This window comes from Streptomyces sp. NPDC004327 (assembly GCF_042873935.1).
GTDB lineage: Bacteria > Actinomycetota > Actinomycetes > Streptomycetales > Streptomycetaceae > Streptomyces.
Map to the genome: position 1 here is coordinate 1 of NZ_JBIAME010000012.1, position 56,145 is coordinate 56,145.

The 56,145-nt window shown below is 73.0% G+C and carries 47 protein-coding genes (1 of these 47 only partly in view); 17 read left to right on the forward strand and 30 right to left on the reverse strand.

The genetic code is table 11. The features are described from left to right. Positions 1-340: 340 nt before the first annotated feature. Positions 341-1,348 (reverse strand): stage II sporulation protein M, encoded by a 1,008-nt coding sequence (locus ACFYU9_RS33375; RefSeq protein ID WP_389347285.1) that lies wholly within the window; start codon positions 1,346-1,348, stop codon positions 341-343. A 145-nt stretch (positions 1,349-1,493) separates the two neighbouring features. On the opposite strand from ACFYU9_RS33375, the gene ACFYU9_RS33380 reads away from it, so the two are divergent. Then, entirely contained in the window at positions 1,494-2,513 is a 1,020-nt protein-coding gene (locus ACFYU9_RS33380) for an RDD family protein (RefSeq protein ID WP_389347288.1), read from the forward strand. A 15-nt stretch (positions 2,514-2,528) separates the two neighbouring features. On the opposite strand, the gene ACFYU9_RS33385 is transcribed toward ACFYU9_RS33380, so the two are convergent. Beyond that, positions 2,529-3,140 (reverse strand): hypothetical protein, encoded by a 612-nt coding sequence (locus ACFYU9_RS33385; RefSeq protein WP_389347290.1) that lies wholly within the window; start codon positions 3,138-3,140, stop codon positions 2,529-2,531. A 272-nt stretch (positions 3,141-3,412) separates the two neighbouring features. Next, entirely contained in the window at positions 3,413-4,867 is a 1,455-nt protein-coding gene (gene ahcY / locus ACFYU9_RS33390; RefSeq protein WP_389216012.1) for an adenosylhomocysteinase, read from the reverse strand. A 457-nt stretch (positions 4,868-5,324) separates the two neighbouring features. Here ahcY and lepB point away from each other — a divergent pair, with 457 nt between their 5' ends. Next, the gene (gene lepB, locus ACFYU9_RS33395; RefSeq protein WP_389347292.1) at positions 5,325-6,017 is read left to right on the forward strand and encodes a signal peptidase I; all 693 of its coding nucleotides are present in this window, start codon (positions 5,325-5,327) and stop codon (positions 6,015-6,017) included. 109 nt (positions 6,018-6,126) lie between these two features. Here lepB and ACFYU9_RS33400 read toward each other — a convergent pair whose 3' ends face one another. Together ACFYU9_RS33400 and manA are read right to left on the reverse strand one after the other, a co-directional pair. Continuing rightward, entirely contained in the window at positions 6,127-7,059 is a 933-nt protein-coding gene (locus tag ACFYU9_RS33400; RefSeq protein ID WP_389216007.1) for a cation diffusion facilitator family transporter, read from the reverse strand. A 108-nt stretch (positions 7,060-7,167) separates the two neighbouring features. Further along, on the reverse strand, positions 7,168-8,319 hold the full coding sequence (gene manA, locus ACFYU9_RS33405; RefSeq protein WP_389216004.1) for a mannose-6-phosphate isomerase, class I: 1,152 nt from the start codon (positions 8,317-8,319) through the stop codon (positions 7,168-7,170). Between manA and ACFYU9_RS33410 the strand changes: the two genes are divergently transcribed. Next, a complete protein-coding gene (locus tag ACFYU9_RS33410; protein WP_389347295.1) occupies positions 8,318-8,614 on the forward strand; it encodes a hypothetical protein in 297 nt (98 codons plus the stop codon). The genes manA and ACFYU9_RS33410 overlap by 2 nt on opposite strands. Positions 8,615-8,713: 99 nt before the next feature. Here the strand turns inward: ACFYU9_RS33410 and ACFYU9_RS33415 are convergent, their stop codons facing one another. The 4 genes from ACFYU9_RS33415 to ACFYU9_RS33430 form a co-directional block, all read right to left on the reverse strand. Next, complete coding sequence (locus ACFYU9_RS33415; RefSeq protein WP_389215998.1) at positions 8,714-9,868, reverse strand: SIS domain-containing protein; 1,155 nt, start codon at positions 9,866-9,868, stop codon at positions 8,714-8,716. Positions 9,869-10,104: 236 nt separating this feature from the next. Then, positions 10,105-10,287 carry a Trm112 family protein gene (locus ACFYU9_RS33420; protein WP_389215996.1) on the reverse strand — a complete coding sequence of 61 codons (183 nt, stop codon included), beginning with the start codon at positions 10,285-10,287 and terminating at the stop codon, positions 10,105-10,107. 522 nt (positions 10,288-10,809) lie between these two features. After that, complete coding sequence (locus ACFYU9_RS33425; RefSeq protein ID WP_389215993.1) at positions 10,810-12,174, reverse strand: phosphomannomutase/phosphoglucomutase; 1,365 nt, start codon at positions 12,172-12,174, stop codon at positions 10,810-10,812. A 69-nt stretch (positions 12,175-12,243) separates the two neighbouring features. Continuing rightward, positions 12,244-12,681: a DUF3499 domain-containing protein gene (locus ACFYU9_RS33430; protein ID WP_389216072.1), complete on the reverse strand. Its 438-nt coding sequence runs from the start codon at positions 12,679-12,681 to the stop codon at positions 12,244-12,246. Positions 12,682-12,986: 305 nt separating this feature from the next. Between ACFYU9_RS33430 and ACFYU9_RS33435 the strand changes: the two genes are divergently transcribed. Then, complete coding sequence (locus ACFYU9_RS33435; protein WP_389215991.1) at positions 12,987-13,430, forward strand: metallopeptidase family protein; 444 nt, start codon at positions 12,987-12,989, stop codon at positions 13,428-13,430. Between the two features lie 205 nt (positions 13,431-13,635). Here ACFYU9_RS33435 and ACFYU9_RS33440 read toward each other — a convergent pair whose 3' ends face one another. The 3 genes from ACFYU9_RS33440 to ACFYU9_RS33450 all read right to left on the reverse strand — a co-directional run bounded on the left by ACFYU9_RS33440 (position 13,636) and on the right by ACFYU9_RS33450 (position 19,358). Continuing rightward, positions 13,636-15,174: a DUF5719 family protein gene (locus ACFYU9_RS33440; RefSeq protein ID WP_389215988.1), complete on the reverse strand. Its 1,539-nt coding sequence runs from the start codon at positions 15,172-15,174 to the stop codon at positions 13,636-13,638. Then, complete coding sequence (locus tag ACFYU9_RS33445) at positions 15,171-18,863, reverse strand: glycosyltransferase (protein WP_389347298.1); 3,693 nt, start codon at positions 18,861-18,863, stop codon at positions 15,171-15,173. The genes ACFYU9_RS33440 and ACFYU9_RS33445 overlap by 4 nt, the downstream gene beginning before the upstream one ends. A 231-nt stretch (positions 18,864-19,094) precedes the next feature. Then, the gene (locus ACFYU9_RS33450; protein WP_389215982.1) at positions 19,095-19,358 is read right to left on the reverse strand and encodes a WhiB family transcriptional regulator; all 264 of its coding nucleotides are present in this window, start codon (positions 19,356-19,358) and stop codon (positions 19,095-19,097) included. A gap of 724 nt (positions 19,359-20,082) precedes the next feature. On the opposite strand from ACFYU9_RS33450, the gene ACFYU9_RS33455 reads away from it, so the two are divergent. From ACFYU9_RS33455 to ACFYU9_RS33465, 3 genes are all read left to right on the forward strand, one after another. After that, on the forward strand, positions 20,083-20,622 hold the full coding sequence (locus ACFYU9_RS33455; protein WP_389347300.1) for a cysteine dioxygenase: 540 nt from the start codon (positions 20,083-20,085) through the stop codon (positions 20,620-20,622). 64 nt (positions 20,623-20,686) lie between these two features. Beyond that, positions 20,687-21,652 carry a 2-phospho-L-lactate transferase gene (gene cofD, locus ACFYU9_RS33460; protein ID WP_389215976.1) on the forward strand — a complete coding sequence of 322 codons (966 nt, stop codon included), beginning with the start codon at positions 20,687-20,689 and terminating at the stop codon, positions 21,650-21,652. Next, positions 21,649-22,962 carry a coenzyme F420-0:L-glutamate ligase gene (locus ACFYU9_RS33465; RefSeq protein WP_389347303.1) on the forward strand — a complete coding sequence of 438 codons (1,314 nt, stop codon included), beginning with the start codon at positions 21,649-21,651 and terminating at the stop codon, positions 22,960-22,962. The genes cofD and ACFYU9_RS33465 overlap by 4 nt, the downstream gene beginning before the upstream one ends. A gap of 99 nt (positions 22,963-23,061) precedes the next feature. Here ACFYU9_RS33465 and ACFYU9_RS33470 read toward each other — a convergent pair whose 3' ends face one another. The 3 genes from ACFYU9_RS33470 to ACFYU9_RS33480 form a co-directional block, all read right to left on the reverse strand. Next, positions 23,062-24,021, reverse strand: a complete 960-nt coding sequence (locus tag ACFYU9_RS33470; RefSeq protein WP_389347305.1) for a DNA-3-methyladenine glycosylase family protein — start codon at positions 24,019-24,021, stop codon at positions 23,062-23,064. A 126-nt stretch (positions 24,022-24,147) separates the two neighbouring features. Then, the gene (locus tag ACFYU9_RS33475; RefSeq protein ID WP_389215968.1) at positions 24,148-25,230 is read right to left on the reverse strand and encodes a sugar phosphate nucleotidyltransferase; all 1,083 of its coding nucleotides are present in this window, start codon (positions 25,228-25,230) and stop codon (positions 24,148-24,150) included. A 114-nt stretch (positions 25,231-25,344) separates the two neighbouring features. Further along, on the reverse strand, positions 25,345-26,889 hold the full coding sequence (locus ACFYU9_RS33480; RefSeq protein WP_389347308.1) for an N-acetylmuramoyl-L-alanine amidase: 1,545 nt from the start codon (positions 26,887-26,889) through the stop codon (positions 25,345-25,347). Positions 26,890-27,025: 136 nt separating this feature from the next. On the opposite strand from ACFYU9_RS33480, the gene ACFYU9_RS33485 reads away from it, so the two are divergent. The 4 genes from ACFYU9_RS33485 (at position 27,026) to ACFYU9_RS33500 (ending at position 33,074) form a co-directional block, all read left to right on the forward strand. After that, entirely contained in the window at positions 27,026-27,781 is a 756-nt protein-coding gene (locus ACFYU9_RS33485) for a TIGR03089 family protein (RefSeq protein WP_389215962.1), read from the forward strand. Between the two features lie 274 nt (positions 27,782-28,055). Then, the gene (locus ACFYU9_RS33490; protein WP_389347310.1) at positions 28,056-29,186 is read left to right on the forward strand and encodes an LCP family protein; all 1,131 of its coding nucleotides are present in this window, start codon (positions 28,056-28,058) and stop codon (positions 29,184-29,186) included. A 294-nt stretch (positions 29,187-29,480) separates the two neighbouring features. Beyond that, complete coding sequence (locus ACFYU9_RS33495; protein ID WP_389215956.1) at positions 29,481-31,277, forward strand: LCP family protein; 1,797 nt, start codon at positions 29,481-29,483, stop codon at positions 31,275-31,277. A gap of 66 nt (positions 31,278-31,343) precedes the next feature. Continuing rightward, entirely contained in the window at positions 31,344-33,074 is a 1,731-nt protein-coding gene (locus ACFYU9_RS33500) for an LCP family protein (protein ID WP_389347313.1), read from the forward strand. A gap of 117 nt (positions 33,075-33,191) precedes the next feature. On the opposite strand, the gene ACFYU9_RS33505 is transcribed toward ACFYU9_RS33500, so the two are convergent. After that, positions 33,192-34,220 (reverse strand): glycosyltransferase family 2 protein, encoded by a 1,029-nt coding sequence (locus tag ACFYU9_RS33505; protein ID WP_389215950.1) that lies wholly within the window; start codon positions 34,218-34,220, stop codon positions 33,192-33,194. Positions 34,221-34,478: 258 nt separating this feature from the next. Between ACFYU9_RS33505 and ACFYU9_RS33510 the strand changes: the two genes are divergently transcribed. Further along, positions 34,479-35,849 carry an LCP family protein gene (locus tag ACFYU9_RS33510; protein WP_389347316.1) on the forward strand — a complete coding sequence of 457 codons (1,371 nt, stop codon included), beginning with the start codon at positions 34,479-34,481 and terminating at the stop codon, positions 35,847-35,849. Between the two features lie 45 nt (positions 35,850-35,894). Here ACFYU9_RS33510 and ACFYU9_RS33515 read toward each other — a convergent pair whose 3' ends face one another. Next, positions 35,895-36,428: an acyl-CoA thioesterase gene (locus ACFYU9_RS33515; protein WP_389215944.1), complete on the reverse strand. Its 534-nt coding sequence runs from the start codon at positions 36,426-36,428 to the stop codon at positions 35,895-35,897. A 131-nt stretch (positions 36,429-36,559) separates the two neighbouring features. Between ACFYU9_RS33515 and ACFYU9_RS33520 the strand changes: the two genes are divergently transcribed. Then, the gene (locus ACFYU9_RS33520) at positions 36,560-37,834 is read left to right on the forward strand and encodes an LCP family protein (protein WP_389347318.1); all 1,275 of its coding nucleotides are present in this window, start codon (positions 36,560-36,562) and stop codon (positions 37,832-37,834) included. A 28-nt stretch (positions 37,835-37,862) separates the two neighbouring features. Here the strand turns inward: ACFYU9_RS33520 and ACFYU9_RS33525 are convergent, their stop codons facing one another. Continuing rightward, positions 37,863-39,407, reverse strand: coding sequence for a hypothetical protein (locus ACFYU9_RS33525; RefSeq protein ID WP_389347321.1), 1,545 nt, complete (start codon positions 39,405-39,407; stop codon positions 37,863-37,865). Between the two features lie 250 nt (positions 39,408-39,657). Here ACFYU9_RS33525 and ACFYU9_RS33530 point away from each other — a divergent pair, with 250 nt between their 5' ends. Continuing rightward, positions 39,658-40,995, forward strand: coding sequence for a UDP-glucose dehydrogenase family protein (locus tag ACFYU9_RS33530; RefSeq protein WP_389215935.1), 1,338 nt, complete (start codon positions 39,658-39,660; stop codon positions 40,993-40,995). A gap of 61 nt (positions 40,996-41,056) precedes the next feature. On the opposite strand, the gene ACFYU9_RS33535 is transcribed toward ACFYU9_RS33530, so the two are convergent. Genes ACFYU9_RS33535 through ACFYU9_RS33545 form a run of 3 tightly spaced genes read right to left on the reverse strand, consistent with a single transcriptional unit; the run spans position 41,057 to position 43,930 of the window. Next, positions 41,057-42,262 (reverse strand): dipeptidase, encoded by a 1,206-nt coding sequence (locus ACFYU9_RS33535; protein WP_389347324.1) that lies wholly within the window; start codon positions 42,260-42,262, stop codon positions 41,057-41,059. Beyond that, entirely contained in the window at positions 42,259-42,756 is a 498-nt protein-coding gene (gene purE / locus ACFYU9_RS33540; protein ID WP_389216069.1) for a 5-(carboxyamino)imidazole ribonucleotide mutase, read from the reverse strand. The genes ACFYU9_RS33535 and purE overlap by 4 nt, the downstream gene beginning before the upstream one ends. A 34-nt stretch (positions 42,757-42,790) precedes the next feature. Beyond that, positions 42,791-43,930 carry a 5-(carboxyamino)imidazole ribonucleotide synthase gene (locus ACFYU9_RS33545; RefSeq protein ID WP_389215929.1) on the reverse strand — a complete coding sequence of 380 codons (1,140 nt, stop codon included), beginning with the start codon at positions 43,928-43,930 and terminating at the stop codon, positions 42,791-42,793. 188 nt (positions 43,931-44,118) lie between these two features. Between ACFYU9_RS33545 and ACFYU9_RS33550 the strand changes: the two genes are divergently transcribed. Continuing rightward, the gene (locus tag ACFYU9_RS33550; RefSeq protein WP_389215926.1) at positions 44,119-44,634 is read left to right on the forward strand and encodes a GtrA family protein; all 516 of its coding nucleotides are present in this window, start codon (positions 44,119-44,121) and stop codon (positions 44,632-44,634) included. A 78-nt stretch (positions 44,635-44,712) separates the two neighbouring features. Here the strand turns inward: ACFYU9_RS33550 and ACFYU9_RS33555 are convergent, their stop codons facing one another. After that, positions 44,713-45,984, reverse strand: a complete 1,272-nt coding sequence (locus tag ACFYU9_RS33555) for an ATP-binding protein (RefSeq protein WP_389215923.1) — start codon at positions 45,982-45,984, stop codon at positions 44,713-44,715. Positions 45,985-46,097: 113 nt separating this feature from the next. Continuing rightward, complete coding sequence (locus ACFYU9_RS33560; RefSeq protein ID WP_389215921.1) at positions 46,098-46,775, reverse strand: response regulator transcription factor; 678 nt, start codon at positions 46,773-46,775, stop codon at positions 46,098-46,100. 449 nt (positions 46,776-47,224) lie between these two features. Here ACFYU9_RS33560 and ACFYU9_RS33565 point away from each other — a divergent pair, with 449 nt between their 5' ends. Next, positions 47,225-48,745 (forward strand): peptide MFS transporter, encoded by a 1,521-nt coding sequence (locus tag ACFYU9_RS33565; protein WP_389215918.1) that lies wholly within the window; start codon positions 47,225-47,227, stop codon positions 48,743-48,745. A gap of 135 nt (positions 48,746-48,880) precedes the next feature. Here the strand turns inward: ACFYU9_RS33565 and ACFYU9_RS33570 are convergent, their stop codons facing one another. The 6 genes from ACFYU9_RS33570 to ACFYU9_RS33595 form a co-directional block, all read right to left on the reverse strand. After that, complete coding sequence (locus ACFYU9_RS33570; protein WP_389347570.1) at positions 48,881-50,215, reverse strand: hypothetical protein; 1,335 nt, start codon at positions 50,213-50,215, stop codon at positions 48,881-48,883. 14 nt (positions 50,216-50,229) lie between these two features. Next, positions 50,230-51,276, reverse strand: a complete 1,047-nt coding sequence (locus tag ACFYU9_RS33575) for a hypothetical protein (RefSeq protein WP_389347326.1) — start codon at positions 51,274-51,276, stop codon at positions 50,230-50,232. Further along, positions 51,273-52,067, reverse strand: a complete 795-nt coding sequence (locus ACFYU9_RS33580) for a hypothetical protein (protein WP_389347329.1) — start codon at positions 52,065-52,067, stop codon at positions 51,273-51,275. Before ACFYU9_RS33580 ends, ACFYU9_RS33575 begins: the two co-directional genes overlap by 4 nt. Next, the gene (locus ACFYU9_RS33585) at positions 52,067-52,765 is read right to left on the reverse strand and encodes a peptidase (protein ID WP_389347332.1); all 699 of its coding nucleotides are present in this window, start codon (positions 52,763-52,765) and stop codon (positions 52,067-52,069) included. The genes ACFYU9_RS33580 and ACFYU9_RS33585 overlap by 1 nt, the downstream gene beginning before the upstream one ends. Positions 52,766-52,884: 119 nt before the next feature. Beyond that, positions 52,885-53,313, reverse strand: coding sequence for an ATP-binding protein (locus tag ACFYU9_RS33590; RefSeq protein ID WP_389215907.1), 429 nt, complete (start codon positions 53,311-53,313; stop codon positions 52,885-52,887). Positions 53,314-53,371: 58 nt separating this feature from the next. Further along, positions 53,372-53,737: an STAS domain-containing protein gene (locus ACFYU9_RS33595; protein WP_389215904.1), complete on the reverse strand. Its 366-nt coding sequence runs from the start codon at positions 53,735-53,737 to the stop codon at positions 53,372-53,374. Between the two features lie 183 nt (positions 53,738-53,920). On the opposite strand from ACFYU9_RS33595, the gene ACFYU9_RS33600 reads away from it, so the two are divergent. Beyond that, positions 53,921-54,763: an RNA polymerase sigma factor SigF gene (locus ACFYU9_RS33600; RefSeq protein WP_389347335.1), complete on the forward strand. Its 843-nt coding sequence runs from the start codon at positions 53,921-53,923 to the stop codon at positions 54,761-54,763. Positions 54,764-54,931: 168 nt separating this feature from the next. Here ACFYU9_RS33600 and hutI read toward each other — a convergent pair whose 3' ends face one another. Then, positions 54,932-56,145, reverse strand: the 3' portion of a protein-coding gene (gene hutI / locus ACFYU9_RS33605) for an imidazolonepropionase (RefSeq protein WP_389215898.1). Its footprint extends 34 nt past the window's final position; 1,214 of the gene's 1,248 nt are visible here — the last part of the coding sequence; its start codon lies off the right edge, out of view; it ends in the stop codon at positions 54,932-54,934.

Below are 56,145 nucleotides of genomic sequence, written 5' to 3' on the forward strand. Positions count from 1 at the left end.
TCCTCCGGGCGCTTCCTTCGTTTCCGACTCTATCAGATCTTTCCGATCCGATTTCCTCGGTGCTTTCCGGTCCCGCTTTCTCGACTTTCGTCGTTCTTTCGGGGCCTTCCGGCGCTTTCCGACTTTATCAGATTCATTTCCGTCGACCTAATCGGCGACTTCTTTGATTCGGATAAGGAATCGGGATGGCTCCGACTGGAGCGAGAGAGATTCTATCTCGTCTGCCAGGAGCTTGTCCAGCTCCCCGGGCAACCGTTTGAATCTACCTCCCCACGCCGACCATGTCAATGGTTTTTGTGGGCGAAGAGGAGACTAGCAGGTCAGCGGGGTGCTCCGCACATCAGGCGGCGGTGGGCAGCTCGGCGGTGCGGTCGGATTCCTCGACGTCGCCGGTGTCGCCGGCGCGGGCCGCGCGGCCGCCGAGGATGTAGACGTACGCGAGAAATGCCAGTTCAGCAGCGATTCCGATGCCGACGCGGGCCCAGATGGGCAGGCCGGACGGGGTGACGAAGCCTTCGATCAGGCCGGAGACGAAGAGGACAAAGGCGAGGCCGATGGCCATCCCGATGGCGGCGCGGCCCTGCTGGGCGAGGGCGGCCCGGCGGGTGGTGGGGCCCGGGTCGACGAGGGTCCAGCCGAGGCGGAGGCCGGTGCCGGCGGCGACGAAGACGGCGGTCAGTTCGAGGAGGCCGTGCGGGAGGACCAGGCCGAGGAACACGTCGAGGCGGCCGGCGGAGGCCATCAGTCCGATGCCGACGCCCAGGTTCAGCATGTTGGCGAACAGGATCAGCAGCACCGGGATGCCGAGGAAGGCGCCGAGGACGAGGCAGGTGGCGGCGGCCTGGGCGTTGTTCGTCCAGACCTGGGCGGAGAAGGACGCCGCCGGGTGGCTGGAGTAGTAGGTCTCGTACTGGCCGCCGGGTCGGGTCATCTCGCGCAGTTCGGCGGAGGCGCCGAGGGCGGACTGGACCTCGGGGTGGGTGCCGATCCACCAGCCGATCAGGGCCGCGAGCAGCGTGGAGAGGACGGCGGTCGGGATCCACCAGTGCCGCGAGCGGTACACGGCGGCCGGGAAGCCCGCGGTGAGGAAGGTGGCCGCGTCGCGCCAGGAGGCGCGGCGCGCGCCGGTGACCGTTGCGCGCGCTCGGGCGACGAGCTGGGTGAGCCGGGCCGTGAGCGTCGGGTCGGGGGCGCTCGACTGGATGAGCGAGAGGTGGGTGGCGGTGCGCTGGTAGAGGGCGACGAGTTCGTCGGCCTCGGTGCCGGTGAGCCGGCGGCCGCGGCGCAGCAGGTGGTCGAGGCGGTCCCACTCGGCTCGGTGGGCGGTGACGAAGACGTCGAGGTCCATGATCGGCTGCTGCTCCAGGCACGGGTGCGTACGGGGTCGTCGTACGGGGTCTGAGTACTGCGGCGCGCTGTCGGTCAGCTTGGCAGACTGGCGTTCGGACCGGGTTCGGCCGGGTGAAGTGGCTGACGGAAGAGGGGTGGGCGCCGTGAGCGGGGTGGTGACGGGGGATGCCGTCTATCTGGGGTTGCAGCCCGCACGGCTGCCGAGCCGCGCGCTGGCACTGCTGATCGACCTGATCGTGGTCTGGGTGGCGTACCTGTTGATCAGCGTGGGGCTGGTGTTCGCCACGGCGTCGCTGGACGAGGCGGCGGCGATGGCGCTGTCGGTCGTGTCCTTCCTGCTGGTCCTCGTCGGGGCGCCGATCGCGGTGGAGACGCTGTCGCACGGGCGGTCGCTGGGGAAGCTGGCGTGCGGGCTGCGGGTGGTGCGGGACGACGGGGGGCCGATCCGGTTCCGGCACGCGCTGATGCGCGGGGCGATAGGGGTCGTGGAGATCCTGATGACCTTCGGCGCGGTCGCCTGCGTCGCGTCGCTGGTGTCGGAGCGGGGGCGGCGGCTCGGTGACGTGTTCGCGGGGACGCTCGTGGTCCGGGAGCGGGTGGCGCCGGCGGCGGGCATGGTGGTGCCGCCTCCGCCGCCGTGGCTGGTGGGCCGGTTCGCGGGGCTCGACCTGTCGGCGGTGCCGGATGCGCTGTGGCTGGAGATACGTCAGTACCTGACGCGAATGGGGCAGCTGGACCCGGCGATCGGGCAGCGGCTGGCGGAGCGGCTCGCCGACGAGCTGGTGGCGCGGACGGGCACGCCTCCGCCGCCGGGGGTGCCGGCCGCCGCGTATCTGGCGGGTGTGGTGGGCGAGCGGCAGGCGCGTGAGGCGCGGCGGGTGTTCGCGCCGCCGGCGGGGCGGTCTGCCGGGACGGGGACGGGAGGGTCTTCGGCTCCTGTGCCGCAGGCTCCGGTCTCCCCCACTCCCTTCTCTCCCGCTTCGGTCTCCCCGGCTCCGGTCTCCCCGGCTCCGGTTTCCCCGGCTCCGGTCTCTCCCGCTCCGGTTTCCCCTCCTCAGGTCTCTCCCGCTCCTGCCGCCCAGGATCCTGCCGTGCCCGTGGACGCGCGGACCGAGCCCGTCGCTCCCCGGCCGCCCGCGACCGGGTTCGCGCCGCCCGCCTGAGACGGGGCGGCGGGATCAGAAGACGTTCGGCGGGGTGTCGAGCTCTTCGAGTTCGATGCCGGGGGCCGCGAGGACGACGTCGCCGGCGATGTGGACGGTGTGCCGCTCCCCCGTGTCCAGGGCGCTGACCTGGTACTCGTCCACGATCAGGGGGCCGTTGTCAGTGGCGTGCGCTTCACTGTTCACCAGGGCCCAGGACTGGTCGACCGTCAGGGGGGCGAGGACGGGATCCGTGAAGGCGACGAGCCGGACGCGGGTCTCCGGGGAATCGGGGGTGAGGCGAAGGAGCCGGGAGATCGCGACGAGGAACGCCGGGGACGTGCCGGTGAAGGCGTGGGCGCGCACATTGCCTTCGTCGGCGTGGGTTCCGGTGGGGTCGGTACGGACCCAGGTGACGCCGTCGAGGGCGGCGCCGCGGACTTGCCAGTGCGCGGCGTGGAGTTCGAGGCGGATGGGGCGGCCCAGTTCGTCGATGGCCAGGTCGACGGAGCCGGCGGGCTCGCCGGAGGGGCTGATGATCTGTGAGACGTAGCGCCAGCCGGAGGGTCCGGGCGCGCAGTTGAAGTGCTCTGCACCGAGGGGAGTGTGATCGTGCGGGTCATGGAGCGAATAGCGGCCGCGGGGCATGGGTCCTCGGGTGCTTCCTGGAGCGGTGGTCGCGACCGGTAGACGCGAGCGGTGGTCGCGAGCGGTGGTCGCCAGTGGGAGCTGCGCGTGGCGTTCACCAGCGGTTGATGTGAGCGGTCGTCGTGTTGCGGTTGACGTGAGCGGTCGTCGCCAAGAGACGAGGCAGGCCCCCGGCACGGGGGTGCGGGGGCCTGCCTTTTCCGTCACGGGTTCCTGCGACGGGCGGGTGTCAGCGGGCTTTCACCCGGGGCTGTCACCCGCCGGTCGTGGGATCAGTAGCGGTAGTGGTCCGGCTTGTACGGGCCCTCGACCGGAACGCCGATGTACGAGGCCTGCTCGGGGCGGAGGGTCGTCAGCTTGACGCCGAGGGCGTCGAGGTGGAGGCGGGCGACCTTCTCGTCGAGGTGCTTCGGCAGCGTGTAGACGCCGACCGGGTACTCGGCGGTCTTGGCGAAGAGCTCGATCTGGGCCAGGGTCTGGTCCGCGAAGGAGTTCGACATCACGAAGGACGGGTGGCCGGTCGCGTTGCCCAGGTTCAGCAGGCGGCCCTCGGAGAGGAGGATGACGACCTTGCCGTCGGGGAAGGTCCAGGTGTGGACCTGCGGCTTGACCTCGTCCTTGACGATGCCCGGGATCTGGGCCAGGCCGGCCATGTCGATCTCGTTGTCGAAGTGGCCGATGTTGCCGACGATCGCCTGGTGCTTCATGCGGGCGATGTCGGACGCCATGATGATGTCCTTGTTGCCCGTGGTGGTGATGAAGATGTCGGCGGTCTCGACGACCTCCTCCAGCGTCGTCACCTGGTAGCCGTCCATCGCGGCCTGGAGAGCGCAGATGGGGTCGATCTCGGTGACGATGACGCGGGCGCCCTGGCCGCGGAGGGACTCGGCGCAGCCCTTGCCGACGTCGCCGTAGCCGCAGACGACGGCGGTCTTGCCGCCGATGAGGACGTCGGTGGCGCGGTTGATGCCGTCGATGAGGGAGTGGCGGCAGCCGTACTTGTTGTCGAACTTCGACTTGGTGACGGCGTCGTTCACGTTGATCGCCGGGAAGAGCAGGGAGCCGGCCTGCTGCATCTCGTAGAGGCGGTGGACACCGGTGGTGGTCTCCTCCGTCACGCCGCGGATGTCGGACGCCAGCTGGGTCCACTTCTGCGGGTTCTCGCCGAGGGTGCGGTTGAGGAGACGGAGGATGTAGCCGTACTCCTCGCTGTCCGCGGTGGACGGGTCCGGGGCGGAGCCGGCCTTCTCGAACTCGACGCCCTTGTGGACGAGGAGGGTGGCGTCACCGCCGTCGTCGAGGATCATGTTCGGGCCGCCGGTGGGCGAGTTCGGCCAGGTGAGGGCCTGCTCGGTGCACCACCAGTACTCCTCCAGCGTCTCGCCCTTCCAGGCGAAGACCGGGACGCCCTGCGGGTTGTCCACGGTGCCGTTCGGGCCGACGGCGATGGCCGCGGCGGCGTGGTCCTGGGTGGAGAAGATGTTGCAGGAGGCCCAGCGGACCTCGGCGCCGAGGGCGACCAGGGTCTCGATGAGGACGGCGGTCTGCACGGTCATGTGCAGGGAGCCGGTGATGCGGGCGCCGGCGAGCGGCTGCTGCTCGGCGTACTCGCGGCGGATGGACATCAGGCCGGGCATCTCGTGCTCGGCGAGGGTGATCTCCTTGCGGCCGAACGTGGCCAGGGAGAGGTCGGCGACCTTGAAGTCCTGCGTGGCGGCAGTCGTCATGACTGGAGCTGCTCCTCGTGTTTCGGGTTCGAGGGTCGAGTGGGCGGCCTGGCACCGCGGCTGTGGGGCGACGCGGGCATACGAATGCCCGGGTGCTCCCGCGGTGCAGTCGTCGGAGGCCCTCTCTCCCTCGGCCGGTCCGCGTGCGGACCGCCCGACCGCCATCAGCAGCGACGTCTGGCTGGTCACGAATCTACACCGATCGGCGCAGCGGCCCACAGTCCACCCCGGCCCGCGGACCGGCCACAGAGTGGCCGGATCAGGGCTCGACAAGGGCTTCGCGGACCCTCCCGGGTCCTTGCTCCGGGGCCCGTGGATAGGGTGCGGGCCGGATTCGGACAGGTACGCGCGCGGACGGGTGCGCGTTCGAGCGGTGGCGCGTGCGGACGGGTGCGTGTTCGAGCTGTGGTGCGTGCGGACGCGCGCGTGCGGGCGAGAAGCGTGGGAGGGCTGGGCGATGGGGCCGGGACGAGGGCTGCGGATCGCGGGGTGGGTGCTGGTGCCGCTGGGGGCGGTGCTGATCGTCGGGGGCCTGTGGCTGCGGAGCGCGTACCCCGGGCACACGGTGCCGAGCGACTCGATGCGGCCGACGTACGCGCCCGGTGACCGGCTCTTCGCCGAGCGGATCGAGCCGTCCGAGGTGCGGCGCGGGGACGTCGTCCTCGTCTCCGTGCCCGAGTGGGGCATCACCGAGGGGCTGGCGGTGAAGCGGGTGATCGGGGTCGGCGGCGACCGTGTGACGGCGGACGAGCGGCGGGTGTACGTCAACGGGGAGCCGCTGGCGGAGCCGTACGTCGCGCACGGCGACCCGATCGGCGGCGGGCCGGCCTTCGATGTGGAGGTGCCGAAGGGGCGGGTGTTCCTGCTCGGCGACAACCGGGGCAACTCGCTCGACTCGCGCTTCCACCAGGACACCTCCCCGGGCGGGACGGTTGCCGTCGCGGCCGTGCGGGAGCGGGTCGCGGACAGTCCGCTGGGCGCGCTCGGCGCGCTCGCCGGGGCCTTCGGCGGCGGCGTGGTGCTGGTCGTCGGCGCCGGGCTCGGCATCGGCGGGTGGCTGGCCGGGCGGGCGGCGCGGCGCCGGGTGGCGCCCGCGGCGCCTCCGTATCCGGCTCCTCCGTACCCCGCCCCTCCGCACACGCATCGCTGAGGTTCACGCCGAAGGGCCCCTGACCGGGTAGCCGGTCAGGGGCCCTTCGTCACGCGGTCACACGGTCCAGCGCGTCACACGGTCACACGGGTCAGACGAGTCAGACGAGTCACGCGGTCTTCGCCGCCGCCTTCTCGCTGTAGATGTCCGGCTCCAGGTAGATGACCCGGGCGATCGGGACGGCCTCGCGGATGCGGACCTCGGCCGCGTCGATCGCGCGGGCGACCTCGGCGGCGGTGTCGTCGTGGCGGACGGCGATCTTGGCGGCGACGAGCAGCTCCTCGGGGCCGAGGTGGAGCGTGCGCATGTGGATGAGGCGGGTGACGGTGTCGCCGTCGACGATCGCGTCCTCGATCTTCTTCACCTCTTCGGTGCCCGCGGCCTCGCCGAGCAGCAGCGACTTGGTCTCGGAGGCGAGGACGAGCGCGATGAGGACGAGGAGGACACCGATGCAGACGGTGCCGATGCCGTCCCAGATGCCGTCGCCGGTCAGGACGGCCAGGCCGACGCCGCCGAGGGCGAGGACGAGACCGATGAGGGCGCCGAAGTCCTCCAGGAGGACGACGGGCAGCTCGGGGGCCTTCGCCCGGCGGACGAACTCCTTCCAGGACAGGTCGCCGCGCAGCTCGTTCGACTCCTTGATCGCGGTGCGGAAGGAGAAGCCCTCCGCGATGATCGCGAAGACGAGGACGCCGACCGGCCAGTACCAGGACTCGATCGGGTGCGGGTGCCTGATCTTCTCGTAGCCCTCGTAGATGGCGAACATGCCACCGACGGAGAACAGCACGATGGAGACGAGGAAGGCGTAGATGTAGCGCTCGCGGCCGTAGCCGAAGGGGTGCTGCGGGGTGGCCTCGCGCTGGGCGCGCTTACCGCCGAGGAGGAGCAGGCCCTGGTTGCCGGAGTCGGCCAGCGAGTGGACGGCCTCCGCGAGCATCGAGGACGAACCGCTGAAGAGGAAGGCCACGAACTTGGCCACGGCGATCGCGAGATTGGCGGCGAGTGCCGCCACGATCGCCTTGGTTCCGCCTGACGCGCTCATCGGTCTCCGTCTTCCCTTCGTCGATGCTCCGGCCGTACCGCCTGTACCGCCCGTACCGCCCGTACCGCGCGGGGTGTGACTGCGGTGGTACGGCCGGTCATTGTTGCATCAGGCCACCACAGTGGCACGGAAAACGGTTCCCGCACCGGACAGTTCGGTCATTTCGCCCGCCGGTACGAAGACGGACTCGCCCGGCGCGAGGACCGCGTCGCCCACGGCCGGCCGGCCGGCGGTGGCGAGCAGGACCTGCGGGGTCGGGGCGGTGAGGTCGGTCGGGACGGCGCCCTCGGCCCGTACGTGGCGGGAGAGCCGGAACTCGTCGATCGGCGTGTCGTACAGCTCCTCGCCCGTCACCGACGCCTCCGGGCGCAGCACGCCCGGCTCGCCGGGCTCGAAGCGGACGACCCGCAGCAGTTCGGGCACGTCGACGTGCTTCGGGGTGAGGCCGCAGCGCAGCACGTTGTCGGAGTTGGCCATGATCTCGACGCCGAGGCCGTCGACGTACGCGTGCGGCACGCCCGCGCCGAGGAAGAGCGCCTCGCCCGGCTGGAGCGTGACCGGGTTGAGCAGCATGGCGGCGAGGACGCCGGGGTCGGTCGGGTAGTGGTGGGCGATCCGGGCGTAGATGGTGTGGGCGCCGCCCAGGCGGGCGGCGGCGTGCGCGGCCTCGGCGACGGTGTGGGCGATCTCGGCGGGGTCGGCGGTGAGCAGCGCGGTGAAGACCTCGCGGAGGGCGTCCTCCTCAGGGTGGGCGTGCAGCACGTCGACGTACGGCTTGAGCGCGTCGACGCCGAGCGCGGCCATGGTGTCGGCGGCCTCGACCGGGTCGCGGAAGCCGCACAGGCCGTGGAACTCGGTGAGCGCGCAGATGAGTTCGGGCTTGTGGTTGGCGTCCTTGTAGTTGCGCCGCGGGTCGTCGGCCGGCAGTCCGGCGGCCTCCTCGGCGGCGAACCCGGCGCGCGCCTGGGCGAGATCGGGGTGGACCTGGAGGGAGAGCGGGGCACCGGCGGCGAGGATCTTGAAGAGGAACGGGAGCTGCGGGCCGAACTTCTCGACGGTGGCCGGGCCGAGTTCGCGGACGGGGTCGGCGTCGATGAGCTCGTTGAGCGGACCGCGGTCGGTGCGCGAGGGGGCGCCGGGGTGGGCTCCCATCCACATCTCGGCCTGGGGCTCGCCGGTGGGGGCGGTGCCGAGCAGTTCCGGGATGGCCGTCGTGGAACCCCAGGCGTAGGGGCGGACGGTGTTGACGAGGCGGTCCATGGGGCTTCCAGCTCTTTTCAGTGCGGTGGGTGCGGTGATGGACGTGGGGGCGGTGCGGGCAATGCGGGCAGTGCGGGCGGTGACGAGGGTGAACGGCGTGCGGGCGGTGACGAGGGTGAGCGGCGTCCGGGCGGCGATGAGGGTGAGGAGGGTGAACGGCGTGCGGACGGTATTGAAGGTGAACGGCGTGCGGGCGGCGACGAAGGTGGTCGGCGTGCGGGTCGTCTCGAAGACGATCGGCGTGCGGGCGGTATTGAAGGCGATCGGCGCGGGGGTGGCGTGGCGGTCGGGGTAGGGGTTCGGGGCGTGCGGGGGCCGCGCGCGGCCGTGGTGCGGGGTGGCTTCGCGCGTGGGGGCGTCATGCGGGTGCTCGCGGGCGGCGGGTGCGGTGTGGCTACTCGGCGGGGAGGCCCGAGGAGGCGAGGGACAGGTACACGGCGGCGAAGTCGGTGACGGCGAGCAGCTCGGCCAGGGTCTCCAGCGTGCTGCCCTCCTCCGGCTCCACCTCGCTGATGGCCGTGTCGTGGCCGAGTGCGAGCTCGCGGGCGGCGGGCGCCGCGCTGAGCGCGTTGCCCTCGGCGGGCCGGTCGCGCAGGAGCACCACCCGGGTGTGCAGCGCCTGCGGCTCCTCGACGCGGTCGCGGAAGAAGTCGTCGGGGTCGGCGCCCGCCGCGTAGTCGCCGGTCAGCAGCATGCCGTGGGCGGGCAGCGCCTCCGGCAGCTCGGCGGCGAGCGCGGGCAGTCCGGCCAGCTCGGCGAGGACCGCGGCGAACCGGCGGCCTGCCGGGCCCGCCGAATCGCCCTCGGTCCAGACGAGCGGCAGCGAGTCGGCCAGCTCGGCGGCGAGGGTCTTCGCCGGGTTGCTGTACGTGGCGATGGCCGGGCCGCAGCGCTCCGCCATACGGTCCAGGCGCTGGGCGACCTGCTCCAGCGCCTCCGGCGGGGCTTCGAGGAGGCCGACGCGGTCGAGCAGCGCGAGCAGCGGCGTGAACAGCGCCCACAGCGCGCCCGGGCTCGCGGCGAACGACTCGCCGTACTCGTCGGGTGCCTCGTGCGGGGCCATCGCCATCGGCACGAGCAGGCCGCGCGAGCCGCCCATGGACTCGGCGAGCGGCGAGCCCTTGGGGGCGACGGCGACGACGGTGATGCCACGGTGGTACGCCTGCTCGACGAGGAGGGCGAGGCCCGGCTCGGAGCCGTCGGTCGTCGGTACGAGGAGGAGGTCGACCGAGCCCGCCCAGCCGGGCAGGGCCCAGCGCAGCGCTCCGGCGGCCGCGGCGACGCCCGTCGGCTGCAGGCGGATCACCGGGGCGGCCGCGCCCGCCAGGGCGCCGACCAGATCGGCGACGCCGGCGGCGGCGGTGCCGGGGCCCGCGACCAGGACCGCGCGGGGGCGGCCGTCGGGGCGGAGCTCCGCGATGCCGGCCTCGGCCGCGTGCCGGGCGGCGGTCCGTACCCGCGCGCCCGCCTCGGCGGCGCCGCGGAGCAGGCCGCGGTGGTCGGCGAGGGCGAGGGCTTCCGGTGCGTCGAGGAGGGTCTCGTCGAGCATGTGGCGGGCCTCCGGTCGTCGGTGGCGGGACGCTCGGCCGGGTGGGGCGGGTTCGGTGGCCGGGTTCCGCGTGGTCTGTCCCCCGAGGGCTACCCCCGGGGGCCTGTCCCCAGAGGTCTCCCGTCGGATTCCCCGTCTCGGATTCCCCGTCGCTTCCCCGTCGCCTCCCCGCCGGTTTCCCGTCGTACGGGTCACGTACGGGGACGCATGCGGGTGGCGTACGGGACGCGTACGGGTTACGCGGGGCGGCGGGCCTCGTCGACGAGCAGGACCGGGATGCCGTCGCGGACCGGGTACGCGAGACCGCAGTCGGCGGACGTGCAGACGAGCTCCGGGCTCTCCTCCGCGGAACGGTCGTCCAGCGGGGCGTGGCAGGCCGGGCAGGCCAGGATCTCCAGGAGGCCGGCTTCGAGCGGCATGTGCGGTCCCTTCGGGGGCGGTACGGACGGTCTTCGGGCCAGGTCAGCCTACCGCCGGGCCGCGGGCGGCGCCCTTGATGCGGGGCCGGGCGCCGGGGGTTACGTTGCGCGGCGCGGCCGACCGGGGGGCGGCGCGGGGGGAACGCGGTGGGAAACGCGGGGCGACGGGTTGGACGTGAGGTTCGTGCGGGGCGGGCGGCGGCGGCGGCGGCGGCGGGGCAGGCTGCCCTGGTGAGCGCGGCCCCGTCGAGGGACGCCCACCGGGCGGGCGGCCCTGGTGAGCGCGGCGCGGTCGTGGGCGGCGTAGGTCCAGGGGCGGAACGCGCCACCGCCAGGGCGCCGTTCCGTGTGCCCACCCTCAGACTTCGTCCGGGGGGACCCCCATCGCCCCAGCGGAACGAATGCCCACACGGGGAGGGGCGTCGGGAGGCGGGGCGAACGCCCCACGCTGGCGGGGCAGCGCGACCCGCCCCCCTCCACGACCCGGGGCAGCGCGCGAGCCGCTGCCCCGCGTCGTGCGGCTCAGCCGCGGATCAGGGCCAGCGCCTCGTCGCGGACCTTCTCCATCGTCAGCTCGTCGCGCGCCTCCACGTTCAGGCGCAGCAGCGGCTCGGTGTTCGAGGCGCGGAGGTTGAACCACCAGTCGGCGGCGGTGACCGTGAGGCCGTCGAGTTCGTCGAGGGTGACGCCGTCGCGGGAGGCGAAGGCGGTGCGCACGGCGGTGAGGCTGGCGGACTGGTCGGCGACGGTGGAGTTGATCTCGCCGGAGGCGGCGTAGCGGTCGTAGGAGGAGACCAGGGCGGAGAGCGGGCCGTCCTGGCCGCCGAGGGCCGCGAGGACGTGGAGCGCGGCGAGCATGCCGGTGTCCGCGTTCCAGAAGTCCTTGAAGTAGTAGTGCGCGGAGTGCTCGCCGCCGAAGATGGCGCCGGTCCTGGCCATCTCCTCCTTGATGAAGGAGTGGCCGACGCGCGTGCGGACCGGCGTGCCGCCGTGCTCGCGGACGACCTCCGGGACGGACCAGGAGGTGATCAGGTTGTGGATGATCGTGCCGCTGCCGCCGTGCTTGGCGAGCTCGCGGGCCGCGACGAGCGCGGTGATCGCGGACGGCGAGACCGGGTCGCCGTTCTCGTCGACGACGAAGCAGCGGTCGGCGTCGCCGTCGAAGGCGAGGCCGAGGTCGGCGCCCTCGGCGCGGACGCGGGCCTGCAGGTCGACGATGTTCTTCGGGTCGAGCGGGTTGGCCTCGTGGTTCGGGAAGGTGCCGTCGAGCTCGAAGTACATCGGTACGACGTCGAGCGGCAGGCCCGCGAAGACGGTGGGCACGGTGTGGCCGCCCATGCCGTTGCCGGCGTCGACGACGACCTTGAGCGGGCGGATGGCGGCGAGGTCCACGAGGGAGAGCAGGTGGGCCGCGTAGTCCTTGAGCGTGTCGCGCTCGCCGACCGTGCCGGGCTTGTCGGCCGGCTCGGGCGCGCCCTGCTCCATCCACCGCTCGGTGAGCGCGCGGATGTCGGAAAGGCCGGTGTCCTGGCCGACCGGGGCGGCGCCGGCGCGGCACATCTTGATGCCGTTGTACTGGGCCGGGTTGTGCGAGGCGGTGAACATCGCGCCCGGCAGTCCGAGCAGGCCGGAGGCGAAGTACAGCTGGTCGGTGGAGCAGAGCCCGATCATGGTGACGTCGGCGCCGAGGCGGGCCGCGCCGCGCGCGAAGGCGGCGGCGAGAGCGGGCGAGGAGGGGCGCATGTCGTGGCCGATGACGACGGCATCGGCGTCGACGACCCGGACGAACGCGGCGCCGAAGAGCTCGGCGAGCGACTCGTCCCACTGATCCGGCACCACCCCGCGGACGTCGTACGCCTTCACGATCTGCGACAGATCAGCAGCCACGGATCAATCCTCCTGAGGTCTCGGCTCGCGAAAATCGCGGTGCCCAAACTACCCGGAAGGGGGCCTTGATCAGTTTTCGGGGGAACGGAGCACGCGGAGGTGTCCCCGGCGGCCGACCTCCATGGGGTCGCCGCCGCGGCCGCCCGGGCCGCCCTTGCCGCCCGCCTCGGCGGCGCGTTCCTGGGGGCGGGCCGCCTCCCGTACCGCGTTGGCGAGGGCTTCGAGGTCGTCGCCGCTGGGGCGGGTGGGGGCGGTGCCGTCGGTGAGTCGCACGACCTCCCAGCCGCGCGGGGCGGTCAGGCGCTCGCTGTGCTCGGCGCACAGGTCGTAGCAGTGGGGCTCGGCGTAGGTGGCGAGCGGGCCGAGGACCGCAGTCGAGTCGGCATAGACGTACGTCAGTGTCGCGACGGCAGGGCGGCCGCACGCGGTGCGCGAACAGCGACGTACAGGGCTCACGACGTTGGACGGTACCGCACTCTTGAGCGGGCCGCGACGACTCTCCCCCAGGTCACTCCACCGTGTCGCGGTGTGACGTCCGCCACGGGGCCGTCCCGGAGGGCCGTTCCGACCTGCGCAGGCGCTGGGATACGGGGGCCGGGGCGGGGCGGGATCCGGACAGCCGGGAGGAGAAATCCGGTCAGGGACGGCCAGATGGCCGATCCGGCAAGGCCGTCAAGAGGCCGGAAAATCGTGCCGCCGTCCGGCCGGAACGGTCGCCTTCCGACAGCTTCCGACAGCGGTGACGGGCGCCCGCCACCGTTACGGCCGCATCGCACCGGTCCCGGACCACCGGAGAGAGTTACGCTGCGTCAGTGACGGACACCACCGAGAGCAAGGACAACACCGCTCCCGTACCGCGCGTGCGGCGCCGTGACCGGCACGGCCGGGGCATGCGGGGGCCGGTCGCCCCGCCGCAGGTCCCGCTGTCCGCGAGCCGGGCGGACACCTTCCGCGATCTGGTCCTGGACTCGGTGGAGCGGCTCGAACGGCGCTGGCCGCAGCTCGCGGACGTGGAGTTCCTGGTGATGGAGGTCCCGCCGTCGGTGCCGGGCGAGCCGGTCGTGCCCCTGGGCGGCTCGACGCCGGCGGAGAAGAACGAGCCGGCCCGCGTGGTCGTCTACCGCAGGCCGGTGGAGATCCGCTCGAAGAGCCGCGACGAGCGGGCCCTGCTCGTCCACGAGGTCGTCGTCGAGCAGGTCGCGGATCTGCTCGGCCTCTCGCCGGAGTCGGTCGACCCGAGGTACGGGCAGGACTGACCCCGACGGGGCTGCCCCGGCAGGGCCGACCCCGGGAGAACCGACCCCGGGAGAACCGACCCCGGCGAAACCGACCCCGGCAGGACCGACCGGGCGGGGGACCGACCCCCGTCACCCCCGCGGGAGCCCGTAGGGCCCCGGGCGCTCCCGCGGTACGGCAGGACCGGGCCGCGGCCGCTCCCGTACGGGCCCCTCGGCCGTACCCTCAGTCGCCCAGCACCGTCAGGTCCTGCCGCGCGCGCGGCACCTGGACCGTGGCCCGGTCGTCGTTGAGCGGCTGGACGGTGAACATCGGGATGCCGTCCTGCGGCAGCGCCAGCGTGCGCGAGGCGTGCACCGGGCCGCCGGAGAGGTGTTCGACGGTGATCGCGTAGGAGCCCTTGAGGCCGTCGGGGACGGGCGCGTCCATGGAGACCGTGGTGCCCGCCTTCACCGTGACCGTCTTGGTGACCGGCGTGCCGCCGCCGGAGCCGGCCGAGGCGGTGATCCTGACCTCGGCGCTCGCGGCGGGCGCGGTCAGGGCGAGCGTGGCGCCCTTGGCACGGTTGTCGGCGACGGTCGCGCGGCCCGCGACGGCACCGGTGGCCGGGATGAAGGCGACCTCCTGCTGCTCGCCCTTGCCGCGCACGACCCGGACGGCGGCCACGATCGGCGTGGCCTTCTTCGGGTCGGTCGGGGTGAGCAGCAGCGAGCCGGGCTCGCCGCGCGTGAGGTCGGGCAGGTCGAGGGCGGCGGTCATGCCGGACTTGACGTGCAGGGTGCCCGCGCCGGCCGGGACGATCGTGCCGGTCGGGGTGACCAGCTGGACCTTCAGGTCGGCGTCGTCGTCGCCCGGCGCGTATGCCACCAGCCGGACCGAGGTCGCGTCGCCGGGGATGCCGGGCAGCACGGCGGTGCCGGCCGGGTCGGCGGAGGCCGGGATCCAGTCGCTGCCGGCCTTCTCGTCGGCGCTGCCGACGACGGCGCCGACGCGGCCGCTGCGGGTGGTGACGTGGACGGTGACGTCCTGCTGGGCCGCGTCGGTGGTGAGGGTGGGCAGCAGCACGGGGACGCTGGCGTGCGCGGGGACCGGGATGCCCTCGGTGACCTGGGACTTGAGCCGGCCCTCGGGGCCGTACAGCTCGATGTCGGCGACGGCGGCGGTGTCGTCGGGGTTGGTGAGGTGGACGTAGTCCTGGCGGGTCTTGGCCGTGGACGCGGCCGGGAACCAGAAGTCGGTGTCCGGCGGCGTGCAGCTGACGCCGAGCAGGCCGCGGGCGCCGCCGGCCGTGACGACGGTGGTCTGCTGGACCGTCCAGCCGGGCGCGAGGGCGCCGCTCGCCGTCCCGACGAGCGCGGGCACGTCGGGGCCGTCGGCCTCGGCGGTGACGGGGGTGCCGGGCGTGGTGACGGTCGCCGGGGCCTTGGGGGCCTTCGGCTTCTTCGACTTGTCGCCGGAGGAGGCGTCCTCGCCGGGGAGCACGGCGGCGGAGGCGGGCGTCAGCGCGGCCTTGGCCGCCTTCTGCCCGCCCTGCGGCTGTCCCCCGGTCTTGGACGCCGCGGGCGTGAACGACGTGTACGCCGTCTCCGCCACCTCCGAGGTGCTCGGCACCGGGCAGAGCAGGCCGGCGCGCTCGACGGGCAGCAGCGTCGGCTGCGCGGCGGCGGCCGGCGCGGTGCCGTCGGGGGCGGTCAGGGCGGCCACGCCGGTGACGGCCGCCAGGGTGGTGGCGACCGCGATCAGGGAGAGGGTGGTGCGCTTCACTGGTTGCTGCTCCCGTCGGGACGCTGCCCGTACCCGTACGGGTCATAGGGGTCGTACGGCTGTTGCTGCTGGTCGTAGCCGTTCGGCTGCTGCTCCTGCTGGTGCTGCTGGTGCTCCTGCGGGTGCTGCTGGTGCTGCCCGTACGGGTCGTACTGCGGCTGCGCGTACTGCTGCGGGTCGTACTGCGGCTGCCCGTAGGGGTCGTACGCGTACTGCTGGTCCTGCGGGTACTGCTCCTGGTAGTAGCCCTGCTGCGGCGCGGCGGCGTAGGAGCCGTCCCACTCCGGCTGCTCCTCGGGCACGGGCACGGGCACGTGTACGGGCACGGGCTCCGCGGCCGGCTCCGGCTCGGGTACGGGTACGGGGACCTGGGCCGCGGCCTCCGCGGCGGCCTCGGCCTCCGCCGCGGCGCGCAGCCGGCGGGCGCGGCGGCCGTCGCCCTCGGCGGCCTGGGCGGGGATGACGAGTTCCTCGTCGGGCAGGTCGTCGTCGATGTCGCGGCGGCGGCCGGGCAGGGCGAGGACGAGCAGGACGAGGGCGAGGCCGGCCTGGGTCCAGATCCACGCGGTGTGGGTGATCGGGTCCTCGAAGGTGAGGTCGAGGCGGCCGCCCTCGGCGGGCAGTTCGAAGCCCTGGGCCCAGCCGTCGACGGTGACCGGCTTGAGGGCCTTGCCGTCGAGGGTGGCGGTCCAGCCGCTGTCGGCGCGGTCGGCGACGCGCAGGACGCGTCCGGCGGGGCCGGCCGGGAGCTTGGTGTGGGCCTCGACGGGACCGGCGGCCACGGCGACGGGCTGGGCGGCGCCCTCCGCGGCCCCGCTCGCACCACTCTCGCCGCTCGCACCGCTCGCACCGTTCGAACCGGGCACGATCATGACGCGGGCGACCTCGCGGTCGACGCGCCACAGCGCGCTGCCGTCGAGCTGGCTGAGCCGGGTGAGGCCCGGGGTGGCGTCGAGGACGCGGCTCATCGCGCGCGGTGCCCCGTCCCGTACCAGCACGTAGCGGATCGCGAAGCCGCTCAGCTCCTCGGTCTGGTCGGCGCCGGAGCCGGCCACGAGGTGGGCGACGACCTGGTCGAGGCGCGGGTCGCTGCCGCCGGTGCCGGCGAGCTCGGCGTCGCCGAGGCGGCCGCCGGAGCCGCGGACCAGGGTGTAGGCGACCTCACCGGCCGAGCCGCCGCCGAGGACGAGGGTGCGGGCCTGGTCGCGGGTGCCGCTCTCCTCGGCGACGAACGCCGGCACCTGCACCGGGTCGCGGCGGGTGAGCGGGCCGTCGGCGCCGCCGATCATCCAGCCGGCGGCGGCCACGACCGGGCCGAGGGCGCAGGCGAGGGCGACGAGCGCGGCGACGGGCTGGCGCCAGCCGAAGCCGTGGGCGGCGACGCGGCTGCGGCCGCCCTCGGCGCCGATCGTGCCGGCGGCGAGCAGCGCCGCGCCGTAGACGAGGGTGGCGGGTCCGGCCCAGCCGGTGCCGCCGTCGCCGGCGCCGTTGGTGAGGACGGCGAAGAGCAGTCCGGCGAGCGCGGCGGCCCAGGCGGCGCGCACGGCGAGCACCCGCTCGGCGCGCAGCAGCGCGCCGAGCGCGGCGAGCACGAGGCCGATCAGGACGAGGCCGCCGGTGGTGCCGGGGCCGCCGGGGCTGGCGCCGAGCAGGTCGAGCGCGCCGGCGCTGCCGGTGCGGATGTCGAGGCCGGCCTCGCGCAGGAAGGCGGTGGGGCTGGTCAGCAGGGAGAGCGACCAGGGGGCCAGGACGAGGATCGGGGTGCCGACGGTGGCGAGGAAGCGCAGCGCGTAGGCGGTGATGTCGCCGCGGCGCAGTGCGAGCACGCCGAGGCCGAGGACGACGGCGAGCGGCCAGACGACCGGCGTGAACGCCGTCGCGAAGGTGAGGAGGAAGGTGTACGCCCAGGTGGCGCGCCAGCTGCCGCGCTCGCCCGCGGAGCGGTTCAGCCCGTAGGAGGAGACGGCGGCGCGGGCGATCAGCGGGAGCAGGATCGCGAGGACGGCGGTGCCGAGCCGGCCGGTGGCGAGGGCGCCGGTGGCGGCGGGCAGGAAGGCGTAGGCCACGGCGGCCCAGGCGCGCAGCAGCTTGGACTCGACGATGCCGCGGGAGGCGAAGTAGGCGGTGAAGCCGGCGAGCGGGACCGAGCAGACGAGCAGCAGGGTCAGCGCGAAGGACGTCGAGCCGAGGAACAGCGCGGAGAGCGCGGCCAGGACGGCGAGGTAGGGCGGGGCGGTCTGGGTGCCGCCGGTGCCGATGGCGTGCCAGCCGTCGGCGTAGCGCGACCAGAGCTCCGAGACGGTGTCGGGCGCGGGCAGCAGGGCGCCGCCGGCGAGGGAGCCGCCGCCGAAGAGGTTGCGGCAGGCGACGACGGAGACGAGGAGCAGGAGCGCGAAGAGGACGGGCCCGGGCTTGCGGGCGATCTTCTTCAGGCGGGCGAACTGCTCGATCTCCAGGAAGTCGGCGTCGTCGCCGCCGGGTCCGGACTCGGCGGAGCCGTGGCGTGAGCCGCCGGAGTCGGCGTCGGAGCCGCCGAAGTGGGAGGCGAACTGTTCGGCGGTGGCGCGGACGGTGGCGCCGGGCGGCGGGAACAGCGGGCGGAGCTCGCTCGCGGGGACGGCCGGGTTCTTGCGGCGGCGGCGCGCGGCGAGGATCTTCTCGGGGCGCAGCAGCGTGGCGAGCAGGCCCATGACCTCGTCGACGGCCTGGCCGGGGGCCTTGCCGACGAGATAGCCGAGGGTGCGCAGGACGGTGCCGACGACGAGCCGGAGGAAGACGTACGGGAGGGTCGCGCCGCGGCTGTTGGCGAGCAGCGTGTAGACGGCGCCGGCCTTGTCGACGCGGTGCGGGTTGGCGGCCGAGCGGCCGGCGCAGTCGACGGTGCGGCGCTCGCGGGCGGACGCCTCGGCGTGGCGGAGCACGGCGTCGGGGGCGACGAGGACGCGGTGGCCGGCGGCGTGGGCGCGCCAGCACAGGTCGACGTCGTCGCGCATGAGGGGCAGCCGGCGGTCGAAGCCGCCGAGCTCCTCGAAGACGTCGCGGCGGATCAGCATGCCCGCGCTGGAGACGGAGAGGACCGAGCGGATCTGGTCGTGCTGGCCCTGGTCCTGCTCGCGGCGGTCGAGTCCGGTCCAGCGGCGGCCGCTGCGGGCGATGGAGACGCCGGCTTCGAGCAGCTGCTTGCGGTCGTACCAGCCGCGCAGCTTGGGGCCGATGACGGCCGCGTACTCGTCGCTGTCGGCGACGCGCAGGAGTTCGCCGAGCGCGCCGGGTTCGGGGGCGCAGTCGTCGTGCAGCAGCCAGAGCCACTGGACGGGCTCGCCGTGCGGGAGTTCGGGCAGGTCGTAGTTCTCGTCCTGCCAGGTCCGGGTGACGGGGTCCCAACTGCTGGGCCGCTTCAGGTAGGTGAGTTCCTCCGGCCCGAGGACGGGCGCGGTGCGCGCGGCCTCCTCGACGGCGGCGCCGAATCCGGTGCGGCGGGCGAGGTGGAGGACGCGGTCGTCGCCGAGCGCTTCGCCGAGCAGCCGGGCGGAGTCGTCGGCGCTGCCGGTGTCGGCGGCGACGGCGTTCTGCACGGGGCGCTCCTGGGCGAGGAGCCCGGCGAGGGCGTCCGGCAGCCAGCGGGCGCCGTCGTGGGCGACGAGCACGGCGGTGACGACGTGTCGCGGGAACTCAGGAGTTGAGGACATCGAGCTACGGGCCCTCCGGCCGGGGGTCGCCCACGAGGGGCGGGTGCGTGGGTGCTTGCGTCTCGGACGGAGGCCCACACTAACGGCTGGCACGAGAACGGTCCGCCGCCTGTGGATGGAGCACAGGTCGCGGACCGTTGGATGTGTGCGTCGTGCGTATGTGCCGCCGTACGCGCGCGTGGCGGGTGGCCGGATTCGGATGGTGGCCGGGAGAGCGGCCGCCGGAGCGGTTCAGACCGCGGCCTTCTTGAGCCGACGGCGCTCGCGCTCGGACAGGCCGCCCCAGATGCCGAAGCGCTCGTCGTTCTGCAGCGCGTATTCGAGGCACTCGGAGCGGACCTCGCAGGCCAGGCAGACCTTCTTGGCCTCCCGGGTCGAGCCGCCCTTCTCGGGGAAGAAGGACTCGGGATCGGTCTGGGCGCACAGTGCGCGCTCCTGCCAGCCGAGTTCCTCGCCCGCGTCCTCGACCAGCAGTTCCTGGAACGTCTCGGTCATGTGCGCCCCTCGTCGGTCTGTGCGTCCCCGTGCTGTGGCCGGCATCGATCCCGGATCGATCCGGCCGAACGACACGAGTGAAATTACAAGTTCGTGCTCTGTGCGAGTCAAGCCGAGATCTGCTATTGGGCCCCGTATTCACTCTGCGGAACCAAGCGTATACGGAAAGTGTTCAAATCAGCAAAAAACGTGACACATGCCGCCGGCACGACGTCTCCGTCACGCCCCATGAAGAAGGACGACAGAGACGTGGATCTTGTTGCGATCCGGCCACGGAAGCGATCCGGATCACAGTCTGATCACAGGATCTCCACCGTGTTTACGGCGACGGATGTTGCGCCATGTCTCCTGGTCACGCACTGCACAAACCTTTCTCCGGGCACAGTAACCGGATGAGGTGAAACATAGCCCCCAAATCGGTCATTGAGTTGACAGTCGGGTGTCCCTCCGGCCACTTTGGTGGCATGCCAGCGAACGCAGCGCCCTCCGCGACCCACGCCCGTGGGTTCCGCCGCGCTGTCCAGACGCGTTCCTGTCGCTGCTGCTGTCCCAGCTGTTGATGCGCGCCCGTTTCCTCGCGTAGCGCTCCGGCTCTCTCCCGCGGCCGTCCCGCCGCCTCTGCCGTACCCCTGGCTCAGCCCCTGGCTCCATCCCTGGCTCCGCCCCTCGCTCCACCCTTAGCTCTGCGACACCCCGCACTTCTGCCGAGGAACCACCGCATCCCATGAACATGGACAGCGACCTTCAGATCGCCGGCGACATCCTTGAGGTCCCGCACCTCCTCCAGCCCCAGCGCGAGCACCCGGCCACCGTGGCCGAGTTCGCCGGGCTCGCCCGCGAGATCGCCGGCGACCGGGCCCTGTGGGCCCCCTACGTCGAGTACGACGCCACCACCCGCTGGTACCACCGGCTGCGCACCGGCCCCGGATACGAGGTCTGGCTGCTCTCCTGGCTGCCCGGCCAGGACAGCGGCCGCCACGACCACGGCCCGTCCTCCGGCGTCCTCACGCTGCTGTCCGGCGAGCTGACGGAGCGTACGGAGCGGGGCGCGCGGAAGCTCGCGGCCGGCGCGCAGCGCGTGTTCGCGCCCGGGTACGTGCACGAGATCGTCAACGAGTCCCTCGAACCCGCCGTGAGCCTGCACGTCTACTACCCGGGCCTCACCGAGATGCCGATGCGCGAGTCGACGCACGAGTCGACGCACGAGTCGCCGACCTCGCGGTGCGGCTCCGCCCCCGCGGCCTCCGGGGCCGTGACCGCCTGAGGAGCCCGCCCGCCGCCGGCCACCACCCCTCGGACGATCAGCCCCCGGCTGACAGACTGTCCGCATGCGCATTGTGGTTCTGGCCGGTGGCATCGGTGGTGCCCGCTTCCTTCGCGGCCTCAAGGAGGCCGCGCCCGACGCGGAGATCACGGTCGTCGGCAACACCGGTGACGACATCCATCTCTTCGGTCTCAAGGTCTGCCCCGACCTCGACACCGTGATGTACACCCTCGGCGGTGGCATCAACGAGGAACAGGGCTGGGGCCGCGAGGACGAGTCCTTCACGGTCAAGGAGGAGCTCGCGGCGTACGGGGTCGGACCCGAGTGGTTCGGCCTCGGCGACCGCGACTTCGCCACCCACATCGTCCGCACCCAGATGCTGGGCGCCGGCTATCCGCTGAGCGCCGTCACCGAGGCGCTGTGCGCCCGCTGGCGGCCCGGCGTGCGACTGCTCCCGATGTCCGACGACCGGGTCGAGACGCACGTCGCCATCGAGGTGGACGGCGAGCAGCGCGCCGTGCACTTCCAGGAGTACTGGGTGAAGCTGCGCGCGTCCGTGGACGCGCAGGCCGTGGTGCCGGTCGGTGCCGAGCAGGCGAAGCCCGCGCCGGGCGTCCTGGAGGCGATCGCCGGGGCCGACGTCATCGTCTTCCCGCCGTCCAACCCCGTCGTCTCCGTCGGCACGATCCTGGCCGTCCCCGGCATCCGCGAGGCCGTCGCCAACGCGGCCGCGCCGGTCGTCGGTCTCTCCCCCATCGTCGGCGACGCGCCGGTGCGCGGCATGGCCGACAAGGTGCTCGCGGCGGTCGGCGTGGAGTCCACGGCGGCGGCCGTCGCCCGGCACTACGGCTCCGGACTGATCGACGGCTGGCTCGTCGACACCGTCGACGCGGGCGCGGTCGCGGACGTCGAGGCGGCGGGCATCCGCTGCCGGGCGATCCCGCTGATGATGACCGACCTGGACGCGACGGCGGCGATGGCGCGCGAGGCGCTGGCGCTGGCGGCGGAGCTCGGGGAGGCCAGGGGATGACGCCGCGGGACGGCGTCGCGCGGTACGAGGTCTGGGCGCTCGACGGGATCCCGGAGGTCGCGCCCGGCGACGACGTCGCCAAGCTGATCGCGTCCGCGTCCCCGGGGCTCGTCGACGGTGACGTCCTGCTCGTCACCTCGAAGATCGTGAGCAAGGCGGAGGGGCGGGTGATCGCCGCCGCCGACCGGGAGGAGGCCATCGACGCCGAGACGGTCCGGGTGGTGGCGCGGCGCGGTGCGCTTCGCATCGTCGAGAACCGGCAGGGCCTGGTGATGGCCGCCGCCGGGGTCGACGCCTCCAACACCCCGTCCGGCACGGTGCTGTTGCTGCCCGAGGACCCGGACGCGTCGGCCGCGCGGATCCGCGCCGGGCTGCGCGAGGCGCTCGGCGTGGACGTCGGCGTGGTCGTCACCGACACCTTCGGCCGGCCCTGGCGCAGCGGCCTGACCGACGTCGCCATCGGCGCGGCCGGGGTGCGGGTCCTCGACGACCTGCGGGGCGTGACCGACTCGCACGGCAACGAGCTGAACGTGACCGTCGTCGCCACCGCGGACGAACTGGCCGCGGCCGGCGACCTGGTGAAGGGCAAGGCGTCGGGGCGGCCGGTGGCCGTCGTGCGCGGGCTCGGGCGCCTGGTGGGCGGCGACGAGGAGCCGGGCGCGCGGGCGCTGGTGCGGAACGCCGCCGACGACATGTTCCGGCTCGGCACCTCGGAGGCCGTACGGGAGGCGGTGACGCTGCGCCGCACCGTACGGGAGTTCACCGACGACCCCGTCGACCCGGGCGCGGTACGGCGGGCCGTCGCCGCCGCCGTCACGGCGCCCGCGCCGCACCACACCACGCCGTGGCGCTTCGTGCTGTTGGAGTCCGCGGCGGCGCGGGTGCGGCTGCTCGACGCCATGCGGGACGCGTGGATCGCGGACCTGCGCGCCGACGGCAGGTCCGAGGAGTCGGTCGCCCGGCGGATCCGGCGCGGGGATGTGCTGCGCAACGCGCCGTACCTGATCGTGCCCTGCCTCGTCACGGACGGCGCCCACCACTACGGCGATCCGCGCCGGGACGCCGCCGAGCGCGAGATGTTCGTGGTCGCGGCGGGCGCGGGCGTGCAGAACCTGCTGGTCGCGCTGGCCGGGGAGCGGCTCGGCTCGGCGTGGGTGTCCTCGACGATGTTCTGCCGTGACGTGGTGCGGGACGTGCTCGGGCTGCCGGACGACTGGGACCCGATGGGCGCGGTCGCGGTGGGCCGGCCTGCGGCGCCGCCGAAGGAGCGGCCGGCGCGGCAGGCGGCGGCGTTCATCGAGGTGCGCTGAGCAGGCGGGCAGGCATGGTGGCCCCGGGGCCTGCCCGGCCCTGATCCGGGGCAGGCACGGAGGCCCCGGGGCCGGTCCGACGCTGACCGCCGGACAGGCCTAGAGGCCCGTGATGTCGCCGGGTGTCATCCGTGGCGCCCGGCGCGGCGGTACCCGGCCGCTCAGCAGGATCAGCCGGGCGGCCCGGTGGCGCTGGCCCGCGTAGGGCGCGAGGAGCTCCAGCATGGCCGCGTCGTCGGCCGTCCGGTCGCCGGCCAGGGCCCAGCCGACGATGCCGGGCAGGTGCAGGTCGCCGGTGGTGACCTCGTCGGGCGCGCCGTTGCTCCGCTGGATCGTCTCGGCGGAGGTCCACGCGCCGACGCCCGGAACGAGTTCGAGGCGCTTGCGGGCCTCGGCCGGCGGCATCAGCGCGGCCTCCTCCAGGCGGGCGGCGACGCGGGCGGCCCGGACGACGGTGGCCGAGCGCTTGCCGTCCACGTTGGCCCGGTGCCACTCCCAGGACGGGATCAGCGCCCAGCCGCGGGCGTCCGGCATCACGTACATCCCGTCCGGCGCGGGGCCCGGCGCCGGCTCCCCGTACTTGCGCACGAGCACGCGCCACGAGCGGTAGGCCTCGTCCGTCGTGACCTTCTGCTCCAGGACCGAGGGGATCAGCGACTCCAGGACGAGCCCGGTGCGGGTGAGGCGGAGGCCGCGGCGGGCGCGGTGGGTGAGCGCGAGCAGCTTGTGGCGCGGGACGAAGGCGCCGGGGTCGTCCTCCGCGCCGAGCAGCGCCGGCAGCCGCGCCATGAGCCAGCCGCCGCCCGGCCCCCAGGCCTCGGCCCGCCCGCCCCGTCCCACGCGCACCGTCCCGGCGCCGTCGGGCGTCCGGCTGGCCCGCCACACCGAGCCGTCGACGGTGACCCGGAAGGTGGGGTCGCCGTGGCCGCGGCGGAGCGGACCGAGGGTGAGCCCGAGATCGAGGTCCGGATGGATGTCGACCGGGGCGGAGGCGGGTACGGGGACGTGGCCGCCGCGGGTGGTGGTGCGGGTGGCTCGGGGAGGGAAGCGGCCTGCCATGCGTACGAGCGTAGCCCCGCGCGGGGCTGGCGCCGGCGTCCCACTGGTCCGAACCGGCCCCGGGCTGGGCTCGCGCTGGCGTCCCACTGGTCCGAACCGGCCCCGGGCTGGGCTCGCGCCGGCGTTCTACTGGTCCGAGCTGAAGCGGACCGCGCCGCCCGGGAGCTTGGCGTCGCACCAGACGCGGACGCCGTCGCGGAGCTCGTTGTCGGGGCCGATGTCCGCCGCGTCGCCGATCACCGCACCCGTGAGGATCGTGCGGGCGCCGATGCGGGCGCGGGTGCCGACGAGGGAGTCGGTGATGACGGCGCCGTCCTCGACGACGGCACCGGCGAGGACGGTGGAGCCGTTGATGCGGGCGCCGGAGCCGATGACGGCGCCGGGGCCGATGACCGTGCCGCCGGTGAGCTTGGCGTCGGCGGCGACGCGGGCGGTGTCGAGCACGAGGCGGTCGCCGCAGCGGCCGGGGACGGCCGGGGACGGGGCGCGGCCGAGGACGAGGTCGGCGGAGCCGCGGACGAAGGCCTGCGGGGTGCCGAGGTCGAGCCAGTACGTGGAGTCGACCATGCCCTGGAGGTGCGCGCCGGAGGCGAGCAGCTCGGGGAAGGTCTCGCGTTCGACGGAGACCGGACGGCCCGCCGGAATGGAGTCGATGACGGAGCGCCGGAACACGTAGGCGCCCGCGTTGATCTGGTCGGTGACGATCTCCTCGGGCGTCTGCGGCTTCTCCAGGAACGCCGTGACGCGCCCGGTCGGGTCGGTCGGCACCAGGCCGAAGGCGCGCGGGTCGTCGACCCGGGTGAGGTGCAGGGACACGTCCGCGCCGGAGGACTCGTGGGTGGCGACGAGGGCGCGGATGTCGAGGCCGGTGAGGATGTCGCCGTTGAAGATGAGGACGGGCTCCTCGGGTCCGGAGCGCAGCCGGGAGGCGACGTTGCGGATGGCGCCGCCGGTGCCGAGCGGCTCCTCCTCGGTGACGTACTCGATGCTGAGCCCGAGCGCCGAGCCGTCGCCGAAGTACGGCTCGAAGACCTCGGCCAGGTAGGAGGTGGCGAGGACGATGTGGTCGACGCCGGCCGCCCGGGCCCGGGCCAGCTGGTGGGTCAGGAAGGGAACGCCCGCCGCCGGGACCATCGGCTTGGGGGTGTTGACCGTCAGGGGACGCAGCCGGGTGCCTTTGCCACCGACCAGGAGAATCGCTTCGGTCACCTGTCGTCTCTGCTTCCTGTTCGGGTCCGGTCTCGTCGCCGGGGTCGGCGTTCGTTCGGCCGTCCGTACGATATGACCGGTCAGTTTATGCAGATGGTTGAGTCCATGACCTCATCAGCGCCTTCCCTGGTACTTCGCCGATGCCGACCGGGCGGTGCCGAGCTTGTTGTAGAGCCGCCCGCCCGGGCACTCGGTCGCGAAGCCGTCGCGGTGCCCTGCGATCACATGGAACTTGACCTTCTTGCCCTTTTTATAGAGGTTTCCGCCTCCTGAGGTGAGATACGTCGTTCCGTTCGGATTCACCCCATACAGCCCCAATTTCCACGCGGTCAGCCGTGCGATCGCGGACACCGCCGCGGCCGGTGGAGTGGTGCCGCCGTAGGTGCCGAGAACGGCGATGCCCATGCTGTTGGTGTTGAAGCCGAGGGTGTGCGCGCCCATCACCGCCCTGCCGACGCCGCCGGCCCGGCCCTCGTAGATGTTTCCGCACTTGTCGACGGCGAAGTTGTAGCCGAAGTCCCGCCAGCCGAGGCTCTTCACGTGGTAGCGGTAGATGCTCCGCAGGACGGCGGGTGCCTGACGGCACGTGTAGTTGTTGCCGGTGGCGCTGTGGTGGATGAACGCCGCCTTGATCGTCTTGGTGTAGACGAAGCCGCGCTCGCGCATCTTCTCGTCGGCGCCCCAGCCCTTGCGGGTGATGATCTTCGGCCGCGGGCCGATGAACGGCGCCTTCGCGACCGCGCGCGTGCCCGGGACGGTCGCCAGGGTCTGCGCGCGGGTGAGGGCGGGCAGGACCGTGCCGTCGGTGACGGCGGCGGCCCGGGAGCCGGCCCGGTCGAGCGCCCGCGCGTCGCCGGCGGCGAGCGCCCGCGCGTCGGTGGCGGCGGGAGTCCGCGCGCCCGGGCCGGCGGGCGCCCCGGCGTCGGTGGCGGTGTGCGCCCCGGCGTTGGCGGCGGCGAGCGCCCGCGCGTCGGTGGCGGTGTGCGCCCGAGCATCCTGGCCGGCGGGCGCCCCGGCGTCGGTGGCCGCCGTCGGACCCGCCGCCTCCGTGGCCTCGTACGGCTCCGCCTCCCGCTCCCCGGCCGTCTCCGGGCCCGGGTCCACCAGTTCCAGGCGCAGGCCCGCCGGAAGCGCGTGCGCCGCCCGGTACTCCGGGTGGACGCGGATCTCGACGCCGTCCGAGTCGCCGACCCACAGCGGCGCGGTCGAGCCGCGCCGGGCGGCCGAGCGGCCCTCGGCGGTGTTCGGGTCGGCACCGTGCTCGTCGTTGTGGGTCTCCACGTCCTGCCAGTCCGACCAGGCGCCGCCCGCCGCGGCCCGGGTGCGGACCTGCACGCTGCCGTGCAGCGGCGTTCGGGGGTCGTCCCACACCACGCCCACGAGCGAGAAGGGCCGGACCTCACGGCGGGTCAGTCCCCGCTCGGCCGGGGCGGCGAAGCCGGAGCCGCGGCCGCGCGGGGCGCCGTCGGGGGCGAGGGGTTCGAGCGGGAGCGACTGGGTGGAGCCCGCGAGCCCGGCGCCCGCCGGGTTCACGTTCCCGGACGCGGAAGCGGCTGCCGCCGGCCCGGCGCCGGCCGGGGTCGCGGTCGCCAGGGAGAGCGGCAGGGCGAGGGCCGCCGCACAGGTGACGGCGATCGAGGAGGCGAGGTAGGCACGCATGGAGCGATCGTCCGTACCGCGCCCCGGTTCCGCCCGTCGGGAATCCGCGGGCGAACTGACGGACCGTCGGTCCGACCGGTGGACGGCGTCACCGGTACGGCGGACCCGCCGCGCCCTCGCGCGTACCCTTGCCCGCGTGAACGCCAGCGACCGCACCCCCGCCGACCTGCTGCGATCCGCGCTCGCCGCGGACCCGGCCCGCCCCTTGGTCACTTTCTACGACGACGCCACCGGTGAACGCGTGGAATTGTCCGTGGCCACCTTCGCCAATTGGGTGGCCAAGACCGCCAACCTGCTCCAGGGCGAGCTGTCCGCCTCCCCCGGCGACCGGCTCGCGCTGCTGCTGCCCGCGCACTGGCAGACCGCGGTGTGGCTGCTCGCCTGCGCGTCCGTCGGCGTGACCGCCGAGCTGGGCGGCGACCCGGCCGACGCGGACTACGTCGTCGCCGGGCCGGACACCCTGGAGGCCGGCCTCGCCTGCACCGGCGACCGCGTCGCGCTCTCCCTCGCGCCGCTCGGCCGCCGCTTCCCGGCCCCGCCGGCCGGCTACGCCGACTACGCCGTCGAGGTCCCCGGCCAGGGCGACCGCTTCGCGCCCTTCGTGCCGGTCGACCCGGACGCCCCCGCCCTCGTCGTCGACGGCACGGAGCTGACGGCGGCCCAGCTCGTCGAGCGCGCGCGTGCGGACGCGGCGGAGCTCGGCCTCGGGCCGGGCTCCCGGGTGCTGTCCGGCCGGCCGTACGACACCTGGGCCGGCGTCTCGGCCGGGCTGTACGCCTCCCTGGCGTCGGGCGGGTCGGTGGTGCTGTGCCGCCACCTGGACCGCCTCGACGCGGAGGGGCTGGCGAAGCGGGTGGAGAGCGAGCGGGTGGCACTGACGCTGGCGGACTGAACGCTCTCCGCGGCGAGGGCGCGGGTCACGCTGACACCGGCGGGCTGAACGCACCACGAGGGCGCCGCGTCCTCGCGTTGCGAGGGCGCTAGCCCCCGGCCAAGGCGCGGCCCGTACGACGGCAGGAGCCCCGGCCCGCGCGGCCCGCACGAGGGCACCGTCACCCGTCCGGCCCACCGACGCGCCGCCCGGGCGCCCTCCGGCGCCCCGTCCGGGTCATGATCGGCCAGGGGGTACTGACTCCTTCCGAGACGCCACGAGGACGGACGCAGACGTGACGGACAGCGCAGACTCGCCCGCCGGGGCCAAGCGCAAGCGGCACTGGTTGCGCTGGGTGGCGCTGGCCGCGGCGGTCGTGGTGCTCGCGGCGGCGGGGGTGGGCTGGTGGGCGTACCGGAAGCTGAACGGGAACATCACCACCGACACGACGGCCGACGCGGAGCTGCGGAAGTACGAGAAGGAGCGGCCGTCGCCCGCGGTGAACGCGGCGCGGAACATCCTGCTGATCGGCTCGGACTCCCGCACCGGCGCCGGGAACGACGCGTACGGCCGGAACTCGGGCACGCAGCGCTCGGACACCACGATCCTGCTGCACATCTCCGCGCACGGGGCCGGCGCCACGGCCGTGTCGATCCCGCGCGACCTGATGGTGCGGATCCCGAGCTGCACGAAGCCGGACAAGGGCATGACGCGGGAGCAGTTCGCACAGTTCAACTGGGCCTTCGAGTTCGGCGGCACCGCCTGCACCATCCGCACCCTGGAGAAGCTGACCGGCATCCGGATCGACCACCACATGGTGGTCGACTTCCGCGGCTTCAAGGAGATGGTGGACGCGGTCGACGGGGTGGAGATCTGCCTCAAGGAGCCGATCGACGACAAGGACGCCCATCTGAAGCTGCCGGCCGGCCGCCAGACCCTCCACGGCGAGCAGGCGCTCGGCTTCGTACGGGCGCGCAAGTCGCTCGGGAACGGCAGCGACACCGAGCGGATGGACCGCCAGCAGCAGTTCCTCGGCGCCCTGGTCAACAAGGTGCAGAGCGACGGCGTGCTGCTCAACCCGACCAAGCTCTATCCGGTCCTGGACGCGGCCACGAAGTCGATCACCACCGACCCGGGGCTCGCGTCGCTGCGCGACCTGTACGACCTGGCGCGCTCGATGCGGGCCGTGCCGACCGACAAGGTGCAGTTCCTGACGGTGCCGCGGCGCCCCTACACGTACAACGCGAACCGGGACGAACTGGTGCAGCCCGCCGCCGACCAGCTCTTCGCCCGGCTGCGTGCCGACCTGCCCGTGACCGTGCACGCGGGCGACAAGGGGGAGCCGGACGGGACCGGCGACGGGCCCGACGCCTCGGCGACGCCGTCCTTCACGGGACGGAACGCGGCGGAGGGTTCCTGCCACTGAGGGCGCCCGCCGATGCGTCCGCCGGGGCGCGATCCGGGGCGTCCGCCGGCGCGCTTCCTGTGCGTTTCGTAAAGGCGGAGCCAAGGGGAGGACGGCCCTGGATGAGGTTTGAGCGAATTGCCCGGTTGTAAGGGGCGTGGAATTTGTCACGGGCGTCGCCCCACGCTGAACTGGGCGGATAGTGTGACGCGATCCGGTGCAGCCGACCGCATGGTCGCGCACTCGAAGGACCGAACGACCGAGCGCTTGAGGGGGAGGCGCCTCGGGCGGTACCGACGGAGGACTCAAGGAACCGTGGACGCGCACAGCCGTGGACGGGCGGACGAGATCGACCCCGCCGACCAGTGGGTCTTCAACCCGCAGACCGGCAACTACGAACTGCGACTGGACCGCTCCGCAGGGCAGCGGTCGCAGCAGCCCACCGCCTCTCCCCGCCCCCGGCCCCGCCCCTCGCGCGGCGACGCGGCCACCCCTCCGGGACAGAGATCCCGCCCGCAGGAGCGGCCCGCGCAGGGCCGGTCCGGCCACCAGGACCGCGCCACCGAGGCCGCCCCGCCCGTGCCCGGGCAGCGCCGCCGCCGGGCCCCCGAGCCCGCCGACCGGCAGCCGCCCCTCGCGGGCCGCCGCAAACGCCGGCCGGAGAAGTCGCGCAAGAAGAAGGTCCTGCTCTGGACCGGCGGCACGATGGCCTTCGTCCTCGTGGCCGGCGCCGTCGGCGTGTACGCGCTCTACGAGCACTTCGACGGCAACATCAACACCATCGACGTGGCCGGCGGCACCGAGGGCTTCCAGGAGGGCCAGCCCTTCAACATCCTGATCATCGGCACCGACAAGCGGACCGGTGCGGGCAACGAGGGCTACGGCGACAAGAACAGCGTCGGCCACGCCGACACCAACATCCTCTTCCACGTCTCCAAGGACCGGACGAACGCCACGGCGATGTCCATCCCCCGCGACCTGGTCATCGACATCCCCGAGTGCGAGACCAAGCAGCCGGACGGGAGCGTCAAGAAGATCCCCGGCCAGTCGAAGGTGCGCTTCAACACGAGCCTCGGCCAGGACGGCCGCGACCCGGGCTGCACCATGGCCACGGTCAAGGAGGTCACCGGGCTGACCGTCGACCACTTCATGATGGCCGACTTCAACGCCGTCAAGGAGATGACGACGGCCGTCGGCGGCGTGAAGGTCTGCCTCGCGCATCCGGTCGACGACCCCAAGTCGCACCTCAAGCTGCCGGCCGGCGAGTCGACGATCGAGGGCGAGCAGGCCCTCGCCTTCGTGCGCACCCGGCACAGCTTCGGCGACGAGAGCGACCTGAGCCGGATCAAGACCCAGCAGCAGTTCCTCAGCTCGATGATCCGTCAGATGAAGTCGGACGAGACGCTCACGTCGCCGACCAAGCTGTACGACCTCGCCGACGCCGCCACCAAGGCGCTCACCGTCGACAAGGGCATAGGGAGCATCTCCAAGCTCAAGTCCCTGGCCGGCGAGCTGACGAACATCGACGCCAAGAACATCACCTTCACCACGATGCCGGTCATCGACAACCCGGACGAGCCGCCGAACAAGCGGGCGACCGTGGTCCCCGACCCGGTGAAGGCGCCGCGGCTCTTCGAGATGCTCCAGTCCGACACCTCGCTGAGCGAGGTGAAGAAGAAGGAGCAGGACGCCAAGAACGCCAAGAACCAGGCGCAGGCGAAGCTCCTGGAGGGCAAGCGCTCCACCGCCCACGAGGTCCGGGTCGACGTCTACAACGGCAGCGGCATGACCGGCGCGGCGCAGAAGACCATCGACTGGCTGCAGAACGAGCACGGCGTGACCCGGTCGTCCAACAAGAGCAACGCCCCCGAGAAGGCGGCGACCACCACGCTCACGTACGCACCGAACCAGGCCGACCAGGCCCGCGAACTCGCGGACCTGATGGGCCTGCCCGCCTCGGCTCTCAAGCCGGGCACGCAGGACGCCGGGGAGCGCGAGCCGATGACGCTCGTCCTCGGCGCGGACTTCAAGGGCGCGGGGGTGCCCCTCACCGGTCCGGCGAAGGCGCCGGAAGGTGCACAGACGGCAGACAAGCAGGTGTGCGCCAAGTAGCTGGAACCGACCGGGCTCTCCGGTCGTCTGGCCAAGCGCCGCAGCTGAGCGACGAGGAGACCTGGGGTGGGACAGAGCAGTGTGCGTGGGGAGGGGGCGCGGGAACGCGTCCCGCGCACCCGCGAGTTGGGTTGGGACGAGAGTCTCTACGAGGACGGGACGGCCGAGGCCGCTCCGGGCGGCGGCGTGCCCGGTGCCCGGCGCGGCGGGCGCGGTTCCGGCGACGGCAAGGGCGGTGACGGCACGGGCCGTTCGGCGCGCCAGCGCGGCGGTTCACCCAAGCGGGGCGCCAAGAAGTCCCGCAAGCGGCGGATATTCCGCTGGGTGGCCATCACGCTGTCGCTGCTGATACTCGGCACGGCCGGCGCCGGATACCTGTATTACCAGCACCTCAACGACATGATCCGCAGCGGTGGGCGCGCGGGCGGCGAGAGCGGTGTGACGAAGCCGACCGCGCTCGGCGACACCCCGCTGAACATCCTGCTCATCGGCTCCGACGACCGCAGCGACCCGAGGAACGTGGCGCTCGGCGGCGGCAAGAACGACCGGGACCGGCCGCCGCTCGCCGACGTGCAGATGCTGCTGCACGTCTCGGCCGACCGGCAGAACGCCTCGCTCGTGTCCATCCCGCGCGACACGGTCGTGAAGATCCCCGAGTGCCGGGACGAGAAGGGCAAGAAGTACCCCGAGACCACCAACCGGCCGATCAACGAGTCGCTGAGCCGCGGCGGCCCGGGCTGCACCCTCACCACCTGGGAGAAGCTCACCGGGGTCTACATCGACCACTGGATGATGGTCGACTTCGCGGGTGTGGTCGACATGGCCGACGTGGTCGGCGGCGTCCCGGTCTGCGTCAAGACCGGCGTGTACGACCGGCCGACCCCGGCGGCGCCCGGCGGCTCGCACCTCAAGCTGAAGGCCGGCACGACCGAGATCCAGGGCGAGCAGGCCCTGCAGTGGCTGCGCACCCGGCATGCCTGGGGCAACGACCAGGGCCGCGCCCAGGCGCAGCACATGTACATGAACGGTCTGATGAAGAAGCTCCAGGAGCAGGACGCCTGGACGGACACGCCGCGCCTGATGGGGCTCGCCGAGGCCGCCGTCAACGCGTTCCAGGTCTCCGACGAGATCGGCACCGTGAAGAAGCTCTTCGACCTGTCGATGCAGCTGAAGAACGTGAAGCTGAACCGGCTGACGACGGCGACGGTCCCGACGGACCCGTACCCGCCGAACCCGAAGGCATGGCTCCAGGTGGTGCCGTCGAAGGCCGACAAGATGTGGTCGATGCTCCGCGACGACGTCGCCTTCGACAAGAACGGCGACCCGAAGAAGGCGAAGCCGACGGCCCCCGTCTCCGCGAAGCCGGCGGCCACCGCCGAGGCGCCCGGCTCCTTCGGGGTCACGGTCGTCAACGGCACCGGCAGCGACAGCCGGTCGCCGGTCCCGGGCCGGGCCCGCACCATCGCCGGCGAACTGACCGGCAAGGGCTTCACCCGCGCCGAGTCCTCGCGCGAGTCCCGGCCGCGCGGCGACAGCGTGGTGCTCTACCCGAAGAGCGGTGGCGACCAGGCCAAGGCCAACGCCGTGTCCGTGGCGGTGGCGCTCGGTCTGCCGGAGACGGCGGCCCGCCCCGACGCCGAGGTCGAGCGCGTCACGCTCGTCGTCGGCGCGGACTGGCGCGAGGGCACGGCCTACAAGGGATCGGCGGTGGCGGCCGGCGACCTGCCGGAGGGCGCCAACGACAAGACGGACTGCATGGACGTCTACTCGGTCTACAAGTGGGACGGCAAGAGCTGACCCGCTGACGGATCACCGCGTACGGCGACGGCCGGGCTCCCCGCGAAGGGGCCCGGCCGTCGCCGTACGCGTATCCGTGCTCGCGTCCGGATGTGCGAAGGACGATGTGCGAAGGACTCAGACGGTCTCGTCGGCCTGCACGTTCTTCACGGCCGGGCGCTTGCTCGCGATGACCTTCCGCGCCAGCGAGCGCGGGCTGGTCAGGAAGCCGAAGCCCCACGACATGTGCATGGTCGCCAGGGCCACCGGGATCTGCAGCCGGGCCTTCAGCGAGAGGCCCTTGCCGGCCGGGATCGAGCCCGCGGTGATCGCGGCGAGGTAGCCGGCCGGGATCACGAAGCCCAGCGGAGTGAGGGTGGCGCCCACCACGAGGCCCGCGGCGATCGCGCAGACGGCGGTCGGCGGGGCCAGGTAGCGCAGGTTGATGGAGCCCTCGTGGTAGCGGGCGACGACGTGCCGCCAGCGGCCGTAGTCCTTGTACTGCTTCGCGAGCGCGCGGACGCTGGGCCGCGGCCGGTACTGCACGCGCAGCTCCGGCGAGAACCAGATCAGGCCGCCGGCCTCGCGGATGCGGAAGTTCAGCTCCCAGTCCTGGGCGCGGATGAACTCGACGTTGTAGCCGTCCTGCTGCTCCAGCGCCTCGCGCCGGAACACGCCCAGGTAGACGGTCTCCGCCGGGCCCGCCTGGCCGCCGGTGTGGAAGGCCGCGTTGCCGACGCCGATCTTCGAGGTCATCGCGGCGGCGACCGCGTCCTCCCAGGCGTTCTCGCCCTCGGCGTGCATGATGCCGCCGACGTTCATCGCGCCCGTCTCCTCCAGGAGGCGGACGGCGGTCGCGATGTAGTTGGGCGACAGCATGCCGTGGCCGTCGACGCGGACCACGATCGGGTGGCGGGACGCCTTGATCGCCGCGTTGAGGGCGGCGGGCGTGCGGCCGGTGGGATTCGGCACGGTGTGGACGCGCGGGTCCTCCCGTACGAGCTCGGCGGCGATCTCGTCGGTGCGGTCCGTGGACGGCCCGAGCGCGATCACCACCTCCATCTCGCCGTCGTACTCCTGCTCCAGGATGTGACGGACCGAGTTGCGCAGATGCCGCTCCTCATCGAGGACCGGCATGATCACAGACACAGGGGGATTGGCGTTCATCGCCCGACACGTTACCGCGAACGGGGGACACGGGCGCGCGCCGTCCGGCGGACACGGCCTTGCGATCGTCGTATGGGCCTACCGTGCTCACGGTCTGCCCTGTCTCACCCGCCTCACCCGCGGAGGTGTCCCCCGGTGCCCACACCGCCCCGCCCGCCCCGCACGCCCCGCCCCCGGCCCCCGGCCCGCCGCGTACCGGCGCCCGCGCCGGCACGCCGGCGGCCGCGGCACCGCAGACGGACCCGGTGGGGGACGCGGATGGCGACGACGCTCTCGGTGGTCGTGCTCGCCGCCGGGGGCATCGGGCACGCGGTGGTGACCAGCCTGGACACCGGCATCACCCGGATCGACCCGTTCAAGGACATGAAGAACCGCCCGCAGGCCGGGCACGGCATGAACGTGCTGCTCGTCGGCACCGACGGACGCGACAAGATCACCGAGGAGGAGCGGCGGAAGTACCGGCTCGGCGGCGCGCCCTGCCACTGCACGGACACCATCATGCTCGTCCACATCTCCGAGGACCGGGAGCGGGCCAGCGTCGTCTCGCTGCCGCGCGACTCGTACGCCGAGATGCCCGAGCACACCGACCTCACCACCGGCCGGCACCACCGCGCGCACCCGGTGAAGCTGAACGCCGCGTACGCGGAGGGCGGGCCCGGGCTGACCGTGCGGACCGTCGAGTCGATGACCGGGGTGAAGATCGACCACTACGTGGAGGTCGACTTCACCAGCTTCATGCGGACCGTCGACGCGGTCGGCGGCGTGCAGATCTGCACCACCAAGCCGCTCAAGGACTCCTACACCGGCCTCGACCTGCCCGCCGGGCCGCACGACCTGGACGGCGGGCAGGCGCTGCAGTACGTGCGCTCCCGCCATGTCGACGGGGCCGCGGACATCGGGCGCATGCAGCGCCAGCAGAAGTTCCTGGCGGCGCTGATCGACCGGATCACCAGCGGCGGGGTGCTGCTGAACCCGGTGCGGTTCCGGGAGGTCGCGTCGAGCATGCTGAGCTCGGTGCGCGCGGACCAGGGATTCGGCACGGAGCAGATGCTGGCGCTCGCGAAGGCGATGCACGGGTTCACGCCGGCGTCGTCGGAGTTCGTGTCGGTGCCGATCGGCGAGATGAGCTTCGACGTGAAGGGCATCGGCTCCACGGTGAAGTGGGACGCGGCCAAGGCGCAGAAGCTCTTCCAGTCGCTGCGCGACGACCGGCCGCTCGCCCCGGCCCGGCCCGCGGCGCCGAAGGGGCCGCGGCCGGCCGACGTCGACGTCGCCCCGAAGACGGTCCGCGTGCAGGTCTACAACGGGACCCGCACCGACGGGCTCGGCGGGCGCGTCGACACGGCGCTGCGCGGCACCGGCTTCGACACGACGCGGGCGCCGCGGACCGGCGCGGGCGGGCAGGAGCACGCCCGGACCGTCATCGCGTACGACCCGCGCTGGGACCGCTCGGCGAAGTCCCTGGCAGCGGCCCTGCCGGGGGCCGAGCTGCGGCCGGTGCCGGGGCAGGGCGGGACGCTGGAGGTGACGGTGGGCGCGGACTACCGGGGCGTGACGCCGGTGCGGGCGCGGGAGGCGCAGTCGGGGCAGTTCGAGGCGGTCAGGGGAGACCAGGTGGTGTGCCCGTAGGGGGTGGGGCGGCAGGGGTCCGGTGGATCAGGGTCGGGGCGCGCCCTAGTCCTCGTAGCCGTCGGCCCTGCGCTGCTCGCGCAGTTCCCTGATCGCGCGGCGGCGGGCCAGGCGGTGGGTGCGGCGGATCTGGGCTTCCTGGTAGCGGCGCTTGTCGCGTTCCGTCTCCGGGACGACCGGCGGGACCGGGCGGGGCTTGCCGTCGCCGTCGACGGCGGCGAAGACGAGGTAGGCGGAGCCGACCTGGGTGGCGGGCGTGGACTCGTTCCAGCGCTCTGCCATGACCCGTACGCCGACCTCCATCGAGGACCGGCCGGTCCAGTTGACCTGGGCCTTCACGTGCACCAGGTCGCCGACCCTGACCGGCTCCAGGAACGCCATCTCGTCCATGGACGCGGTGACGGCCGGGCCGCCCGAGTGCCGGCCGGCCACCGCGCCCGCCGCGTCGTCCACCAGCTTCATGATCACGCCGCCGTGCACCGTACCGAGGAGGTTGGTGTCGTGGCTGGTCATGATGTGGCTGAGCGTGGTGCGGGAGGCCGAAGTGGGCTTGCCCGGGATGTCGCCCTGATCTGTCATGCCCTCTACCTTATGCCCGGCCTTGGCACCGGTCCCGGCCCGGTCCGCTTTGCATCAGCTTGGCAACAGCGCCGACCCGATTCCCCACCCGCCCTGTCGGCCGCGCCGGGCCGGACGGCACACTGGTCCGCATGAATGACTGGCCCGACGCCCAGCCCGAGGGACCCCGCCGGATGCGCCACGTGCAGCGGCCGCAGGTCCCCCCGCAGCAGCCCCAGCAGCAGTACGGCCAGGGGTACGGCCAGCAGCGCGGTCAGGGCTACGACCAGGGCTACAACCCGAGCTTCACGCAGGCGCAGGGCACCGGCTACGACTCCGGCTACAGCGACGGCCAGGTCTACGGCGGCCCGCAGGGCCCCGGCCACGGCGGCCGCGGCACCGTGCCTCCGCAGTACGACCCGCGCCCCGCGGGCGGGCGGCCCGCCCCGAACTGGGGCCGCCGGATCAAGATCGGCTCGATCGTGCTCGTCGTCGCCGTCGTCGGCTGGGGCGCCGGCACGTACGCCTGGGCCAGCTCGCGGATGCGCAACGAGGTCGACCTCTCCAAGGTCATCGAGCGGCCGTCGGAGGGCGACTGCACCACGTATCTGATCGTCGGTTCCGACAGCCGTGAGGGCATGTCGGCCGAGGAGAAGAAGAAGCTGCACACCGGCTCCGCCGAGGGCAAGCGGACCGACTCGATGATGATCCTCGCGGCCTGCTCCAGCGGGAACACGATGGTCTCGCTGCCGCGTGACTCCTGGGTGACGATCCCGTCGTTCGTCGGTTCGGAGTCCGGCAAGAAGTACGCCCAGCGCGGCGGCTCCAAGCTGAACGCGGCCTACGCGATGGACGGCCCGGAGCTGCTCGTCCGCACCGTCGAGTTCAACACCGGCCTGCGCATCGACCACTACGCGGAGATCGGCTTCGCCGGCTTCGCGAACATCGTGGACGCGCTCGGCGGCGTGGAGATGAACATCGACAAGGGCTTCAAGGACAAGAAGTCCGGCGCCGACTTCCAGGCCGGCACGCAGACCCTCGACGGCGAGCAGGCGCTGGCCTTCGTCCGTACCCGCTACGCCTTCGCCGAGTCGGACCTCCAGCGCACCAAGAACCAGCAGAAGTTCCTGTCGGCGCTCGCCAACCAGGCGGCGACGCCGGGCACGATCCTCAACCCGTTCAAGCTGTACCCGACGCTGGGCGCGGGCCTGGACACGCTGATCGTGGACAAGGACATGTCGCTGTACGACCTGGCGCAGATGTTCTTCGCGATGAAGGGCATCAGCGGCGGCAGCGGCAAGTCGATGAACATGCCGATCAACGGCACGGCCCCGCAGAACTCGCTGCGGTGGGACCAGCCGAAGGTGAAGCAGCTCGTCGAGCAGATCAGGAACGACGAGCCGGTCACGGTCACGTCGAGCCGCTGATCACACCGCGCCGATCACACCGCGCCGATCACCCGGCGCCGGTCACCTCGTACAGCACCCGGCCGTCCGGGCCCGTCCCCGCCTCGCGCAGGGCCGGGTCCCCGGCCGGGAGCCCGCCGCGCGAGGGCCGCTGGAGCACCCAGCGCACGTGATAGCGGCGCAGCACGGCGAGGCGTTCGGCGCGCGGGGTGCCGGGCGCGAAGTAGCGCTCGGTGTCGGCGACGCGGCGCCGCTCGTCGGGCAGGAAGAAGTCCGGGTAGCCGGGCGCGACGGTGTAGCCGCCGTAGGCGGGCAGGGTGACGGCGGCCCGCCGGTCGCCGGTCAGGAAGACGTCCCCGTAGGCGGCGTCCCGCATCGCCCAGCCCACCGGCTTCCACAGCGGCCAGCCGTGCCGGGTGACCGCGGCGGGCAGCCGGTCGGCGGGCACGACGAACGTCACGGCGTGCCGCTGGGCCCAGACGCCGACCGCCAGGGCCGCGGCGAGCACCACACCGGCGCCCGTACGCAAACGCCGGCCCCCGGCCTCCAGGACGCACAGCGCGACGGCGATCTGCGCGGGCATGAGCACGGCGGGCTCGGTGCGGCCGAGCGACCACTTGCCGAGCAGTCCGCCGGCGACGACCGTCGCCAGGCCGAGCGCGCACCACACCACCAGCGGATCGCGGTGGTCCCTGCGCCACCGCAGCGCGAGCGCGAGCGCGCCGAGCGGCACCACGAAGGTGAAGAGCGACCCCAGGTGCCGGTAGAGCGGCCGGTGGATCTCCTCCAGGCCGCCGACGCCGAGGAGCTCGAAGAAGGAGTAGTACGGCCATGCCACGAGCAGCGCGAGCCCGGTCAGGAGCGCGGCGCCGAGGCGCAGGACGGCGGCCCGGCGGGCCGGGACGCGCGCGGCGACGAGGACGCCGGCCGCGCCGAACGTGAAGACCACGCCCGTGAACTGGTGGCTGAGCGTCAGCACGGCCCACAGCCCGCCGAGTCCGGCGTACGCGGCCACGGACGTGCCCGGGCGGCGCAGGGCGTGCGTGAGCAGTGCGAGGAAGTGGAAGCCGAGGCCGGTCGCGAAGGTGCTCGGGTAGGAGAGGTTCGCCGACAGCGACATGAGGCCGGCGAAGCCGCTCCAGATGATGGGCCGCGCGCCCCACAGCAGCAGCAGGCACAGCAGGGCGAGCGGCGGCGCGGCAGGGTGGCGGGTCAGGGTGCGGACGAACCGCCGGACGCCGGTCGCCAGGTGAAGCAGCCCGACGGCGCCGGCGCAGCGCAGCACGTCGAAGGTGCCGAGCCCGGTGGCCTTGGCGAACAGGCCGAGGGTGACCGTCCACGGCGAGTAGTAGGGGCTGTCCGTGGGCGAGTCGACCATCGGGTTGCCGGGGTGGAACAGGTCGTGCCGCAGCCGCTCTACGGTCGCCGCGTGCACGCCGAGGTCGCCGATCCAGGGCAGCCGTCCGATCATCAGGACGGCGCCGACGGCGAGGAGTACGGTCGCGCCGCGCAGCGCGAGGAGCAGCACGCCGGACGCTCCGGACCCGCGGGGGTTCGCGGTCGCGGGGAGGAGCCGGGCGGACTCGCCGGTCATGGGTGGGGCCTCACTGGGATCGAGCGGTACGCGGGCCCGGTCGCCCCGGTGGGACCCGGGGCCGGCGGCGCGTGACACACGGTACCGCCGGCCGTGTCGTCCGTTCGACGCGATGGGGGCTTGTCGGCCAGACGCCGTGCGACTACCGATCGGTATCCCGAAGGGACAGGGCACTACCGGGCGCGCGCCCGGGCCCCGACTATGCTCGGGCAGGCATTCCGCCCGACCTCGACTCCTCACTGGAGACCGCATGGCCCTCAAGATCACCGTGATCGGCACCGGCTACCTCGGCGCCACCCACGCCGCGGCCATGGCGGAGCTCGGCTTCGAGGTCCTCGGCCTCGACGTCGTCCCCGAGAAGATCGAGATGCTCTCCGCCGGACGCGTCCCGATGTTCGAGCCCGGCCTGGAGGAGCTGCTCGCGCGGCACGTCGCCGGGATCGAGGGGTCCAGCGGGCGGCTGCGCTTCACGACCTCCTGGGAGGAGGCCGGCGCCTTCGGCGACGTCCACTTCGTCTGCGTCAACACCCCGCAGAAGCACGGCGAGTACGCGTGCGACATGAGCTACGTCGACGCCGCCTTCGCCTCCCTCGCCGGAGTCGTCCGCGAAGGGGCCCTGGTCGTCGGCAAGTCGACCGTGCCGGTCGGCTCCGCGCAGCGGCTCGCCGCGCTGCTGCCCGAGGGCGTCGGGCTCGCCTGGAACCCGGAGTTCCTCCGCGAGGGCTTCGCCGTGCAGGACACCCTGCACCCGGACCGGCTCGTCGTCGGCGTGCCCGAGGGTGCGGACGGCGAGCGGTACGAGAAGGTGCTGCGCGAGGTGTACGCGGTGCCGGTGGCCGAGGGCTCGCCGTTCGTCGTGACGGACTATCCGACCGCCGAGCTCGTGAAGACCTCCGCGAACTCCTTCCTCGCCACGAAGATCTCCTTCATCAACGCGATGGCGGAGGTGTGCGAGGCCGCCGGCGGCGACGTCGCCAAGCTGGCCGAGGCGATCGGGCACGACGAGCGGATCGGCAACAAGTTCCTGCGCGCGGGCATCGGCTTCGGCGGCGGCTGCCTGCCCAAGGACATCCGCGCCTTCATGGCCCGGGCCGGCGAGCTGGGCGCCGACCAGGCGCTGACCTTCCTGCGCGAGATCGACTCCATCAACATGCGGCGCCGCGCGTCCATGGTCGAGATGGCCCGCGAGGCCCTCGGCGGCGGCTTCCTCGGCAAGCGGGTCGCCGTCCTCGGCGCGACCTTCAAGCCCGACTCGGACGACGTCCGCGACTCGCCGGCGCTCAACGTGGCCGGCCAGATCCACCTCCAGGGCGGCCAGGTCACCGTCTACGACCCCAAGGGCATGGCCAACGCCCGCCGTCTCTTCCCCACCCTCGGCTACGCCGACTCCGCGCTCGACGCGGTGCGCGGCGCGGACGTCGTCCTCCACCTCACCGAATGGCGCGAATTCCGCGACGCCCTCGACCCGGCGGCCCTCGCCGCCGTCGTCTCCTCCCCCGTCATCCTCGACGGCCGCAACGCCCTGGACCCGGCGCGGTGGCGCGAGGCGGGCTGGACGTACCGCGCGATGGGCAGGCCGCGGGCCTGACGCCGGCCCCCCGCGGATGCGCCGAGGGCCCCGCCGGAGCGGGGCCCTCGCTGAGCATGCGTCACTTCGCTGACGAGTCGAAGGACTTGAGCGTCGCCACCGACGGGCCCCGCAGCGCCCGCTGTTCGCGCGCCACCGCCTCCGCGTCCCGGAGCACGCGTACCGCGTTCGACCAGGTCAGCTTCGCGAGGTCCGCGTGCGACCAGCCGCGTACGAGCAGTTCCGCGATCAGGTTCGGGTAGCCGGCGACGTCGTCGAGGCCGGACGGGGTGAACGCCGTGCCGTCGTAGTCGCCGCCGATGCCGATGTGGTCGATGCCGGCGACCTCGCGCATGTGGTCGAGGTGGTCGGCGACCGTGGCGGCCGTGGCGATCGGGCGCGGGTTGTCCGCCTCGAAGGCGCGGTGCAGGGCCATCGCCGGTGCGGTGGTGTCGAGGTGGTGGAAGCCGTGCGCGCGCAGGTTCTCGTCGGCGCGGGCCGTCCACTCGACCGCCGCGGGCAGGATGAACTTCGGCACGAAGGTCGCCATGGCCACGCCACCGTTGGCCGGCAGCCGCTCCAGGACGTCGTCCGGGATGTTGCGCGGGTGGTCGCAGATCGCCCGGGACGAGGAGTGCGAGAAGATCACCGGCGCGTCGGTGGTGTCGAGTGCGTCCCGCATCGTCGTCGCGGCGACGTGCGAGAGGTCGACGAGCATGCCGGTGCGGTTCATCTCGCGGACGATCTCGCGGCCGAAGGCGGTGAGCCCGCCGTGCCGCGGCTCGTCGGTGGCCGAGTCCGCCCAGTCGTTGTTCTCGTTGTGGGTGAGCGTCATGTACCGCACGCCCAGGGCGTGCAGGGCGCGCAGGGTGGCCGGCGAGTTGTTGATGGAGTGGCCGCCCTCGGCACCCTTCAGGGAGGCGATCCGGCCCTCCTCGCGGGCCTTCTCCATGTCGTCGGCGGTCAGCGCGGGCGCGAGGTCGGCCCCGTAGCGCGCGAGCAGCAGGTCGACGGCGTCGATCTGCTCCAGGGTGGCGCTCACCGCGTGGTCGCCGGCGAGCCCGCCGGGCACGTACACGGACCAGAACTGGGCGCCGACGCCGCCCGCCCGGAGGCGGGCGAGGTCGGTGTGGAGGGCGCCGGACTGGTCGCCCGCGATGTCGAGCTTGTCGAGGTCGTAGCCGCAGTGCTCGCGCAGCGCCCAGGGCAGGTCGTTGTGCCCGTCGACGACGGGGGCCGAGGCCAGCAGCTGCCGGGCCTCCGCCAGACGGTCGGCGGCCGTGCTCACTGGGCGAACCCGAAGGAGCCCGAGCCCTCGACCTTCTGCCGCAGCCGCTTGCCCTTCTCCGTCGCCTGGTCGTTGAGCTCCTGCTGGAAGTCCTTCATCCGGGCGAGCAGCTCCGGGTCGTGCGCGGCGAGCATCCGCGCGGCGAGCAGGCCCGCGTTGCGGGCGCCGGCGACCGACACGGTGGCGACCGGGACGCCGGCCGGCATCTGCACGATGGAGAGCAGCGAGTCCATGCCGTCGAGGTACTTCAGCGGCACCGGCACGCCGATGACCGGCAGCGGGGTGACCGAGGCGAGCATGCCCGGCAGGTGGGCCGCGCCGCCGGCGCCGGCGATGATCGCCTTGAGGCCGCGGTCCGCCGCCTCCTCGCCGTACGTGATCATCTCGCGCGGCATGCGGTGCGCGGACAGGACGTTGACCTCGTACGCGATCTCGAACTCGTCGAGGGCCTGGGCGGCGGCCTCCATGACGGTCCAGTCCGAGTCGGAGCCCATCGCGATGCCGATGAGCGGGGTGCCGGCGGCCGGGTTACTCAACGATCGTCCCTCGCAGGTAGTCGGCGGCGTGGCGGGCGCGCTCCAGCACCTCGTCCAGGTCGTCGCCGTAGGTGTTGACGTGACCGACCTTACGGCCCGGCTTCACGTCCTTGCCGTACATGTGGATCTTCAGCTGCGGGTCCCGCGCCATGCAGTGCAGGTACGCGGAGTACATGTCGGGGAAGTCGCCGCCGAGGACGTTGCACATCACGGTCCACTTCGCGCGCGGGCGCGGATCGCCCAGCGGAAGGTCCAGGACGGCGCGCACGTGGTTGGCGAACTGCGAGGTCACCGCGCCGTCCTGGCTCCAGTGACCGGAGTTGTGCGGGCGCATGGCGAGCTCGTTGACGAGGATGCGGCCGTCGCGGGTCTGGAACAGCTCGACGGCCAGGTGGCCGACGACGTCCAGCTCCTTGGCGATGCGCAGCGCCAGCTCCTGGGCCTGTCCGGCCAGCTCGGGGTCGAGGTCGGGCGCGGGCGCGATGACGGTGTCGCAGACGCCGTCGACCTGACGGGACTCGACGACCGGGTACGCCACGGCCTGGCCGTGCGGCGAGCGGACGATGTTCGCCGCCAGCTCGCGGCTGAAGTCGACCTTCTCCTCGGCGAGCACCGCGACGCCGGCCTTGAAGGCGTCGTGGGCGTCGGCCTCGGACCGGACGAACCACACGCCCTTGCCGTCGTAGCCGCCGCGCACGGTCTTGAGGATGATCGGGAAACCCTCGCCCTCGGCGGCGAAGGCCGCCGCGTCGGCCGGGTCGGCCACGATGCGGTGCCGCGGGCTCGGCACGCCGATCTCGTCGAGCCTCGCCCGCATCACCCCCTTGTCCTGGGCGTGCGCGAGGGCCGCGCGGCCGGGCCGGACGACGACGCCGTCCGCCTCCAGGGCCGCGAGGTGCTCCGCGGGCACGTGCTCGTGGTCGAAGGTGATCACGTCACAACCGCGCGCGAAGTCACGCAGCGTGTCCAGGTCGCGGTAGTCGCCGATGACGACATCGCTGACCACCTGGGCCGCCGAGTCCTGCGGGGTGTCGCTGAGGAGCTTGAACTTGATGCCGAGGGGGATGCCCGCCTCGTGGGTCATACGGGCGAGCTGACCGCCACCGACCATGCCGACTACCGGGAACGTCACCCTCTTAGGGTATCCGCACAAGTGGCGGACCCTCGTCCGGCTGTGTCTTGTCACAGGTCGGGTGGGTTCGCCTACGCAACGCACACGGATCGTGGTCTTACCGGGCGGGGGCGGGGAGGGGTGGTTAGCATGGCTTGGTTGACGTCATCCGGCGTCGAGGGGTCAACGAACAGGACAGAGCCATCACGATGAGTGAACCCGGCGCGCTGCGCATGCGAGTGGACCGGCTCGTCCGCGAAGTGGCCAAGTTCGGGGTCGTCGGCGGACTCGGCGTCCTCGTGAACCTGGCCGTCTTCAACCTGGTCCGCCACTCCACCGACCTCCCCGTGGTGCGGGCGAGCATCATCGCCACGATCGTGGCCATCGCCTTCAACTACGTGGGGTTCCGCTACTTCACGTACCGCGACCGCGACAAGTCGGGCCGTACGAAGGAACTGGTCCTGTTCCTGCTGTTCAGCGTCGTCGGCATGGTCATCGAGAACGGCGTGCTGTTCGTGGCGACGTACGGCTTCGGCTGGGACAGCCCGCTGCAGAGCAACTTCTTCAAGTTCTCCGGCATCGGCGTCGCGACGCTCTTCCGCTTCTGGTCCTACCGCACCTGGGTGTTCAAGGCGCTGCCGGCGAAGGAGGCGGTGCAGACCGCCGAATCGTTCCTGGAGCAGGCGCCGCGCCAGGCCACCCGCAAGCAGCCCGACCACGTCTGACCGACCGCGCCCGACCCGACCGCGTCCGACCGGCCGACACCCGCGGGGGTGATCCCGCAGGGTGATGCCCACGCGTGATCAGCGCACCGGGCGCTCCGGCGGCGGCTGCTTGCGGCTCCTGACCTCGCGGCTCAGGAAGAGCGCGAAGACCGGCGGCTGCGCCTGCAGCAGTTCGAGCCGGCCGCCGTCCGCCTCCGCGAGGTCCCGGGCCACCGCCAGGCCGATCCCGGTCGAGCTGCGGCCGCTGACCGCCCGCTCGAAGATCCGCGCGCCGAGGTCGGCGGGCACGCCGGGGCCCTCGTCGGTGACCTCGATCACGGACTGGTTGCCGGTGACGCGGGTGCGCAGGGCGACCGTGCCGCCGCCGTGCATGAGCGAGTTCTCGATGAGGGCCGCGAGGACCTGGGCGACCGCGCCCGGCGTGCCGACGGCCCGCATGCCCTGCTTGCCGGAGTGCACGATGGCCCGGCCCGCGCTGCGGTAGGCCGGCCGCCACTCCTCCAGCTGCTGCTTGACGACCTCGTCGAGGTCGAAGGCGACCGCGGAGCCGGTCCGCGGGTCGCGCGAGTTCGTGAGCAGCCGCTCGACCACGTCCGTGAGCCGCTCGACCTGGGTGAGCGCGATCGTGGCCTCCTCCCGGACCGTCTCCAGGTCGTCGGCGACGGCGACCTCCTCCAGGCGCATGGAGAGCGCGGTGAGGGGCGTACGGAGCTGATGGGAGGCGTCGGCGGCGAGCCGGCGCTCGGCGGTGAGCATCCGCGCGATCCGCTCGGCGGAGGAGTCCAGGACGTCCGCGACCCGGTCCAGCTCGGGCACGCCGTACCGCTTGTGGCGCGGGCGCGGGTCGCCGGAGCCGAGCCGCTCGGCGGTCTCGGCGAGGTCGGTGAGCGGCGAGGCCAGCTTGTTCGCCTGGCGTACGGCGAGGAGCACGGCCGCCACGACGCACAGCAGCGCCACCCCGCCGGTGGTCATGGAGGTGCTGAGGACCTCGGAGGTGATCGTGGAGCGGGACTCCTCGACCACCACGCTCTCGCCGCGCTCGCCCTCGGCGAGGCCCCGGATGACGCTGCCGGACGGCCGGGTGCCGATCTCGATCGGGGGGCGGCCGGGGATGCTGATGTGCGCGTACCGCTTGGCGCCGCTCTGCTCGGCGAGGATGTCCGGGGTGACCGGCTCGCCGCCGATCAGCCGGCTGTCGACGATGGAGACGATCCGCAGCGCCTCGGAGTCCACGCTCTCCTGGGCGCTGTTGGTGATCGTGCGGGTCTCGACGATGACGAGCGCGCCGCCGAAGACGGCGATGACGACGAGCACCACGGCGAGCGTGGAGTTGATCAGGCGGCGGCGCACCCCGTACCCGCACCTTCGTAGGTAGTTCTTCGCGGTCGGTTCCCCGAGGGGGTTCCTCCCGCAGGCCGGTCCTTCCCGCGGTCAGCTCTTCCCGCGGTCGGTTCTTCTCGCGGTCAGTTCTTCTCGAAGCGGAAGCCCACACCGCGGACGGTGGCGATGTACCGCGGGTTGGCCGCGTCGTCGCCGAGCTTCTTGCGTAGCCAGGAGATGTGCATGTCGAGGGTCTTGGTGGAGGACCACCAGGTGGTGTCCCAGACCTCGCGCATCAGCTGGTCGCGCGTGACGACCCGGCCGGCGTCCCGGACCAGGACCCGGAGCAGGTCGAACTCCTTGGCGGTGAGCTGGAGCTCCTCGTCGCCCATCCAGGCGCGGTGCGACTCGACGTCGATGCGCACGCCGTGGGTGGTCGGCGCGGTGGCCGGCTCGGTGGCGCCGCGCCGCAGCAGGGCCCGGACGCGGGCGAGCAGTTCGGCGAGGCGGAAGGGCTTGGTGACGTAGTCGTCGGCGCCGGCGTCGAGACCCACGACCGTGTCGACCTCGTCGGCGCGGGCGGTGAGCACCAGGATCGGCACCGTGTGGCCGTCGGCGCGCAGCCGCCGGGCGACCTCCAGGCCGTCCATGCCGGGCAGACCGAGGTCGAGCACGACCAGGTCGACCCCGCCCTGGAGTCCGGCGGCGAGGGCGGTCGGGCCGTCCTCTCTGACCTCGACCTCGTATCCCTCCCGCCGCAGGGCGCGGGCCAGCGGTTCCGAGATGGAGGCGTCGTCCTCGGCGAGCAGTACACGGGTCATGGAGCTGATGGTAGTCCGCGCGGCACCGGTGCCGGGGCGTGATCCACAGCCCGGTGCCCCCGCCGTGCGCCTGCGATCGACGGCCCTATGGATCTTGCCCCTTATCAGGCTTACGACCTTCGAATGAGGGAAATCGGTTCCATCGGCACCTGTGATCCATCTCTCAAGTCCTTCCATATGCGGCACTGTCGTGTCGTATGGTGTCGAGAGTTCTGTAGCGGTAATCGGGGACCTTTGGCCGCGTTGATGCGCCAAGGGTCTCTTTTCTGCACAAGGCGGCCGTCGGCGGCCTTGAGGACAGTGAATGACCTGTGGGCCGGGTCCGACGACGCGCTGACGCGTCAGGGCGTGGATCCCGGGGAGGTGCGACCGCACTTCACCGGTGCCGGCCTCCCCCACCGGGCGCACCCCGCTCACGAAGCGCGCGTCCCGACAGAGCAAGGATCGACATGGCGTCCACCCTCGCCACGCCTTCCACCGGAACCTCCGGTTCCGGGAAGACGTTCTTCGGCCACCCTCGCGGCCTGGCCACCCTGTTCATGACCGAGATGTGGGAGCGCTTCTCCTACTACGGCATGCGCGCGCTTCTCGTGCTGTACCTGGTCTCCGGTGGCGTCGACGCCGCCAAGGGCGGTCAGGGCGGCGGCCTCGCCATGACGGCCGCGACGGCCACGGCGATCTACTCCGTGTACGTGTCGATGGTCTACCTGATGGCCATGCCCGGTGGCTGGTTCGGTGACCGTGTGTGGGGTGCCCGCAAGACGGTCACCATCGCCGGCTTCGTGATCATGGCGGGCCACACGGCGCTCGCGATACCCGGCCAGGCCGCGTTCTTCGCCGGTCTCGCCCTCGTCGCCGCCGGTTCCGGTCTGCTGAAGGCCAACATCTCCACGATGGTGGGCCACCTCTACGACGGCCCGGACGACCCGCGCCGTGACGGTGGCTTCACGCTCTTCTACATCGGCATCAACCTCGGTGCCTTCGTCGCCCCGCTGGTCATCGGCACCGTCGGCGAGAGCTACAACTGGCACCTCGGCTTCCTGCTCGCCGCCATCGGCATGGCGATCGGTCTGGCCCAGTTCCTCTTCGGCACCCGCCACCTGAGCGAGAAGAGCAACAAGGTCCCGAACCCGCTCTCCCCCGCCGAGCGCAAGGCCGTCATCGTCAAGGCCGCCGTCGTCGTCGCCGTCGCCGCCGTCTTCTACGCGGTGATCGTCGCCCTCGGCATGTACACCCTGAACTGGGCGCTGGTCCCGATCACCCTGGCCGGTCTGATCATCCCGATCGCCGTCCTGGTCCGCATCAAGCGCGACAAGGACCTCGACAAGGTCGAGCAGTCCAAGGTCTCCGGCTACATCTGGTTCTTCGTGGCCGCCGCCGCCTTCTGGATGATCTACGACCAGGGTGGCTCGACGCTCTCCCTCTTCGCGGACAGCAAGACCGCCGACCACATCGGCCCGCTGAGCTTCCCGGCCACCTGGTTCCAGTCGCTCAACCCGCTCTTCGTCATGGCGCTGGCTCCGGTCTTCGCCTGGCTGTGGCTGTGGCTCTCCCGCCGCGGCAAGGAGCCGAGCACGATCGTGAAGTTCTCGCTGGGCCTGCTGGGCATCGGCATCTCGTTCTTCGTGTTCCTCGCCCCGATCGGCATGGCCACCGGCGACGCCCGCGTCAGCCCGATGTGGCTGGTCGGGATCTACATGATCCAGACCATCGCCGAGCTGTGCCTCTCTCCGGTCGGCCTCTCCGTCACCACGAAGATGGCGCCGCAGAAGTACGCCTCGCAGATGCTGGGTGTCTGGTTCCTCGCCGTCACCGCCGGTGACTGCACCACGGGTCTGCTCTCCCTCGCGGGCGTGGACCTGAACGGCACGGGCATCATCGCCCTGCAGGCCGCGGCCGCCTCGCTCGCCGCCGTCGCGGTCTTCATGTACCGCAAGAAGGTCCAGGCGCTGATGGGTGACGTCCACTGACGGACGTGACCGGCTGACGCCGTACGGCTCTGAAGGCCGCCGCACCGGATTCGGTGCGGCGGCCTTCGTCGTTCCCGGGTCCGGCTCCGGCTCACTGCGTTCCCGGTCCGGCTCCGGCTTGCTGCCTTCCGGCTCCTAGCGGCGCAGGCGGGCCCACGGGGTGAACGTGAACACCGCGCCGCCCAGCAGGATCACCGTGCCCGCGACGAGGGCGAGCGCGCGCAGGGCGCCGTCGTCGCCGGCGCCGGTCTCGGCGAGGTTGCCGCCGGAGCTCCCGGAACCGCCGGAGGCGGTGCTGCCGCCACCGGAGGAACCGGTGCCGCCGGAGGCGCCGCCGGCCTGCTTGCTGGTGTCGAGCGTCAGGGAGGCCTGGACGGAGCCCTTGACCTCGCAGGGGATCACGATGGGCGTGCCGCCGAGCGAGACGGTGATCGTGAGCTTGCCGGGGCTCAGCGTCGACCTGCCGCTCGCGCCCGGCTTGTACGTGCCCGTCATGTCCGGCAGGTCGACGGGCTTGCCGGCCTCCAGCGGGGCCGGGTTGCCGGGCCCGGTGACCTTCACCGAGCCGGAGTCCGCGCCGCCGAGCTTCACGTCCATGGAGGGCTTGAGCGCGCCGGCGGGGAGCGCGGCGGGACTGTTCATGACGCCCTTGGCCGTCTTGACGGTGAGGGCGTAGGAGCCGCCGCTCTTCTTGGCGTCGATGGTCACCTTGGAGTTGATGGAGGCGGGCCCGGGAGCCTGACAGGCGAAGGCGACCGCGACCTGCGAGCCGTGGAAGTCGGTCTGACCGCCGCCTCCGCCGCCGCTGGAGCCGCCGGAGGTGGTGGTCCCTCCGGAGGTGGTGGTGCCGCCGGACGTCGTGGTGCCGCCCGTACCGCCTCCGGTGGTGGTCGTACCGCCCGACGTCGTCGTGCCGCCCGCCGCGCCGCCGGACGTGCCTCCGGCGTCCTTCACCTTGATCGTGGCGCCGGCCGCGACCGTCTCCTTCGGGGAGCACTTGGTGTCCGTCGACATCGGCTTGGACACGTTGATCGTGTACTTGTCCGGCGTCAGCGTGACGTCGCCGGCCTTGGTCAGCTTCAGCTTGCCCTTCATGTCCGGCAGGACCATCGGGCTGTTCTTCTTGATCGGCGGGTTCTGCCGCGGGCCCTCCATCGCCAGCGTGCCGCTCGCCGCTCCGCCGAGGTTGATCACCCCGGTGGGCTTCACGGTGTCCTTGTCCAGGTCGAGGATGTCGGGGTTCTTGGACGCGGCCTCGACCGTCTTCCAGACCACCTCCACCTCGTCGCCCACCTTGGCCTCCGCGGGCGCGGTGATCTGCACCTTGGTGGTGCCCTCGACCGGCGGCAGGCCGGAGATGGGCGGCGGGATGCACTCCGTCTTGTACGAGACCTCGGCGGCCAGGGCGGGACTCGCGGTCAGCAGGATCCCCGCGCCGCCGAGCATCAGCGCGATCCCGGCCGCGCTCATCCTCCGTTGCGTGCTCACGACGGTTCCTTCCTTGTCGAACTGCTCGTCGGGCTGTTCTCTGACGGTGCGGAGTCGGGGGTGAACCACGGCAGGACCGCGGTCGTGGCGGTGTCGTGCGCGGGTGCGGGCGCGGGCCCGGGCGGGGCGGCCCGGCGGGCCCGCTTCCCGTGCGCGCCGGTGGCCGGGCGGGACCGGGGCGCCCGCGGCCGGACCCTGTCGACGACCGCCATGCCGATGCGGAACAGGGCGGCCGGGACGACGACCGCGAGCAGCAGCCAGAACAGCGTGACGCCCCAGGGCCGTCCGACGCCCCAGGGCTGCTCGACGAGCACCTTCCCGCCGTACTTCACCGACACCTGGTAGTCGCCGTGCGCGCCCGCGCCGAGCTCGACGGGCAGCCGGACGAGGGCCTTGCGGCCGGGCGCGATCGTGCCGCGCCACTGCCGCTCGTCGTACTGCGGCGAGAAGACGCCGTGGCTGGTGCCGACCTCGAAGACGGGGTCCTTGACGGCGGTCTGGCCGAGGTTGCCGACGGTGACGACGATGTCGCGGCGGGCGGGCGCGCCGAACCAGACGAGGACGCCGCCGGAGCCTTCGAGCCGGGCCGAGGTGAGCGGCACGAGCCGGCCGCTGCCGGTGGCCTCGGGCAGGGGTGCGGTCGGGTGCCCGGCGACGGTGAAGGCGACGTCCACGGAGTCCTGTTGGCCGGTGACGCCGGCGACGTGGACCACGCAGGGGCAGGGCTTCGGCGGTTCGGCGACCGGCAGTTTCTGGCTGAAGGCGCCCTTGGCGTCGACGGTGGCGGCGCGGCCGTCGGTGTTGGCGCAGGAGTTGGTGCCGCCGATGACGCCCTTGCCGGGCGCGGACTGGCCGCAGACCAGCAGCATCAGCAGCGCGCCGGGCTTCCAGCCGGAGCCGCTGACGGTGATCTCGCCGCCCTTGCCGCCCTCGCTCCGCGAGAGCGCGGCGGTGGGGCCGGGTGCGGCGGCGGCCGGTGCGGCGGCGGACAGCAGCCCGAGGACCAGCAGGAGCGGTACGGCGAGCGCACGCAGGTACGTCATCGTTGCCTCCTCGATCGGCGTATCGCGTACGTGGCCGTGCCCGCCGCCGCGAGCAGGGCGGCCGCCGCGCCGCCGAGGCCCGCCGGGGAGGCGAAGGAGGCGTCCGCGCGGGCGGTCGCGGGGGCCGCCTCGGGGGCGCCGGCGGTCAGCCGGACGGTGACCGAGTCGAGCGCGGGCGGGTCGGGCCAGGGTTCGGTGCGGGTGGCGCGCTCGCCGGGGCGCAGGACGAGCGGGAGCGGGCGTTCGGGGCGGTCGAGGACGGTGCCGAGGACGCCGTCGGCGTGCACGGCGAGGCGCGGGGCGAGGACGGTGTTGCCGCGGTTGACCAGGGTGTAGCGGATGCCGCTCGACCGGTCGACCGTCACGCCCTCGACGGTGAGCGCGGCCAGCCGCGGCCCGCTGACCCTGAGGTGGAACGGGACGACCGTCGTGCGGCCGGCGGCCTCGGCCCGTACCGCGCCCTGGTGGTCGCCGGGCGGTGTGCCGGCGGCCACGGTGACGGCGAAGGGCACGTCGGCGCGGGTGCGGGCGGGCACGGTCACGGCCGGGGCGGCGAAGGCGACGGCCGGGCCGCGGCCGGTGAGGCGGACGGTGACGGGCTCGGAGGCGTGGTTGGTGACGGAGAGGGTGTCCTGGAGGACGCTGCCGGCGGCGCCCTCCAGATAGACGTACGGGCGGCCGGCGGCGGGTGCCGCCGTCCAGGAGCCGGCGCGGGACGGCGGGGCGGCCGCGAGCACGCCGAGCAGGGTGACGGCCCCGAGCGCGCCCCGTACCACCCGTACGCCCCGCATCAGCGCGCCGTGTGCCGTGCCGTGCGCCGGGTGAGCCAGAGCACCCCGGCGGCGCCGGTCAGCAGCACGGTGCCGCCGAGGGTGGCGAGCGCGGCGGCGGAGTCGAGCGGCCCGGTCTTGGGCAGCTGCCCGCCGTCGGACCCGCCGGAGGACCCGCCGGACGAGCCGCCACCGGATCCGCCCGCGGCCGTGACGTCCAGCTCCAGGGACGGCTTGGGGCTGTTGGTCGGCTTGCAGACGGCGGCGTCCATGCCGAGCGCGTGGACGGTGAGGGTGCCGGCCGTGAAGCTGACCTTGCCGCTCTTCTTCGGCGTGTACGTGCCGGTCAACTGCCCGATCTTGATGGGCGTGTTGGGCGGGATGGCCGCGGTGTTGGGCGTGCCCTTGACCTGGACCCTGCCGCTGTCGGCACCGCCGACGACGAGTTCGGCGCGCGGGGTCATGACGCCCTTGGGCAGTTCGACGGGGCTGTCGGAGACGCCTTTGTCGAAGGACATGGTGATCGTGTACGAGCCGCCGTTCTTCTCGGCCGTGATGTCGACGGGCGAGACGGCGCTCTTGGGGCCGATCTTCGTCTCGCAGGCGTAGTCGACGTCGACGACGGCGGCGTGCGCGGCGGTGGCCGAGAGCAGCACGGCCGAGCCGGCCACCGCCACCGCCGCCGCGAGCGCACTGGCTCTTCTTCTCCGGTTCGGCACGTCGAGCACCCCTCACCACACCGTTACTGACGGTCTATCAGATTGGCCGTCAAGGTACGCCGGGGCGGTTACGGAGGGAAGAGAGGATGCTGTGAAAGTCGTGCGGACGGCGGGCGGGCCTACGCCGGGGCGGCGAGTTCGGCCCAGACGGTCTTGCCGGGGGCGCCCGGCACCCGGTCGATGCCCCAGGAGCGGCAGAGCCGCTGCACGATGAACATGCCGTGTCCGCCGGGGCGTCCGGCCCGGTGCGGGGTGCGCGGGGCGGGCTGGCCGGCGCCGCGGTCGGCGACCTCCAGACGGAGGACATCGGCGAGGCGGAGCACGCGCAGGCTCTCGGGGCCCTCGGCGTGCAGGCAGGCGTTGGTGACGAGTTCGGAGACGACGAGCAGCACGTCCTCGGCGGCGGCCCGGCGGTCGGCGGTGGCGGCGGGCAGCCAGCCCCACTCGTGCAGCAGCTGCCGGGTGAAGTCCCGGGCCATCGGTACGGTGCCGCTGGCGGCCCCGAGGGCGAGGTGACGGACGTCGGGGTCGCCGGAGACGGTCTCCATCAAGCGCTTCACCTCGCAAGGACGGTCGGGACGGTAAGGGGCCGGAACGGGGTCGGGCTCAGGGGGCGAGCGCCGATTCGACCGACTCGTGCAGGGTGAAGACGGCGTCCGCCCCGGTGATCTCGAAGACCCTGGCCACCTGGGGCGGCATCCCCGCCAGATGGACCCCGCCGCCCGCGGCGTCGGCCCGCAGGCGAGCGGCCAGCAGCACGTTGAGTCCGGTGGAGTCGCAGAACTCGAGCCGTGAGCAGTCGAGTACGAGGCGTGCCCGGCCTTCGTCGAGCGCGCGGTCGAGTGGCGCACGCAACAGTTCGGCGGTGTGGTGATCGAGCTCACCCACCGGGGTGAGCACCTCGCTCGCCCCCACGGTCCGGACCTCGACCCGGAATCGCCCGGGTGCGCTGCCGATGTGCTGGCGGTACATGCGTCGAACCATACAAGTCGGGGCTCCGCTTGCGCACACGAGCTCCACCCCAAAAGTAATGAACCGGACAATTGCCACTTGCAACCATCGCGGTCGAACGGGTAGGGCTAGAAGGACACGTTCCACATGGCCGGCTTCGGAGGCGCCGCAAACCGCAGCAAGACATCACGATGGAGGAGACCCATGTCCCCCCGGCTCGACGTACCCGACCTCGCGGAGCTCGCGGACCTGCCCGTGCTCCCGACCGCCGACGAGATCGCGCCGCACGACGCGCGCGCCCTGTCGAAGACCCTCTTCGCCCGCCTCGGCGACCTGGAGGAGGGCACCCACGAGTACGCGTACGTCCGCAACACCCTGATCGAACTCAACCTGGCGCTCGTGAAGTTCGCCGCCTCCCGGTTCCGCACCCGCAGCGAACCGATGGAGGACATCGTCCAGGTCGGCACGATCGGCCTCATCAAGGCGATCGACCGCTTCGAACTGGCGCGCGGCGTCGAGTTCCCCACCTTCGCGATGCCGACGATCATCGGCGAGATCAAGCGCTTCTTCCGCGACACCTCGTGGTCGGTGCACGTCCCGCGCAGGCTCCAGGAACTCCGCCTCGACCTCGCCAAGGCCGGCGACGAGCTCGCCCAGCGCCTCGACCGCGCCCCCACCGTCGACGAACTCGCCCGCGAACTCGGCATCCGCCCCGAAGAGGTCGTCGAGGGCATGGCCGCCGCCAACGCCTACACCGCCTCCTCCCTCGACGCCCCGCCCGAGGACACCGAGACCGACGGCGCCACCCTCGCCGACCGCCTCGGCTACGAGGACCACGGCCTGGAGGGCATCGAGTACATCGAGTCCCTCAAGCCGATGATCGCCTCGCTCCCGCCCCGCGACCGCCGCATCCTCTCCCTCCGCTTCACGGCGGGCCTGACCCAGTCGGAGATCGGCGAGGAGCTGGGCATCTCCCAGATGCACGTCTCGCGCCTGCTGTCCCGCACGCTGGCGCGACTGCGCCGAGGACTCACGGTCGAGGAGTAGAGCGCGCGAGCCGCGCCCGCGCGTTCACCGGCGGGCGCGGCTCGGGATCGTCGTACGGCTGGTGGACTCCGCGGACGGCGGACTCGCCGTCGAGGCGGCGGACGCGACGGACTCCCACCGGCCCGCCACCGTCACGGCGCGCTCTGGGCGCGCACTGGCCGGCCTGGCTCAGGCCGCCCGCACGCCCTTTCGCCAGACCTCCGCGACCAGCGGGACGCCGGGGCGGTAGGCCAGGTGGACGTGGGAGGGGGCCTCCAGGATCACGAGGTCGGCCCGGGCGCCGGGGGACAGGCGGCCGACGTCGGTGCGGCGGAGGGCCGCGGCGCCGCCGGCGGTGGCGGACCAGAGGGCCTCGTCGGGGGTCATCAGCATGTCGCGGACGGCGAGGGCGATGCAGAAGGACATCGAGCTGGTGAAGGACGAGCCCGGGTTGCAGTCCGTGGACAGGGCGACGGTGACGCCGACGTCGAGCAGGCGGCGGGCGTCCGGCCACACGGCGCGGGTGGAGAACTCGGCGCCGGGCAGCAGCGTGGCGACGGTGTTGCCCTGGGCCAGGGCGTCGATGTCGGCGTCGGTGAGGTGGGTGCAGTGGTCGGCGCTGGCCGCGTCGAGCTCCACGGCGAGCTGCACGCCGGGGCCGTACGACAGCTGGTTGGCGTGCACGCGGGCCTGCAGGCCCTTCGCCTTGCCGGCGGTGAGGATCGCGCGGGCCTGGTCGCCGTCGAAGGCGCCCTTCTCGCAGAAGACGTCGACCCAGCGGGCGTACGGGGCACAGGCGTCGAGCATCTCGCCCGTCACCAGGTCCACGTATCCGGCCGGGTCGTCGGCGTAGTCCGGCGAGACGATGTGCGCGCCGAGGTACGTGACCTCGTCGGTGTGCTCGGCGGCGATGCGCAGGGCGCGGGCCTCGTCCTCGACGGTGAGGCCGTAGCCGGACTTGGTCTCGAAGGTGGTGGTGCCCTGGCGCAGCGCCTCCCACATGTAGCGGGCGACGTTGGCGGACAGCTCGGCGTCGGTCGCCGCGCGGGTCGCGGCGACCGTCGTCCGGATGCCGCCCGCCTTGTAGGGCTGGCCGGACATCCGGGCGTTGAACTCGGCCGTGCGGTCGCCCGCGAAGACGAGGTGGGAGTGGGAGTCGACGAAGCCGGGGATCACGGCCCGGCCGCCGGCGTCGACGCGGTTGTCAGAGGCGGGTGCTTTGCTTGATTCACCGACCCAGACGACGGTGTCGCCCTCGATGACGACGGCCGCGTCCTGGATCAGACCGAGTGGCGAACCATCACCGAGGGAGGGGTCGTTGGTGACGAGACTGGCGATGTTGGTGACGACCGTGGCGTTCGTCGCCACGGCGCTGTTCGCGCTCGTGGGGGCGGAGGTCGCCG

Excerpts from the sequence above, each read along its gene's own strand:
- ACFYU9_RS33560 (WP_389215921.1), bottom strand. The coding sequence starts at position 46,775 with ATGACCCGTGTACTGCTCGCCGAGGACGACGCCTCCATCTCGGAACCG.
- ACFYU9_RS33530 (WP_389215935.1), top strand. The coding sequence starts at position 39,658 with ATGGCCCTCAAGATCACCGTGATCGGCACCGGCTACCTCGGCGCCACC.
- cofD (WP_389215976.1), top strand. The coding sequence starts at position 20,687 with ATGCGCATTGTGGTTCTGGCCGGTGGCATCGGTGGTGCCCGCTTCCTT.
- ACFYU9_RS33575 (WP_389347326.1), bottom strand. The coding sequence starts at position 51,276 with ATGACGTACCTGCGTGCGCTCGCCGTACCGCTCCTGCTGGTCCTCGGG.
- ACFYU9_RS33515 (WP_389215944.1), bottom strand. The coding sequence starts at position 36,428 with ATGACAGATCAGGGCGACATCCCGGGCAAGCCCACTTCGGCCTCCCGC.
- ACFYU9_RS33415 (WP_389215998.1), bottom strand. The coding sequence starts at position 9,868 with ATGCTCGACGAGACCCTCCTCGACGCACCGGAAGCCCTCGCCCTCGCC.
- ACFYU9_RS33465 (WP_389347303.1), top strand. The coding sequence starts at position 21,649 with ATGACGCCGCGGGACGGCGTCGCGCGGTACGAGGTCTGGGCGCTCGAC.
- ACFYU9_RS33520 (WP_389347318.1), top strand. The coding sequence starts at position 36,560 with ATGAATGACTGGCCCGACGCCCAGCCCGAGGGACCCCGCCGGATGCGC.
- ACFYU9_RS33400 (WP_389216007.1), bottom strand. The coding sequence starts at position 7,059 with ATGAGCGCGTCAGGCGGAACCAAGGCGATCGTGGCGGCACTCGCCGCC.
- ACFYU9_RS33410 (WP_389347295.1), top strand. The coding sequence starts at position 8,318 with ATGGGGCTTCCAGCTCTTTTCAGTGCGGTGGGTGCGGTGATGGACGTG.
- ACFYU9_RS33420 (WP_389215996.1), bottom strand. The coding sequence starts at position 10,287 with ATGCCGCTCGAAGCCGGCCTCCTGGAGATCCTGGCCTGCCCGGCCTGC.
- ahcY (WP_389216012.1), bottom strand. The coding sequence starts at position 4,867 with ATGACGACTGCCGCCACGCAGGACTTCAAGGTCGCCGACCTCTCCCTG.
- lepB (WP_389347292.1), top strand. The coding sequence starts at position 5,325 with ATGGGGCCGGGACGAGGGCTGCGGATCGCGGGGTGGGTGCTGGTGCCG.
- ACFYU9_RS33385 (WP_389347290.1), bottom strand. The coding sequence starts at position 3,140 with ATGCCCCGCGGCCGCTATTCGCTCCATGACCCGCACGATCACACTCCC.
- ACFYU9_RS33450 (WP_389215982.1), bottom strand. The coding sequence starts at position 19,358 with ATGACCGAGACGTTCCAGGAACTGCTGGTCGAGGACGCGGGCGAGGAA.
- ACFYU9_RS33525 (WP_389347321.1), bottom strand. The coding sequence starts at position 39,407 with ATGACCGGCGAGTCCGCCCGGCTCCTCCCCGCGACCGCGAACCCCCGC.
- ACFYU9_RS33595 (WP_389215904.1), bottom strand. The coding sequence starts at position 53,737 with ATGTACCGCCAGCACATCGGCAGCGCACCCGGGCGATTCCGGGTCGAG.
- purE (WP_389216069.1), bottom strand. The coding sequence starts at position 42,756 with ATGGGCTCCGACTCGGACTGGACCGTCATGGAGGCCGCCGCCCAGGCC.
- ACFYU9_RS33550 (WP_389215926.1), top strand. The coding sequence starts at position 44,119 with ATGAGTGAACCCGGCGCGCTGCGCATGCGAGTGGACCGGCTCGTCCGC.
- ACFYU9_RS33590 (WP_389215907.1), bottom strand. The coding sequence starts at position 53,313 with ATGGAGACCGTCTCCGGCGACCCCGACGTCCGTCACCTCGCCCTCGGG.
- manA (WP_389216004.1), bottom strand. The coding sequence starts at position 8,319 with ATGGACCGCCTCGTCAACACCGTCCGCCCCTACGCCTGGGGTTCCACG.
- ACFYU9_RS33600 (WP_389347335.1), top strand. The coding sequence starts at position 53,921 with ATGTCCCCCCGGCTCGACGTACCCGACCTCGCGGAGCTCGCGGACCTG.
- ACFYU9_RS33480 (WP_389347308.1), bottom strand. The coding sequence starts at position 26,889 with ATGCGTGCCTACCTCGCCTCCTCGATCGCCGTCACCTGTGCGGCGGCC.
- ACFYU9_RS33570 (WP_389347570.1), bottom strand. The coding sequence starts at position 50,215 with ATGAGCGCGGCCGGGATCGCGCTGATGCTCGGCGGCGCGGGGATCCTG.
- ACFYU9_RS33580 (WP_389347329.1), bottom strand. The coding sequence starts at position 52,067 with ATGCGGGGCGTACGGGTGGTACGGGGCGCGCTCGGGGCCGTCACCCTG.
- ACFYU9_RS33470 (WP_389347305.1), bottom strand. The coding sequence starts at position 24,021 with ATGGCAGGCCGCTTCCCTCCCCGAGCCACCCGCACCACCACCCGCGGC.
- ACFYU9_RS33375 (WP_389347285.1), bottom strand. The coding sequence starts at position 1,348 with ATGGACCTCGACGTCTTCGTCACCGCCCACCGAGCCGAGTGGGACCGC.
- ACFYU9_RS33565 (WP_389215918.1), top strand. The coding sequence starts at position 47,225 with ATGGCGTCCACCCTCGCCACGCCTTCCACCGGAACCTCCGGTTCCGGG.
- ACFYU9_RS33505 (WP_389215950.1), bottom strand. The coding sequence starts at position 34,220 with ATGAACGCCAATCCCCCTGTGTCTGTGATCATGCCGGTCCTCGATGAG.
- ACFYU9_RS33510 (WP_389347316.1), top strand. The coding sequence starts at position 34,479 with ATGGCGACGACGCTCTCGGTGGTCGTGCTCGCCGCCGGGGGCATCGGG.
- ACFYU9_RS33455 (WP_389347300.1), top strand. The coding sequence starts at position 20,083 with ATGAACATGGACAGCGACCTTCAGATCGCCGGCGACATCCTTGAGGTC.
- ACFYU9_RS33445 (WP_389347298.1), bottom strand. The coding sequence starts at position 18,863 with ATGTCCTCAACTCCTGAGTTCCCGCGACACGTCGTCACCGCCGTGCTC.